48 protein-coding genes and 1 riboswitch (2 of these 49 only partly in view) are annotated in these 56,387 nt (G+C 65.1%); of the genes, 18 read left to right on the forward strand and 30 right to left on the reverse strand.

The window, feature by feature from the left end:
• From OKB87_RS05380 to glnK, 3 genes are all read right to left on the reverse strand, one after another.
• Positions 1–253, reverse strand: partial view of an ABC transporter permease gene (locus OKB87_RS05380; RefSeq protein WP_270826715.1) — the start only. Its footprint begins 1,373 nt before the window's first position; 253 of the gene's 1,626 nt are visible here — the first part of the coding sequence; its start codon is at positions 251–253; its stop codon lies beyond the left edge, outside the window.
• A gap of 40 nt (positions 254–293) precedes the next feature.
• Positions 294–1,301, reverse strand: a complete 1,008-nt coding sequence (locus OKB87_RS05385) for a Fe(3+) ABC transporter substrate-binding protein (protein ID WP_270826716.1) — start codon at positions 1,299–1,301, stop codon at positions 294–296.
• 207 nt (positions 1,302–1,508) lie between these two features.
• Positions 1,509–1,847, reverse strand: coding sequence for a P-II family nitrogen regulator (glnK, locus tag OKB87_RS05390; protein WP_011704615.1), 339 nt, complete (start codon positions 1,845–1,847; stop codon positions 1,509–1,511).
• A 201-nt stretch (positions 1,848–2,048) separates the two neighbouring features.
• Between glnK and arfB the strand changes: the two genes are divergently transcribed.
• Both arfB and OKB87_RS05400 read left to right on the forward strand, forming a co-directional pair.
• Positions 2,049–2,465 (forward strand): alternative ribosome rescue aminoacyl-tRNA hydrolase ArfB, encoded by a 417-nt coding sequence (gene arfB, locus OKB87_RS05395; RefSeq protein WP_011704614.1) that lies wholly within the window; start codon positions 2,049–2,051, stop codon positions 2,463–2,465.
• A 33-nt stretch (positions 2,466–2,498) separates the two neighbouring features.
• Positions 2,499–2,993 (forward strand): methylated-DNA--[protein]-cysteine S-methyltransferase, encoded by a 495-nt coding sequence (locus OKB87_RS05400; RefSeq protein WP_270826717.1) that lies wholly within the window; start codon positions 2,499–2,501, stop codon positions 2,991–2,993.
• Between the two features lie 257 nt (positions 2,994–3,250).
• On the opposite strand, the gene OKB87_RS05405 is transcribed toward OKB87_RS05400, so the two are convergent.
• The 7 genes from OKB87_RS05405 to OKB87_RS05435 all read right to left on the reverse strand — a co-directional run bounded on the left by OKB87_RS05405 (position 3,251) and on the right by OKB87_RS05435 (position 10,658).
• Positions 3,251–4,447 (reverse strand): NupC/NupG family nucleoside CNT transporter, encoded by a 1,197-nt coding sequence (locus OKB87_RS05405; RefSeq protein ID WP_011704612.1) that lies wholly within the window; start codon positions 4,445–4,447, stop codon positions 3,251–3,253.
• A 182-nt stretch (positions 4,448–4,629) separates the two neighbouring features.
• Complete coding sequence (locus tag OKB87_RS05410) at positions 4,630–5,565, reverse strand: LysR family transcriptional regulator (protein ID WP_016349403.1); 936 nt, start codon at positions 5,563–5,565, stop codon at positions 4,630–4,632.
• 82 nt (positions 5,566–5,647) lie between these two features.
• Positions 5,648–6,181 carry a glutathione peroxidase gene (locus OKB87_RS05415; protein WP_017409008.1) on the reverse strand — a complete coding sequence of 178 codons (534 nt, stop codon included), beginning with the start codon at positions 6,179–6,181 and terminating at the stop codon, positions 5,648–5,650.
• A gap of 62 nt (positions 6,182–6,243) precedes the next feature.
• A complete protein-coding gene (locus tag OKB87_RS05420) occupies positions 6,244–6,807 on the reverse strand; it encodes an NnrU family protein (protein ID WP_017409007.1) in 564 nt (187 codons plus the stop codon).
• Positions 6,808–7,017: 210 nt separating this feature from the next.
• Entirely contained in the window at positions 7,018–8,151 is a 1,134-nt protein-coding gene (locus OKB87_RS05425; RefSeq protein WP_039214270.1) for a glycerate kinase, read from the reverse strand.
• Positions 8,152–8,160: 9 nt separating this feature from the next.
• Positions 8,161–9,423: a GntP family permease gene (locus tag OKB87_RS05430; RefSeq protein WP_017409005.1), complete on the reverse strand. Its 1,263-nt coding sequence runs from the start codon at positions 9,421–9,423 to the stop codon at positions 8,161–8,163.
• A gap of 119 nt (positions 9,424–9,542) precedes the next feature.
• The gene (locus OKB87_RS05435; RefSeq protein ID WP_016349398.1) at positions 9,543–10,658 is read right to left on the reverse strand and encodes a sugar diacid recognition domain-containing protein; all 1,116 of its coding nucleotides are present in this window, start codon (positions 10,656–10,658) and stop codon (positions 9,543–9,545) included.
• Positions 10,659–10,979: 321 nt separating this feature from the next.
• Between OKB87_RS05435 and OKB87_RS05440 the strand changes: the two genes are divergently transcribed.
• From OKB87_RS05440 to OKB87_RS05465, 6 genes are all read left to right on the forward strand, one after another.
• Positions 10,980–11,354: a YacL family protein gene (locus OKB87_RS05440; RefSeq protein ID WP_039214272.1), complete on the forward strand. Its 375-nt coding sequence runs from the start codon at positions 10,980–10,982 to the stop codon at positions 11,352–11,354.
• Positions 11,355–11,417: 63 nt separating this feature from the next.
• Positions 11,418–11,711 carry a hypothetical protein gene (locus tag OKB87_RS05445; RefSeq protein WP_016349397.1) on the forward strand — a complete coding sequence of 98 codons (294 nt, stop codon included), beginning with the start codon at positions 11,418–11,420 and terminating at the stop codon, positions 11,709–11,711.
• 163 nt (positions 11,712–11,874) lie between these two features.
• Positions 11,875–12,705 carry a CPBP family intramembrane glutamic endopeptidase gene (locus tag OKB87_RS05450; protein WP_270826719.1) on the forward strand — a complete coding sequence of 277 codons (831 nt, stop codon included), beginning with the start codon at positions 11,875–11,877 and terminating at the stop codon, positions 12,703–12,705.
• Positions 12,706–12,942: 237 nt separating this feature from the next.
• Positions 12,943–14,502 (forward strand): methyl-accepting chemotaxis protein, encoded by a 1,560-nt coding sequence (locus tag OKB87_RS05455; RefSeq protein WP_270826720.1) that lies wholly within the window; start codon positions 12,943–12,945, stop codon positions 14,500–14,502.
• Between the two features lie 208 nt (positions 14,503–14,710).
• Positions 14,711–16,027: a sphingomyelin phosphodiesterase gene (locus tag OKB87_RS05460; protein WP_270826721.1), complete on the forward strand. Its 1,317-nt coding sequence runs from the start codon at positions 14,711–14,713 to the stop codon at positions 16,025–16,027.
• Complete coding sequence (locus tag OKB87_RS05465; protein WP_270826722.1) at positions 16,024–16,812, forward strand: hypothetical protein; 789 nt, start codon at positions 16,024–16,026, stop codon at positions 16,810–16,812. Before OKB87_RS05460 ends, OKB87_RS05465 begins: the two co-directional genes overlap by 4 nt.
• A 73-nt stretch (positions 16,813–16,885) precedes the next feature.
• Here the strand turns inward: OKB87_RS05465 and OKB87_RS05470 are convergent, their stop codons facing one another.
• Positions 16,886–18,379 (reverse strand): alkaline phosphatase D family protein, encoded by a 1,494-nt coding sequence (locus tag OKB87_RS05470; RefSeq protein WP_270826724.1) that lies wholly within the window; start codon positions 18,377–18,379, stop codon positions 16,886–16,888.
• A 180-nt stretch (positions 18,380–18,559) separates the two neighbouring features.
• Positions 18,560–19,780, reverse strand: a complete 1,221-nt coding sequence (locus OKB87_RS05475) for a DEAD/DEAH box helicase (RefSeq protein ID WP_270826726.1) — start codon at positions 19,778–19,780, stop codon at positions 18,560–18,562.
• Between the two features lie 169 nt (positions 19,781–19,949).
• Here OKB87_RS05475 and OKB87_RS05480 point away from each other — a divergent pair, with 169 nt between their 5' ends.
• Entirely contained in the window at positions 19,950–20,762 is an 813-nt protein-coding gene (locus tag OKB87_RS05480; protein ID WP_270826727.1) for an ABC transporter substrate-binding protein, read from the forward strand.
• A 67-nt stretch (positions 20,763–20,829) separates the two neighbouring features.
• Here OKB87_RS05480 and tpx read toward each other — a convergent pair whose 3' ends face one another.
• Positions 20,830–21,330, reverse strand: coding sequence for a thiol peroxidase (tpx, locus tag OKB87_RS05485; protein WP_016349389.1), 501 nt, complete (start codon positions 21,328–21,330; stop codon positions 20,830–20,832).
• A gap of 217 nt (positions 21,331–21,547) precedes the next feature.
• On the opposite strand from tpx, the gene OKB87_RS05490 reads away from it, so the two are divergent.
• The gene (locus tag OKB87_RS05490; protein ID WP_270826729.1) at positions 21,548–23,965 is read left to right on the forward strand and encodes a zinc/cadmium/mercury/lead-transporting ATPase; all 2,418 of its coding nucleotides are present in this window, start codon (positions 21,548–21,550) and stop codon (positions 23,963–23,965) included.
• Positions 23,966–24,157: 192 nt separating this feature from the next.
• Here the strand turns inward: OKB87_RS05490 and pulA are convergent, their stop codons facing one another.
• Positions 24,158–28,195 carry a pullulanase-type alpha-1,6-glucosidase gene (gene pulA, locus OKB87_RS05495; RefSeq protein WP_270826730.1) on the reverse strand — a complete coding sequence of 1,346 codons (4,038 nt, stop codon included), beginning with the start codon at positions 28,193–28,195 and terminating at the stop codon, positions 24,158–24,160.
• Positions 28,196–28,476: 281 nt separating this feature from the next.
• Between pulA and OKB87_RS05500 the strand changes: the two genes are divergently transcribed.
• Positions 28,477–28,887 carry a hypothetical protein gene (locus OKB87_RS05500; RefSeq protein WP_045529083.1) on the forward strand — a complete coding sequence of 137 codons (411 nt, stop codon included), beginning with the start codon at positions 28,477–28,479 and terminating at the stop codon, positions 28,885–28,887.
• Positions 28,888–28,951: 64 nt separating this feature from the next.
• On the opposite strand, the gene dmeF is transcribed toward OKB87_RS05500, so the two are convergent.
• A complete protein-coding gene (gene dmeF / locus OKB87_RS05505) occupies positions 28,952–29,896 on the reverse strand; it encodes a CDF family Co(II)/Ni(II) efflux transporter DmeF (protein WP_270826731.1) in 945 nt (314 codons plus the stop codon).
• Positions 29,897–29,967: 71 nt separating this feature from the next.
• On the opposite strand from dmeF, the gene OKB87_RS05510 reads away from it, so the two are divergent.
• The 3 genes from OKB87_RS05510 (at position 29,968) to OKB87_RS05520 (ending at position 32,593) form a co-directional block, all read left to right on the forward strand.
• Complete coding sequence (locus tag OKB87_RS05510; RefSeq protein WP_017408992.1) at positions 29,968–30,243, forward strand: metal/formaldehyde-sensitive transcriptional repressor; 276 nt, start codon at positions 29,968–29,970, stop codon at positions 30,241–30,243.
• 169 nt (positions 30,244–30,412) lie between these two features.
• Positions 30,413–31,609 carry an amino acid aminotransferase gene (locus tag OKB87_RS05515; RefSeq protein WP_270826733.1) on the forward strand — a complete coding sequence of 399 codons (1,197 nt, stop codon included), beginning with the start codon at positions 30,413–30,415 and terminating at the stop codon, positions 31,607–31,609.
• Between the two features lie 60 nt (positions 31,610–31,669).
• A complete protein-coding gene (locus OKB87_RS05520; protein WP_270826734.1) occupies positions 31,670–32,593 on the forward strand; it encodes a LysR family transcriptional regulator in 924 nt (307 codons plus the stop codon).
• A gap of 42 nt (positions 32,594–32,635) precedes the next feature.
• Here OKB87_RS05520 and OKB87_RS05525 read toward each other — a convergent pair whose 3' ends face one another.
• From OKB87_RS05525 to OKB87_RS05550, 6 genes are all read right to left on the reverse strand, one after another.
• The gene (locus OKB87_RS05525; protein ID WP_011704589.1) at positions 32,636–32,959 is read right to left on the reverse strand and encodes a DUF1820 family protein; all 324 of its coding nucleotides are present in this window, start codon (positions 32,957–32,959) and stop codon (positions 32,636–32,638) included.
• 192 nt (positions 32,960–33,151) lie between these two features.
• The gene (locus tag OKB87_RS05530) at positions 33,152–34,003 is read right to left on the reverse strand and encodes a YjjW family glycine radical enzyme activase (protein WP_270826933.1); all 852 of its coding nucleotides are present in this window, start codon (positions 34,001–34,003) and stop codon (positions 33,152–33,154) included.
• Positions 34,004–34,040: 37 nt separating this feature from the next.
• Positions 34,041–35,567 (reverse strand): YjjI family glycine radical enzyme, encoded by a 1,527-nt coding sequence (locus OKB87_RS05535; RefSeq protein ID WP_270826737.1) that lies wholly within the window; start codon positions 35,565–35,567, stop codon positions 34,041–34,043.
• A gap of 116 nt (positions 35,568–35,683) precedes the next feature.
• On the reverse strand, positions 35,684–36,025 hold the full coding sequence (locus OKB87_RS05540) for an AzlD domain-containing protein (RefSeq protein ID WP_010635181.1): 342 nt from the start codon (positions 36,023–36,025) through the stop codon (positions 35,684–35,686).
• A gap of 2 nt (positions 36,026–36,027) precedes the next feature.
• Entirely contained in the window at positions 36,028–36,747 is a 720-nt protein-coding gene (locus OKB87_RS05545; protein WP_011704586.1) for an AzlC family ABC transporter permease, read from the reverse strand.
• 147 nt (positions 36,748–36,894) lie between these two features.
• Positions 36,895–37,371: a L,D-transpeptidase family protein gene (locus tag OKB87_RS05550; RefSeq protein ID WP_005308598.1), complete on the reverse strand. Its 477-nt coding sequence runs from the start codon at positions 37,369–37,371 to the stop codon at positions 36,895–36,897.
• Positions 37,372–37,631: 260 nt separating this feature from the next.
• Here OKB87_RS05550 and OKB87_RS05555 point away from each other — a divergent pair, with 260 nt between their 5' ends.
• Entirely contained in the window at positions 37,632–40,802 is a 3,171-nt protein-coding gene (locus OKB87_RS05555) for a S41 family peptidase (protein ID WP_270826738.1), read from the forward strand.
• 98 nt (positions 40,803–40,900) lie between these two features.
• On the opposite strand, the gene OKB87_RS05560 is transcribed toward OKB87_RS05555, so the two are convergent.
• Together OKB87_RS05560 and OKB87_RS05565 are read right to left on the reverse strand one after the other, a co-directional pair.
• A complete protein-coding gene (locus OKB87_RS05560) occupies positions 40,901–42,244 on the reverse strand; it encodes a zinc-dependent metalloprotease (protein WP_242796370.1) in 1,344 nt (447 codons plus the stop codon).
• A 20-nt stretch (positions 42,245–42,264) separates the two neighbouring features.
• Positions 42,265–42,927: a hypothetical protein gene (locus OKB87_RS05565; protein WP_270826740.1), complete on the reverse strand. Its 663-nt coding sequence runs from the start codon at positions 42,925–42,927 to the stop codon at positions 42,265–42,267.
• A 331-nt stretch (positions 42,928–43,258) separates the two neighbouring features.
• Here OKB87_RS05565 and OKB87_RS05570 point away from each other — a divergent pair, with 331 nt between their 5' ends.
• A complete protein-coding gene (locus OKB87_RS05570; RefSeq protein ID WP_270826741.1) occupies positions 43,259–45,454 on the forward strand; it encodes a glycoside hydrolase in 2,196 nt (731 codons plus the stop codon).
• A 13-nt stretch (positions 45,455–45,467) separates the two neighbouring features.
• On the opposite strand, the gene OKB87_RS05575 is transcribed toward OKB87_RS05570, so the two are convergent.
• Both OKB87_RS05575 and OKB87_RS05580 read right to left on the reverse strand, forming a co-directional pair.
• Positions 45,468–46,259 (reverse strand): substrate-binding periplasmic protein, encoded by a 792-nt coding sequence (locus OKB87_RS05575; RefSeq protein ID WP_270826742.1) that lies wholly within the window; start codon positions 46,257–46,259, stop codon positions 45,468–45,470.
• A gap of 76 nt (positions 46,260–46,335) precedes the next feature.
• Positions 46,336–48,183, reverse strand: a complete 1,848-nt coding sequence (locus OKB87_RS05580) for a M3 family metallopeptidase (protein ID WP_270826743.1) — start codon at positions 48,181–48,183, stop codon at positions 46,336–46,338.
• Between the two features lie 295 nt (positions 48,184–48,478).
• Between OKB87_RS05580 and OKB87_RS05585 the strand changes: the two genes are divergently transcribed.
• Positions 48,479–50,176, forward strand: coding sequence for a methyl-accepting chemotaxis protein (locus OKB87_RS05585; protein ID WP_270826744.1), 1,698 nt, complete (start codon positions 48,479–48,481; stop codon positions 50,174–50,176).
• 265 nt (positions 50,177–50,441) lie between these two features.
• Positions 50,442–50,527: riboswitch (cyclic di-GMP riboswitch) on the forward strand.
• A gap of 62 nt (positions 50,528–50,589) precedes the next feature.
• Complete coding sequence (gbpA, locus tag OKB87_RS05590) at positions 50,590–52,014, forward strand: N-acetylglucosamine-binding protein GbpA (protein ID WP_270826745.1); 1,425 nt, start codon at positions 50,590–50,592, stop codon at positions 52,012–52,014.
• A gap of 72 nt (positions 52,015–52,086) precedes the next feature.
• Here gbpA and cbl read toward each other — a convergent pair whose 3' ends face one another.
• From cbl to OKB87_RS05615, 5 genes are all read right to left on the reverse strand, one after another.
• The gene (gene cbl / locus OKB87_RS05595; RefSeq protein WP_270826746.1) at positions 52,087–53,034 is read right to left on the reverse strand and encodes an HTH-type transcriptional regulator Cbl; all 948 of its coding nucleotides are present in this window, start codon (positions 53,032–53,034) and stop codon (positions 52,087–52,089) included.
• A gap of 163 nt (positions 53,035–53,197) precedes the next feature.
• The gene (locus tag OKB87_RS05600; protein WP_011704575.1) at positions 53,198–54,265 is read right to left on the reverse strand and encodes a sulfate/molybdate ABC transporter ATP-binding protein; all 1,068 of its coding nucleotides are present in this window, start codon (positions 54,263–54,265) and stop codon (positions 53,198–53,200) included.
• Between the two features lie 22 nt (positions 54,266–54,287).
• The gene (gene cysW / locus OKB87_RS05605; protein ID WP_270826747.1) at positions 54,288–55,184 is read right to left on the reverse strand and encodes a sulfate ABC transporter permease subunit CysW; all 897 of its coding nucleotides are present in this window, start codon (positions 55,182–55,184) and stop codon (positions 54,288–54,290) included.
• Positions 55,181–56,020, reverse strand: coding sequence for a sulfate ABC transporter permease subunit CysT (gene cysT, locus OKB87_RS05610; RefSeq protein ID WP_005308571.1), 840 nt, complete (start codon positions 56,018–56,020; stop codon positions 55,181–55,183). Before cysT ends, cysW begins: the two co-directional genes overlap by 4 nt.
• Positions 56,021–56,299: 279 nt before the next feature.
• On the reverse strand, positions 56,300–56,387 hold the end of the coding sequence (locus OKB87_RS05615) for an RBBP9/YdeN family alpha/beta hydrolase (RefSeq protein WP_011704572.1). The gene runs 488 nt beyond the window's last position; the window shows 88 of its 576 coding nt (coding positions 489–576); its start codon lies beyond the right edge, outside the window; its stop codon occupies positions 56,300–56,302.

The raw sequence follows: 56,387 nt of genomic DNA on the forward strand, positions 1-56,387 counted from the left end.
GCAGGGCACGCCGCCCCGGCACCTGACACATGGCTACCAGCCAGGCGGTTGGCACACCAAACAGCAGGCTGAGCAGCACCACGCCGACCACCAGCCCCAGGGTATTGGCCAGATAGTCGAGCAGCACGGTATCGGCGAGGTGGCGAAACAGCTCCCCCTCAGCCGAGAAGGCTGAGAAGACGAGGGCGAGCACCGGCAAAGCCAGCAGCAGGGCGGTAACCCAGCTGCCGGTAATCCATCCACAATTTTTCATGAGACCACAGAGGTTGATGGGGCCATTGGCCCCATCTGAATTACAAGTCGAACTTCACTTCATCCAGCAACTGCAAGGCGTCCTTGCGGTGCTTGGCGTAATCGCTGACCGGTAGCGCGTCAGACTTGAAACTGCCCCAGGACTTGACCATGGCGGAAGGCTCGACCCCGGCCTTGACCGGATATTCGGCGTTCACGTCCGCATACATGTGCTGGGCGGTGTCGCCAGCCAGAAACTCCATCAGCTTCTGGGCCTCTGCCTTGTTCTTGGCATACTTGGTCATGGCCACGCCGCTCACGTTGACGTGGGCACCGCGGTCAGCCTGGTTCGGGAAGTTGATGTAGACGGCATCAGCCCAGGATTTCTGCGCCGGATCTTTCAACATGGCGCCCAGATAGTAGCTGTTGCCGAGCGACAGGTCGCAGATGCCATCCTTGATCGCCTTGACCTGATCCCGGTCGTTACCCTGCGGTTTGCGCGCCAGGTTGGCCTTGACCCCTTCCAGCCAGGTTTTGGTCTCGGCCATGCCGTGATGGACGATCATGGAGGAGACCAGCGCCACATTGTACTCATGCTTGCCGCTGCGGGTGCAGATTTTTCCTTTGAATTCAGGCTTGGCCAGATCTTCGTAGCTGATGGTATCGAGCTTGCCGAGACGATCCTTGCTGGAATAGATGGCGCGCACCCGGGTGGTCAGCGCGAACCAGCGGTTGTCCGGATCACGATAGATGGCGGGGATGTTCTCCTGCAGGATCTTGCTGTCCACCGGCTGCACCAGCCCCTTGTCCACCAGATCGGTCAGCCGGCTGATGTCGACGGTCAGCATCAGATCGGCCGGGGAGAGCTTGCCTTCCCGCTCCAGACGCTCGTTCAGCCCCTCTTTGGCAAACACCACGTTGACCTTGATGCCCGATTCCTTCTCGAACTGCTGGATGATGGGCTTGATCAGCTCATCCTGCCGGTTGGAGTAGACATTCACCTCCCCTGCCGCCAATGCCGACTGAGCCGCCAACGCAGAGAAAGCCAGTGCCAACATCTTCATTTTCATCATCCATTCCTTGAGTTGCTATATCGAGTGAGAACCATTGCTGTTTGCATTTTGCATTGAGTTCGACAGCCGGATCAAGAAATCCTGATGTGGCGGGATCACATATTTAAACCCTGTTCAAACAAAGGGGCCGGATAGAATCCTATCCGGCCCCACCATGGAGTCAATCAGCGACAACGTACCGATCATTCGCCCCATCCAGCGCGATCAGAGCGCCTCGTCGTCGCTCTCACCGGTTCGAATGCGCACGGCCTGCAGCAGGTCATAGACGAAAATCTTGCCGTCACCGATCTTGCCGGTATAGGCGGCCTTGCAGATCGCCTCGATCACCCCTTCGACATTGTCGTCGGCCGTCGCTATCTCCAGCTTTACCTTGGGCAGGAAGTCGACCTGATACTCGGCTCCCCGGTATAATTCGGTGTGCCCCTTCTGGCGGCCAAACCCTTTGACCTCGGACACGGTCAGACCCTCGACCCCCAGGTTGGCGATGGCTTCGCGCACGTCGTCCAACTTGAAGGGTTTGATAATCGCAGTAATCAGCTTCATCTGGTTGCTCCCAATCCATGGTATGTCATGAATGGGGAATCAATTCTTGTGCCAAGTCTTTTTATTGTTTAATTTCAAAAAGATAGCATTTAGGCCTGGAGCAGGACTCTCCCGGCATCACCAAGGGAGCGCATCTCGCCCCATTATGAGGCACCAAGCTGAGCCAGCCACAGCCGATGCACCAAACAAGAGCACCGCAGTATGTTAGTCATCTCCAACAGCGTTACCCTGCCCTGGCATGAACTGCAATTCCAGACCATGCGAGCACAGGGCAACGGTGGCCAGCACGTCAACAAGACCGACTCCGCCGTCTGGTTGCGCTTCGATTACCGCAACTCCCCCAGCCTCACCCCGCTCTACAAGGAGGGGCTCGACAAGCTGAGCGACAGCCGGGTTCACGACGGTTTCATCATGATCCGGGTCGAGACCCACCGCAGCCAGGACATGAACCGCAAGGAGGCGATGAACCGTCTGGTGGAGCTGCTGAAGAAAGCGGCCTGGCGCCCCAAGGCCCGCCATGCCACCAAGCCGACCCGCAGCTCCCAGCGCAAGCGGGTCGATGCCAAGAAGCGCAAGGGGGAGATAAAATCGACCCGCGGCAAGCCGGTAGTGGACTAGCCGGGCCCTTGCCCAACGCCCGAGGATGACAGAATGAAATTCAGTTTTTGCGACAGCGCCCACGGCCCCCTGCTCATCGCCATCGACCGGGACGGGCTGCGCTATGTGGAGTTCGTGCTAGGCGAGCAGCCGGTGACCCCGACCGACGAGTGGCAGCGCGACGATCAGGCGCTGGCCCCCTTCATCGAACAGTTCGCGGCCTACTTCGCCGGTCGCCTGCACCGCTTCGATCTGCCGCTCGCCGCCCGGGGCACCCCTTTCCAGCAGTCGGTGTGGCGCGCCCTGGGCGACATTCCCTACGGCGAAACCGTCAGCTACCTCGAGATAGCCCAGGCCATCGGCAATCCCAAGGCGGTTCGCGCGGTGGGGGCCGCCAATGGCCGCAATCCGCTCAGCATCATAGTGCCCTGTCACCGGGTGATCGGCCGCAGCGGCGAGCTGACCGGTTATGCCGGCGGCATCCCCATCAAACGCTGGTTGCTGGCGCTGGAACAGCAGACTGCCGATCACTTTGTGCTGACTCCCTGACCAGCCAGCCCGTATTGCGTTTAGCAAAATGAACATAGTATGAAGAATCGCCTCAGAAGGGCTTCAGACAGCATCAGGCATCATGGCTTCACACTTGGATGGCATGGCTCATCCCTCATTCAAGTGGCACCCATGTGACGCTTCCAATCTGTCTTTTTCCCCGCGCCTCCCTGAGGCGCTTTTTTTTTGCCGGCAAACGGCCACAAAAAAGCCCGCCGAAGCGGGCTCTGACCGGAAGGTGCTAGCTTCAGGGTCAATCAGAGGGCGAGGAACAAGCCTGCCAGCGAGGCACTCATCAGGTTCGCCAGCACACCCGCCAGGATGGCGCGCATGCCGTAACGGGCGATGAAGGATTTGCGCTCCGGCACCATGGCACCCAGGCCACCGATCAGGATCGCCATGGAAGAGATGTTGGCGAAACCACACAGGGCGAAGGTGACGATGGCCTTGCTCGACTCGCTCAGGGTCTGGTCCTGTACCAGGGCGATGAAGGCGACGAACTCGTTAACCACTATCTTGGTCCCGATCAGGGCGCCGGCAGCCTGAGCCTGCTCCCAGGGGATACCGATCAGCCAGGAGACGGGCGCAAACAGCCAGCCCAGGATGATCTGGAAACTCAGCTCCAGCCCCACCAGGTCTCCGGCCCAGCCCAGCAGGCCGTTGAGCATGGCGATCACCCCGACGAACGCCAGCAGAGTGGCCCCCACGGCAACCGCGATGTTGAGACCGGACATGGCGCCATCGGCGGCGGCTTCAATCACGTTGGTGGCGCGCGGGATCACCACGTCCTGATGATGGTCCTGCTCTTCGGCGGCAGGCGGCACCAGGATCTTGGCCATGGCCAGACCGGCAGGCGCCGACATGAAGGCCGCCGCGATCAGGTATTTCAGCTCGACCCCGATGCTGGCATAACCCACCAGGGTACCGCCGGCCACGGAGGCGAGGCCGCAGCTCATCACCGCGAAGAACTGGGAGTCGGACATCTTGGAGAGATAGGGTTTGACCACCAGCGGCGCCTCCACCATGCCGACGAAGATGTTGGCGGTGGCGGAGAGGCTCTCGGCGCGGCCGGTGCCCAGCAGCTTCTGCAGGCCGCCGCCAAGCAGGGCGATCACTTTCGGCATCAGGCCGATGTGGTAGAGGATGGCGATCACCGCGGAGAAGAAGATGATGACCGGCAGCACGTTGAAGGCAAAGATGAAGCCCAGCTTGAACTTGGCCAGATCGCCGAACAGGAAGGCGATCCCCTCCTGACCGTAACCGATCACGCTGCTGACGCTTTCGCTCACCCCGTTCAGCACGTGCTGACCGGCGGGCAGCCAGAGCACCAGGCCGGCGAAGAGGATCTGCAGGCAGAGGGCCAGGCCCACTGTTCGCAACGGGATACGACGACGATTATCAGAGCAGAGCGTGGCCACGGCCAGAATGCTCAGGATGCCGAGCAGGGCAATCATAGGGACTCCATCAGGTGGGGCGAAAGATGGGCGCGGATTCTGCGCTCCCGGCCTCGCCACTGCAAGTCCACTTGGTTACAGCCCTGTTAGCAAAAACGTTTGCACGATACCGGTTGCGGCAACTGGCTGATTTGACTCGATTTTGGTTTCAAGCGAAAGCCAGTGTTCTTATATGGAAACGATTATTCCTCGGTGCCGGACAATTTACCACCAAGCCAGGGGGCCAGCCGCTGCTCCCAGTAGGGATTTGGACCGAAGCTCTCCTTGAGGAAGTCGATGAACAGCCGGATCTTGGGATCCAGGTGCTCACGTCTGGCATAGACGGCGTGCACCGCCATCTTCTGGTTAGGCCGCCACTGGGGCAGCAGCGGGATCAGCTGGCCGGACTGCAACTCCTTGTCCAGCAGGTAGTTGGCCACGTAGGCAATGCCGAGCCCGGCCAGGGCGGCGTCGCGCACCGCCTCCGCCAGATCCACCCGGTAGTTGCCGGCCACCTGCACCGTCTGGCGCTCCTTGCCCTGACGAAACGACCACTCGTGGTAGCGCCGCTCCCGGCTCTGATAGGTGATACAGTTGTGCTGAGCCAGGTCTCTGGGGTGCAGCGGGGTGCCGTGGCTCAGCAGATAGTCCGGCGAGGCCACCAGCACGAAGTGAATGTCCGCCAGCCGCTGCCCCACCAGGGCCTCGGGTTTGTCCTCATAAGTGGTGATCCAGAGATCCAGCCCCTCATCCACCAGGTTGGTGCGGTGATCAAACAGCGAGACCTCCAGCTCCAGCTCGGGGTAGCGATCCTGAAACGCCTTGAGGCGCGGGATCACGTGCAGCCGGCCGAAGGATTGGCCGACCCCCAGATGCAGGATGCCGCTCACCTTGCCGCGCCGCTCCGCCACCATGGAGTCCGCCTCCAGCGCCACCGCCACCAGGGCGCGGCAGTGGCGGGCATACTCCTGGCCGAGCTCGGTGAGAGAGAAGCGGCGGGTGGTGCGCTGCACCAGCTGGGCACCGAGTTCGGTCTCCAGCTGGGCCAGCTGTTTGCTGATGTGGGATTTGGAGACCCCGAGCCGCCGGGCGGCCGCCGAGATGCCCTGTTCACGGACCAGGGCATCGAAGATCACCATTTGGGGCAGACGTTGCAGCACGGGATTACCAGAGAGAAGAGCGGACCCCCATTATTCCAGAGCCGCCCGCCGCGGGGTAGCGCTAAAGGCCGAGCGCCCGTTTGACCTCTTTTTGCAGGGGATCGTCCGCCGGATTCTGGTTCGCCCCATAACTCGCGACCAGCTTGCCGTCACGGCCGACCAGGTATTTGTGGAAGTTCCAGCCCGGCGCTTCGCCTGCCGCCGTGGCCAACCCCCGGTAAAGCGGGCTGGCATCGGCCCCGCGTACGGCGATCCGGTTGAACATGGGGAAGGTCACCCCGTAATCGCGTCGGCAGACCGAGGCTGTCTTGCCCTCCTCCCCCGCCTCCTGCCAGAAGTCATTGGAGGGGAAGCCGAGCACCACCAATCCCTTCTCCTTGTAGGTCTGATAGAGCGTCTCCAGATCCCGGAACTGGCCGCGATAGCCGCAGTAGGAGGCGGTATTGACCACCAGTACCACCTTGCCCTCGGTCAGCTGGCAGAGGTTGTGGCGCTGGGTGCTGTTGAGCTCCCGCATCTCCACGTTGAAGTAGTCCGGGCAGGCGGCGACGGCCGCCCCGGCCCCGAGTGTCAGCAACAACATGATCCATTTCATCGAGCGACTCCTGTCAGACAGATGAGTGACATACGCGCGGGCACGCCGGCCGGTTCACCCGCTCAATAGAGGGGGATGCCGGTGAGCATGCCGTGCCCCCAGAAGATCAGCAGGGCGGTGAGCGCCAGCCCGGCCCCCACGCTGAGCCCGGTGCCATACCAGTTGGCCGCCGGACGGGGATGGCGCTGCCAGTCCCGCACCGAAATCCAGACGATGCTCACCAGCGCCCACAGGCCGATGCCGCCAAACAGCACCAGGGAGCGGGCCTCGCTGTTGACCGCCAGGTGGGCGCCGGCCCAGAGCAGGGTGCCGAGCAACTGGGGATGCACCAGCCAGCGCCGCAGGTGGTTGGGCCCCTGGCCGGAGCAGAACAGGATCAGGGCGATGGGCATGACCGCCATCATCAGGGTCGGTCCCCAGGCGGGCAGAAAATAGAGCGGCAGGGGGCTGGCGGTGCGCCAGCCGGCGATGATGCAGGCGATGGCGATGAACACCAGCAACGAGAAGAGTCCCTTGTAGCGATTCTCCCCCAGCCGCTCGCGCAAGCGGGCCCGATGGGCGCCTGCGAAGCAGGGATAGAGGTGGATCAGGGTAAACAGCAGTACCCCCAGGGTCAGCAAGATCATGGGTTGCTCCTTGTACTATGGGGGATCACTATGCCGCAAAGTCGGCGGCCAGAATACAGAAACCGCAGAAAAGCACAGGCTATACAGCAGGATAATGAAAAAAGCCGATCATCTGATCGGCAAGGTGTTTCGGGCAGACCTGCAGCGGGGCAGGTCGTCACCGCGACACGGGGCGGGGTTGGCCGGCGCCAGGCACCGGCCAGAAGAGAGTCAGGGTCGCAGCAGATAGAGCGCCGCCACGTTGCGGGCCGTGAGCTGCAGGTTGGTAGTGGCAGTGGCCAGCGCCTCCGGCAGCGACATGGCACGGTTGACCACGGCGAACACCGCATCCAGCCCGTGCTCATGCACCACGCCGTAATCGTCGGTCAGGCAGCCCGCAATGCCGATCACCGGCTTGCCGAACTGCTTGGCGCAGCGTGCGACACCGATTGGCGTCTTGCCGTGGATGGTCTGGCTGTCGATGCGTCCCTCGCCGGTGATGACCAGATCCGCATCGGCCACCGCCTCGGCCAGTTTCAGCGCCTCGATGACGATCTGGATGCCGGGTTTGAGCTCGGCGCCAAGCAGACCCACCAGGGCCGCCCCCATGCCACCGGCGGCACCCGCTCCCGCAATCTCCTTCACCTGCTTGCCAAGCGCCTGCTCGATGCAGTCGGCGTAGTGGGCCAGGTTGGCGTCCAGCTGCGCCACCATCGCGGGGGTCGCCCCCTTCTGCGGACCAAATACGGCGGAGGCCCCTTTCGGCCCGCACAGCGGGTTGTCCACGTCGCAGGCCACTTCGATGGTGATCTTGGCGAGGCGTGAATCGAGCCCGCTCAGATCGATGGTGGCCAGCTCGGCCAGACCAGCGCCGCCCGGTGCGATGGGAGTGCCGTCGCGCTTGAGCAGCTTGCCGCCGAGCGCCTGGATCATGCCGGCACCGCCGTCATTGGTGGCGCTGCCGCCGATGCCGAGGATCAGATGCTTCACCCCCATGTCGAGGGCCGCCAGGATCAGCTCGCCGGTACCGCTGCTGGAGGTGTGCAGCGGATTGCGCAACTCAGGCGCCACCAGATGCAGGCCGGAGGCCGCCGCCATCTCGATGACCGCGCGCTCGCCATCCCCCAGCAGACCGACGAAGCCCTGTACCTTGTTGCCAAGGGGAGCAGTCACGTAGAAGGGCAGAATGCGGCCACCGGTGGCGTCCACCAGGGACTGCACCGTCCCCTCGCCGCCATCGGCCATCGGCAATTTGACGTAGGTGGCATCCGGCAACACCTGCTTGAATCCGGCCTCGATGGCATCGGCCACCGCCATGGCGCTGAGGCTCTCCTTGAATGAATCGGGGGCGATAACAATTTTCATATCAATTCCTTAGGCGAGGCCAAACACGCCGAACATCAGGGTGGAGACGGCGGCAATGGTCAGACCGACCGCGGTTTCGTAGGGGATGAGCTTGAGCCGCTCACCCACGCCCATGTGGACGCTGCCACCGGTGGCATGGAAGAAGGAGCCGTGGGGCATGTGGTCGAACACGGTAGCACCGGCGTGGATCATGGCGGCCCCCGCCAGGCTGCTGATACCAAGCTCGAGCAGGGTGGAGCTGAACACGTTGGAGGCCACCACGGTACCGGCGGTGGTCGAGGCGGTCGCCAGCGACATCAGGGCGCCCGAGATGGGGGCCAGCAGGTAGGAGGGCAGGCCGGAGGCGGTCAGGCCGCTGATCAGCACATCCTTGAGACCGGAGTTGGCGATGATGCCAGCCAGGGTACCGGTACCCAGCAGCATGATGGCCACCGGCGCCATGCGGGCCAGGCCGGAGACGGCAAACTGGTTCACCTTGCTGAACTTGCCCATCATCAGGGCGCCGACCAGGCCGCCGAGGGGCAGTGCAATGAGCGGGTCCACGACTATGCCGGCGATGGGGCGCAGGGCCAGCAGCAGGATGGCCACCAGCGGCGCACTGATGGCGGCGGCAAAGCCCGGCAGCTTGCTGCCATTGAAGCTCACCACCTCGTCGGCGGCGACCTTGCTGCCCTTGTTGTTGAGGCGCTTGGCCAGCCAGTAGGCCATCACCAGCCCGAACAGGCCCGGGATGATACCGGCCGCCATCACAGAGGTGAGCGGCAGGTGGAAGGCATCTGCTGCCGCGATGGCGTTGGGGTTGGGGGACATGACGTTGCCCGCCTTGCCGCCGCCGATCATCGCCAGCAGGATGGCCGCCTTGGAGAGGTCGGCACGGCGGGCGATGGCCAGCGCAATGGGGGCGACCGTGATGACGGCCACGTCCACGAACACGCCGACCGCAGTCAGGATCAGGGTGGCCAGGGCCAGCGCCAGCAGGGCGCGGGTTTCACCCAGCTTCTTGACGATGGTCTCGGCGATGGTGGTGGCGGCGCCCGATTCGATCAGTACGCCGGCCAGCACGCCCGCCGCCAGGATCCGCATCACCGCCGTGGTGATCCCCTGGGCACCGCCGATCATCAGGGCGACGGTCTGGGTCAGATCGGCGCCGCCGATCAGGCCACCGGCCAGGGCGCCGACGATCATGCCGTAAGCGGGCGGCACCTTCTTCAGGATCAGGAAGATGGCGATGGAGAGCGCGGCGAGAGCGCCGAGCGCGGATACAGGGATCATGACGGGCACCTTTCAAATGAGTGAGTGGTGGCCATTATGGTGATCCGGGATCGGAATGCTTTGGTCAAAAAACCAAATATCAGCGTTGTAAAACGCAACTTTCTGTATGAACGAACAAATCAGCTGTCGAGGTTTAACCCGAGATAGAGCAGAAACTTGTCATCTAACTTGTTGAAATTCAACCCGGTTATCTGCTCAATCCGGGTCAGCCGATAGCGCAGGGTATTGGGGTGGATGAACAGGGCTTCGGCGCAGGGATGCAGATCACAATCCTGCAAGAAATATTGGCGCAGCGTCTTCTGCAGCGTTCCCTTTGTGTCCTCCTGCGCCAGCTTGTGCAGCGGGGCCCGCAGCTGATCCGCCTGCCAGGAGTCCGCCAGACTGCCAAGCAGCACCGGCAGCCGGTAATCCTCGAAGAAATAGACCTGTTTGCGCGGCGCCTGCCGCATGCCACGGCGCAAGGTGTCCCGCGCCGTCTGGTAGGAACGCGCCAGCCCGCCGGTGCCGGCGAAGTAATCACCCACTCCGATGCGTACCCGAAAGTGGGGGATGCGGGCCAGCAGCTGCTTGATGCGGCTGCGCTCCTGCGCCGACTGCCAGATGCCGTCGCTGAGCTGGGCCGGCTTGAGCACCACTATCTCGTCCAGACCGTTGATGGCCACCAGGTTGTCCCGCTCCGGGTTTTCCAGCAGGTGTACCAGCTCCCGCAGCCGCGCCGGGTCGGCCTCCTCCAGCGCCAGCACCGCCACCACCCGCGGCTGGGCCAGATCCAGCCCGAGGAAACGGGCCGCCTGCTGCAGCTGATCTTCCCGTCCTTCACCACGGATGAGCTGCAGTACCAGCTCCTCCTTGTGGCGCTTGTCCCACTGCAGTTGTTCGGTGAGCGCCGCCTGCTCCAGAATGAGCTCGGCTGTCATGCGCACCAGCTCGGCGTAAGCACGCACTTCGTCCGGATCGCCCGAAATGCCGATGACCCCGAGCAGCTCCCCCTGATAGGCGATGGGCAGGTTGATGCCGGGGCGCACCCCCTTCAGCTCGCGGGCGGTGGCGTCGCTGATCTCCACCACCCGGTTTTCGGTCAGCGCCAGCACGGCCCCCTCATGACGCTGATGGAGCCGCTCCGGGTTGCCGGACGCGATGATCAGGCCGTGCTCGTCCATCACGTTGACCGAAAAAGAGAGGATCTTCATCGCCCGGCTGACTATCTGCCGTGCGAGGGTGTCATTGAGCTGCATAGGTACTCCGCTGAACGAAACGGGAATAGCCTGAGGCGATGATGAGTCGCTGTGGCTCGTTCATCACGTTGGCCGAAGAAGAGAGGATCTTTATCGCCCGACTGACTCTCTGGCGCGCGAGGGTATCGTTTAGCTGCATCACATCTCCAAAGCGGGGGCCGGACCGGCCACAAAGCGCCGGTAGCGGGGCAAAGATGCCACATCTTCAAGACAAGCGAGGGGGGGCTCGCTAGAATAGGCCACTTTACGCTATATGCGCCCCGCCATGGAGCAGGATTTACCCTGCCCATGACGACTCACCCTTCCGCTATGGACTGAACTATGGATTATGAATTTCGCCGCGATCCGTTCGGCGGTTATCGCGCCCGGTTCTCCATGGGCCATGAGGCCATCGGCCAGTGGCTGATCGACGAAGTGGGCAAGGACGAGGAGAAACTCGACGAGCTGTTCGCCATCATCGATCAGCTCTCCAGCCGGGCTCGCGTCGAATACCGGCTGCTTGGCGGCGACTACTCCCTGCTGCTGACCCACGAGGAAGCCGAGGTGAAAGCCAACGTCCTCAATATCGAGCAGGATGAGGATCTCGACGATCTCGCCTACTACGATGATGAACAGCTGGCCATGTGCGGGCTGGAAGATTTTGCCCAGGTGCTCGGCTCCTGGCGCGCCTTTATCCGCAACGAGGATATGGGCTGATCGACCCCTCTGAAAAACGACATCGGGCAACCATGCCCCATTGCCTAACCAACAGGATTGACTATGTCTATTTACGATTTTGATGACGAGCTGCCGGAAGAAGACGAGCAGGAACAACCGAAAAAAGCCGCCCCTGCCAAGAAGAAAGGCAAGCAGGTGCTGAACACCCAGGTCAACCTGAGCCCGCGCGATGCCAGCCGTCTGAACGGTATGCACGTCGAAGCCATCGCCACCCTGGACGACGTCAGCCTGCCGAAGAACGTCATCTTCAAGGCCGGCCTCATCGCCCTGGGCGAGCTGGAAGCCAGCAAGCGTGCCGACATCATTGCCCGGGTGATCGCCGAATCCGGCCGCTGAGACGCCTTGTCACCCTTGCCAAAACCGGAGCCCTGCTCCGGTTTTTTTATGGCCGCGCGCCCTGGCAGCCAGCCGAACACGGGATCCGACCAGCTTATTAAGCCTTGTCTCATGGGATGTCCCATTGTTAAGGTGCGGGACTTTCATCGGCCTTGGAGACTCAATGTTGCCTCTACCTGATTCACTCATCTGGGGAGCACTGGCGCTGGCCGTCCTGCTCTGTCTGGCCCGGCAACGGCTGCCCGGCGTCATCATGCTGGCCGTCGCCCTGCTGGCGGCTCTCGGCCTCGGCCACCTGAGCCCAGTCGCCCTGCTGGCCAGCGCGGCGGGCCTGCTGCTGGCCTGGCGCACCCCCTCCCTGCCCCAGCCCTGGCGCGCCGTCGCCCTGGGTGCCGTGCTGCTGTGGGCGGTGGCGCTGATGCTGCACCTCATCCCCGGCTTCACCAACCTGAAGGTGCTGGATCAGGTGCAGGCCGGCCCCGCCAGCGTGCCGTTCAACATGTACCTCAACCTGGACAAGCCGCTGGTCTTCTTCGGCCTGCTGCTGGCCTGGCCCGCCTTGCTGGGCCCGGGCGGCACCATTCAGTGGCGCAGACTGGCACTGCTGCTGGTGCCGCTGGCGGCCCTGCTGATCGCCGCCTGGCAGCTGGGAGCCCTCAAGCCCGAGGTGGGCCTGCCCGGCTGGTGGTGGCTGTTTGCCCTCAACAACCTGCTGTTCACCTGCGTGGCGGAAGAGGCGCTGTTTCGCGGTTTCCTGCAGCAGGGGATCGCCGCACACAGCCGGCGCTGGCTTGGGGTGCTGGTGGCCAGCCTGCTGTTCGGCGCCGCCCACCTGGCCGGTGGCCCGCTGCTGGTGCTGTTCGCCGCGCTGGCGGGGGCCTGCTATGGCCTGGCCTTCCTGCTGAGCGGGCGCCTGGGCGTCGCCATCGCGATCCACTTCCTGTTCAACTTCGCCCACCTGGCCCTCTTTACCTACCCGCTGGCCAGCCGCTGATCCCGGGCGCCCCTGCGGGGCGCCTGCAACCTCTGCCCCCCTTGGAGCATGCCGCCCACTCCTTTGCCATCCGCCTGCGCAGATGCACCTTTCATTTGCACTATTTAGCTAAGCGAGAGTGGCGATTAATTGACCCAAGCCAAGATAGCGCGCTTGCTGCCCCCTAGAATGGGCCGGTAACAATCACAAAAAATAAAAACAAATCTATCAGTTACTTGGCTCAATCAGGATGCACTCATGACCACAACCCAACGGGAGGGGGAGATACGTTTCCCCGACCACCTGTCACTGATCTCGACGACCGACCCCGCCAGCCACATTACCTACGCCAACCAGCACTTCTGTGACGTGGCCGGTTATCACCCCGCCGAAATGGAGGGGGGGCCCCACAATCTGGTACGCCACCCCGACATGCCCAAGGCCGCCTTTGCCGACATGTGGCAGCGACTGCGCCAGGGCAAAAGCTGGATGGGGCTGGTGAAGAACCGCGCCAAGAGCGGCAAGTTCTACTGGGTCAACGCCTATGTCACCCCCATCCTCAACGAACAGCGACAGATCATCGAGTACCAGTCGGTACGCACCCGCCCGAGCGAGCACGACATCGCCTGGGCGGAGCAGCTCTACGCCCGCATCCGGGCCGGCAAGGCGCTACCCTGGCTGAGCCGGCTCGCCCTCGAACCCGGTCTGCTCACCTTGCTGCTGTCGGGCGGCGCCCTGCTCACCCTGTTGGCAGCCATCATCAGCGGCAATCCGCTGTGGGGAGCGCCAGGCGCACTGGCCCTGCTGGCCCAGATGCTGCACGGCTGGCGCCTGCAGCAGCGGCTCAACCGGCTGGCTCATACGGCTGGCGAAGAGATGGGCACCCCGCTTTGCCAGGTGCTCTACACCAGGCGGCGGGACACCCTGGCGGCCCTGGAGCTGGCGCTGCGCATGAAGCGGGCCGAGCTCAAGGCGGTGGTGGGGCGCAGCGCCGACACCAACCAGCAGATCCTGCAGGCCGCCGAAGATGACAGGGGCAATATCCAGACCATCGACATCCACCTGCAGCAGCAGCGGGCCCAGAGCGAGCAGCTGGCCGCCGCCATCACCGAGCTCAGCCACTCCATTCGCGACGTGGCGAGCAACGCCCATCAGGCCAGCGAACTGGTGGGCGAGGTGCAGCAGGTCTCCGCCGAGGGGTTGCGGGCGCTGGCCACCACCCAGTCTTCGGTCGATCAGCTCCATCATGAGCTCGATGCCAACCACGCCGTGCTGGCCCGGCTGACTGGCGACAGCCAGAAGATCAGCGGGATCCTGGAGGTGATCAGCCAGATCGCCGATCAGACCAACCTGCTCTCCCTCAACGCGGCCATCGAGGCAGCGCGGGCCGGCGAGCAGGGGCGTGGTTTTGCGGTGGTGGCCGACGAGATCCGGGCGCTGGCCCAGAAGACCCGCAGCTCCACCGGCGAGATCAACGAGATGATCCAGGCGCTGCAGCAGACGACCCGTCAGCTGGCCGACGGCATGAGCCAGGGCGCCCAGACTTCGGACCGCTGCCAGCAGCACGTGGGGACCACCGCCGAGGTGCTCAACCAGATCAACCGCATGCTGTCCCGGGTCACCCATACCAGCGACGAGATTGCCCAGGCCGTCAGCCAGCAGGCGGATGTCACCAGCACCCTGGACAAGGGCATCCACCAGATCCATCAACTGGCCAGCCACACCGCCGACAACAGCCGCCAGGCCCTCGACGGCATCACCCTGCTGGTGGAGCGGCTGCATGCCCTCTCCCGCCTGATCAACCAGTTCCAACACTGACCGCCTTGCAAGGGCGTGCCGCCCGGCACGCCCGCTTCACCCAGTTTGTCCTGACCTCCCCCGTCCCTTTGGCCGTTGCCAACCCCATGGGTTAACACCTCCCCATATGGGGCCTTTCATTTATTTGTAACAAAAATGCAAATGAAATGACCTCTGTGCCCGCCATAACAGTCACTTTCCAGCGTGCCTCCACCAAAAGGACTTCATGATGCACAAACCCCTCAGTTATGCCGCCCTGCTGCTGGCCAGCCAGTTTCCGCTGCAGGCGCTGGCCGACACCGACGTCTACCTCACCAACAACAGCCCGGATCCGGTCCAGCTGGAGATCCGCCAGAGCGGCTCCGGCCAGCTGCAGGCCGGCAGCCAGTGGCTTCAGCACAGAACCGAGCTGGGCCCCTGGGAGAGCGCCATGGTGCTCAGCTTCAACCGCTACGAGGGGGTGAAGGCGGGCAAGAGCTATCTGTTCGAAACCCGGGTCACCACTCCCGGCGGTGACACCTATCGCCTCAACCAGAAGATGGAAGGCACCTGGTGGAACAGCACCCTGCAACACGGCGGCGAGACGCCGGCAGACAACTCCGGCTGGCAGAGCGATCGCACCATCCACCGCCTGAGCGGGCCACAGGAGCTGGCCTTCGCTGCCAAGTTCACCGGCCGCTACGACGATCTGCACTACATGCTCACCCCGCCCAGGCAGGTGGAGCAGCCCGAAGCTGACGAAGCCAGATTGAAGGTGGCCAGCTATAACGTCTGGGCGCTGCCGGTGATCGCCTCCAGCATCGGCGAGCGGCTGGCGCTGCTGCCCGAATACCTCAAGGGTTATGACGCCCTGCTGTTGCAGGAGGTGTTCGATGGCCGCCGCGAGGGCTTCCTGCAGGCACTGGCCAAGGAGTATCCGTATCAGACCAGGGTGCTCGACAAGCCGGGGGTCAACATCCACGATGGCGGCGTGGTGATCGTCAGCCGCTATCCCATAGTGCGCGAGGCCCAGCTGGTCTATCCCCAGTGCACCGGCACCGACTGCTTCGCCGACAAGGGGGTGATGTATGCGGAGGTGATCAAGGGGGGCAAGGCCTGGCACCTGTTCGCCACCCACACCGCCAGCTTCGACACCGACGAGGCGCGCAAGCTGCGCCAGATCCAGTTCGGCCAGATCCGCACCCTGGCCGCCAGCCTGAAGATCCCTGCCAGCGACACCGTCATCTACGGCGGCGACTTCAACGTCAACAAGCGCAAGTTTGCCGACGACTACGCCGGCATGCTGGCCAACCTCAACGCCGACGAGCCGGGTTATGGCGGCTACACCGAGGCCACCTTCGATCCCAGGATCAACCCCTATGCCGGCGGCCCGCTCTCCGGCGGTGCCAACGTGGAGTACCTCGACTATCTGGTGGTGAGCCGGGAATACGGCGCCGTGCGCCACAACCTCAACAGCGTCTGGATCCCGCGCAGCAGCGATGGCAGCCTCTGGCCCGCCAGCAACCTCTCCGATCACTTCCCGGTCAAGGGAGAGATCAGCCGATGAAGCGCCGCTACGGCTTGCTGGCACTGGCGGTGCTGGCCTTGTTGCTGCTCAACCTAAGCTGGCAGGAGGCGCCGAAGCAGCCGGCACACACCGGCCAGCTCGCTCAGCCAGCCGCCGCAGAGGCGCCACAGACACAGCCGCCATTGACCCCCGCGACCGGCCCGGTTGCCGCTACCACCGAGCCAGCCGGCCCTGCACCTGCACCTGCCAGCTGGCGCGAGCTGCCGGACGAGATGAACCGGCAGCTCGCCAGCGAGGTGAGCGACAGCGAGCAGCCGCTGGCTGAACGGCTCGCCAATCTGGAGGCGATAGAGGCCCAATGGTTGAGCGAGGGGGAGAGCCTGTTTCGGCTGCAGGGGCGCTACGCCCTGGCACTCGAGCAGTTGGCGCAGGAGCACGAGCAGCTGCCGCTGGCCGAGCGACTGGCCGCCCTCACCCACTTGCAGGATGAGTGGGCGGCGGAGCACCCGGATCTGGCGGCTGAGCTGTTCAATCCGGCCGCCCGCTTGCAGCAGGCGCGCCAGCTGTGGGGGGACGAGGCGCTGGCGACCCTGGCTCGCCACTTCCTGCCGACCGGGCAGGCCGAAGCGACCGTGCAGTTTGCCGCCAGCCGACAACAGCAGCTGACGCAGCGCAGCCACTACCAGCAGCAGCTGACCGAGCTGGAGCAGCAGTTGGCGGCCAGCCGGGGCAACATGGACGAGGCAAGCTGGCAGCTGCACAGGGAGGCGGTACTCGGCCAGTTTCGGCGCGATTTCTTTGCCCAGACGCCGGATCAGCCCTGAGCAGGCAACGGCTTGGGGAATCTGACCCCGACAAGAAAAAGGGCCCGTCAGGGCCCTTCGCATTTTCCCGCCATCAGGCCAGCGGGTAGCTGGCCGCCAGTCCGTTCTCGCAATGCCAGTTGGCCCACAGCTTGTTGTCGGTGCCCATCAGCAGGGTGGCGAAGTTGCGGGTACGCAGGTAGACGGGGGCGCCGAACGGCTTGATAAGCTCGGCGCGGATCAGCCGGTTCTCGTCGAGGTACTCGGCATCGTCGTTGGTCATGGCGAGGATCCCCATCCACTGGAACTGGGTGGGACAGGGGTGGACGATACCGGAGGAGACCAGTTGATGCACGTTGAGCACCCCGTCCCGCTTGTCCTGGATCACCCCGAGGCAGCCCACGTGCACGTCGCCGGAGAGGATCAGGGTCTTGCCGCCAGCATCCTGCTGGCGCCGGAGCTTGGCGTTGTCCAGCAGCCGCATGATGAGCCGGGCCCGCTCCCCCTGATGATCCTTGGCCCGCCAGTGATCCTTGAGATCGTCGGTCAGCTCCTCCTCCCAGGGGGTGGCATCCAGCGCCGCCTCGGTGAAGGAGAAGTCGCGATAGACCACAGGCACCCCCGCCAGCACCAGCAGATGGCCCGCGTCGCAGGTGGCCAGCGCGTCGTTGATCTGATCCCACTGGGACGGGCTCATCACCTGGGCGCGGGTCCGATTGGCCCGGTTGTCCAGCGCCAGGATCTGGTAGCCCCGAAAACTCAGCCGCCAGGAGTGGTGGCCCAGCTTGACCGGGTCCAGCAGGGAGACGTTGGCAACGGAGCGCAGCTGGAACAGCCGGAAATAGCGGGACGCAGCGGCATAGATGACCCGGTAGACATCGCAGCCCTGCAGATTGTCTGGCGACTCGGGATAGCTGCCCCAGCCATCGAAGATGTCGTGATCATCCCACATCATGGCGCTCGGGATCCGGGCCAGCAGGCGCGCCACCTCGGGCCGCCCCCACTGCTTGCAGTAGAGATCGCAGTAAAAGCGATCGAGCTGCTCCTCCATGGTGCGAGTCGCCTTGCGTTTGACCTTCTCCGCCATGTCCAGCTCGTTCCAGGCCTTGAGGCTGGGCACCGTGGTCCAGAGGGAGTCGGCATAGACCTGATCGCCCCCCATCAGCAGCAGCGAGAAGGGGTGCGTGGCGTGCTCGGCAGCCAGCTTGTCCCACATCACATAGGGCTGCGGGGTGGAGGTGAGCAGCTTGAAGTCGGAAAAACCGTTGCAGGAGGCGTACCCGATGCGCACCCGCTCCGCCGACCCAGGCAGATGAAACTGCCAGCGATCCTCACTGGCCAGATCCCGGGCGGGCTCCCCGTCCAGCAGGATCTGGTACTCCACGCTCGAACCCGCCTCGGCCGGGGTTGCCGTCCAGCTGACCCGCCAGAAGCCGCCCCTGGGGGTATCCGCCTGCTTGCCGGCGGCCAGCAGGCTGCCGTTGATCCTGACACCGGCGCCCTTGCAGTCAGGCCCCGCCAAAAAACAGATGCTGTATTGCGTCTCCGCTTCGAGCCCCAGCAGGGGCCCCATCACCAGACTCGCCATTGCCTATCCCTCCGTGGTTGAACCCATGGAGCATAGTGAAACGGGCGTCCTTTGGTACTGCCCAAGCGGGCAGAGCTGGTCAGCCCTTGCTCTTGAACTGTTTGACGCTGCGTTTGGCCTGGGTGCGACGTTGTGATCACCTTGCTTGTCGCGAAACGGAGCAAGGCGGCAGCAATGACCTCAGCCCTTGCTCTTGAACTGTTTGGCGCTGCGCTTGGCCTGGGTGCGACGATTGGCCTGCTTGTCACGGGGGGCGCGCTTGCCCTCCCCGCTGGCTGGCTGATCGGTGACCGGGAAACCGGCGAGCTCGGCCAGCGGCAACTCGCGGCCGGTGAGGGTGCGGATCGCCGCCAGGGTGTCGGCCTCGCCATGGCAGGTGAGCGAGATGGCGAGCCCGCTGCGTCCGGCCCGGGCGGTACGGCCGATGCGGTGCACGTAGACGGGGGCGCTGGCGGGCAGATCCAGGTTGATCACCAGCGGCAGCGCCTCCACGTGAATGCCACGCGCCATCAGATCGGTGGCCACCAGCACTCGCACCTTGCCCGCCTTGAAGTCGCCGAGCGCCTGCTCGCGCACCGCCTGCTCCTTCTCGCCGTGCAGGGCCGCCACCGCGATGCCCGCCTTGGCCAGCTTGCGGGCCACCCCGTCGGCGTCGTCCCGCGCGCTGATGAAGACCAGTACCTGCGGCCACTCGTGGGCCTTGAGCAGGCTGATGAGCGCCGGCACCTTGCTGCTCTTGTTGACCAGATAGAGGCGCTCCTCGATGTCGTCGGCCACGCTGTTGCGGGGATCCGCCTCCACCCGCACCGGCTCGTTCAGCAGACCGGTCGCCAGCGCATCCAGCTCGGCCGGCAGGGTGGCCGAGAACAGCAGAGTCTGACGCTCGACCGGCATGGCATTCAGCAGCCACTGGATGTCGGGCCAGAAGCCCATCTCCAGCAGCCGGTCCGCCTCGTCCAGCACCAGATGGCGCAGCTGGCTCAGTCCCAGCAGTTGCTGTGCCAGCAGATCCCGCAGCCGCCCCGGGGTCGCCACCAGCAGTTGCGGCCCCAACGCCAGTTCGGCCTGTTGCAGCTCTTGCGCCACCCCGCCGCACAGGGTCACCAGCCGCAGACCCAGCCCGGCGGCCGGACCCTGCAACGCCTCGCTCACCTGCACCGCCAGCTCGCGGGTCGGCACCAGCACCAGCCCCTGCACCCGATCGCAGGCCGGATCGAGGCGCTGCAGCAGCGGCAGGCCGAATGCCAGGGTCTTGCCGCTGCCGGTGCGGGCCAGTGCCAGCAGATCCCGACCCGCCAGCGCGGCGGGAATGGCCAGTTTCTGCACCCGGGTCGGGCGCTTGAGGTCGGCGGGCAAGGTCGCCAGCAGGGCGGGGGCGAGGGCAAGTTCATCAAAAGTCATGGGGCTACGCAGCTATCGACAGAATAGGAAGGTGGGGGCGAAGTCTAGTGAGCGGCCGACCATAAGTAAAATCCCATCCATCGCGGCCACGGGCCCACTCACGGCCCGCCATGAGCAAAGCTGGCCTGACTACACTTCAGGGAACCTCCCCCTGGGACGTGACCAGACCATGACCAGACATCCCTCTCTGCTGCTGTTGCTGCTGCTTTGCCTGACGGGGCTGGCCAGCCTCAGCCTCTCCCGCGCCGACACGGCGACCGCTCCCGCCGCCAAACCGGTACGCATCCTCAACGCCCACCTCGGCGAGCTGCCGGGGCTCATCAACGCCGACAAGACCGGTCCCTTCGTCGATCTGGTGCGCGCCATCGATGATCTCTACCCCGAGGTGAGCATCCGGATCACCATCTATCCCCTCGCCCGGGCCATGGCCGGGGTGATCGCCGGCACCGCCGATTTCAGCCTGCCCGCCATCCGCAATCTGCAGGATGCCGACCTGCTGCCCTATCGCTTCAGCACCCGCAGCTTCGGCAAGGTCACCCACGTGCTCTACAGCAATACCGACCACCTCATCACCCCCGACATGGCCTACGGCATAGTGCCCACCAAACGGGATCTGCTGATCGAGGCGACCCCCGGCTTTCTGCCCATTCCGCTGCAACGGTCGATGAGCATAGAGCAGTCCCTGCGCAAGCTCGCGCGCGGGCGCATCGACGCCTTCATCTGGGCCCAGGAGGAGGCCGACCTGATGCTGCGCCAGCTCAAACTGACCAACATTCACCGGGAACACCTGGGGGATTTCGAGGATGTCTTCATCATCGCCAAGGGGCCTACCGGCGACGAGGTGGATCGCTTCCTCGGCGAGGCGATCGAGAGGCTCGCCGCCTCCGGCAAGCTGGCAGAGATCGACTCAAGGCTGCACCGCCCCTATGTCGAGTGGCAACCCCACCCCCTGCCGGCCGCTGCTGGCAACAAGACGCCCTGACGGCGACCACCCATAAAAAAATCCCGCCGGGGCCATGCCCCGGCGGGATTTTTGTCAGTCAGCCTGTTTACAGTACGGCCAGGGCGGCGGCGTAGTTCGGCTCGTCGGCGACTTCGGCCACCAGCTCGCTGTGCAGCACCTTGTTCTCTTCATCCAGCACCACGATGGCACGGGCAGCCAGACCCACCAGCGGGCCGGAGGAGAAGGCCACGCCGTAGTCCTGCAGGAAGGCGGCACCACGCAGGGTGGAGAGGGTCACTACCTTGTCCAGCCCTTCGGCGCCGCAGAAGCGGGACTGGGCGAACGGCAGGTCGGCGGAGATGCACAGCACCACGGCGTTGTTCAGCGCGCTGGCCTGCTCGTTGAACTTGCGCACGGAAGTGGCACAGGTCGGAGTATCGACGCTCGGGAAGATGTTCAGGATCTTGCGCTGACCGGCGAAGCTCGCCAGGGTCAGATCGGAGAGATCCTTGGCCACCAGGGAGAACGGCTTGGCCTGCTCGCCGGCAACCGGGAAGTGACCGGCGACGGAAACGGGATTGCCTTGCAGGGTAACGGAATTGCTCATGTTATGTCCTTGATTATCGAGGGAGGATCAGGCCCTCCAGTATAGGCCTGCCGGGCGGGGACAAACACCCGTCAACCACAGGGATATCACCTCTGCCGGCAGCCTGTTGCGAGGAGCGGGAGAAATGGGCTTGACCTTGGACTTAACACCAAGGTTTACACTCGGCTCAGTTATCGAAGATCTCGCACCGGCGGGATCCATCCAAGAGGAACTCATCATGAGCAAATCCTGCTGCAGCCATCAACACGCCGCCGCCCCCATCAAGGCCGTCAGCAAGACAGCGGCCCCCCAGGCCGAGCACCAGCACGACAGCCACTGCTGCGACCAGGCCGCACCGGTCAGCTGCTGCGCGAGTCAGGCCCCCCATGATCATCAGGATCATGCCGCCAGCGACGCTCCCGAGGGGGAAGAGCCCCCCAGAGGGGGTTGTTGCGCCACTCCGCCGCCCGCCCATGCCCAGCATGCCCATGACGGGGAGCACGACCACCATGAGCATGCCGCCGTGGCAGAGCCTCCGCTGGACGCCCCCGAGCAGAACAGCCGCCGCCACAGCTGGCAGGTGCTGGGGATGGACTGCCCCAGCTGCGCCCGCAAAATAGAGACCGCCGTCAGCCGGGTGAGCGGCGTGCAACAGGCCCGCGTGCTGTTTGCCACCGAGAAGCTGGTGGTGGATCTGGCCCCCGGCCTCTCCCCCGATCCCGTTACCGCCGCCGTACTGGCCGCCGGCTTCCAGCTCAAGGGCGAGCGCAGCGGCAAACAGGAGCCCGGCCGCGAGCGCGGCCCGCTGCAGACCCTGCTCGCCAAGTATTGGCAGCCGCTGTCGCTGGCCGGCCTGATGCTGGTGGCGGCCCTGCTGCCGAGCCAGATCGGTCAGCCGCTGTTTACCCTGGCCACCCTCTGGGGCCTGTGGCCCATCTCCCGCAAGGCGTGGGCGCTGACCAAGAGCGGCACCCCCTTCGCCATCGAAACCCTGATGACGGTCGCCGCCGTGGGGGCCCTGTTCCTCGGCGAAACCGCCGAAGCGGCCATGGTGCTGCTGCTGTTCATGCTGGGCGAACATCTGGAGGCCTACGCCGCCGGCCGCGCCCGCGCCGGGGTCACCGCCCTGATGGCGCTGGTGCCCGACAAGGCGCTGCGCATCCGCACCACTGCCGATGGCGAAGTGCGGGAAGAAGTCGCTGCCGACCAGCTGCGTCCCGGTGACATCATCGAAATCGCCCCGGGCGCCCGCCTGGCCGCCGATGCCCGCCTGCTCGACGCCCTCGGCGCCTTTGACGAGAGCGCCCTGACCGGCGAATCCATCCCGGTGGAGCGCCGTCAGGGTGACAAAGTCCCCGCCGGCAGTCTGGCGGCGGATCGGGTGCTGCGCCTCGAGGTGGTGTCCGAGCCCGGCAACAACGCCATCGACCGTATCCTGCATCTCATCGAAGAGGCCGAGACCCAGCGCGCCCCTATCGAGCGCTTCATCGACCGCTTCAGCCGCTGGTATACCCCGGCCATGATGCTGGTCGCCCTGCTGGTGGTGCTGGTACCGCCGCTCGCCTTCGGCCAGAGCTGGGACGAGTGGGTCTATCGCGGGCTGGCGCTGCTGCTGATCGGTTGCCCCTGCGCCCTGGTCATCTCCACCCCGGCGGCGGTCACCTCGGCGCTGGCGGCAGCCACCCGACAGGGGGCCCTCATCAAGGGGGGCGCCGCGCTGGAGCGCCTCGCCCATATCGATACCGTGGCCTTTGACAAGACAGGCACCCTGACCCTGGGCAAGCCGCAGCTGACCGAGCTGGTGAGCCTCAATGGCCAGCCGGAGGCCGAACTGCTGGCGCTGGCGGCAGCCATCGAGCAGGGCTCCCACCACCCGCTGGCCCGCGCAGTGGTGACCGCGGCCAGCGAACGGGGCCTCAGCCTCGCCGCGGCCCAGGCGCTGCGCGCCCTGCCCGGCATGGGCGTGGAAGGTCGCATCGACGGCACCCTCTGGCAACTGCTGGCGCCGAGCCGGGTCGCCACCCTGGATGCAGCGATGCAGGCCCGGGTCGCCACCCTGGAGCAGCAAGGCAAGACGGTGGTGGTGCTCGGTCAGCCTGACGCCGCCCCGGCCGCCCTGCTGGCCCTGCGCGACCAGATCCGGCCGGAAGCGGCGGCGGCGCTGCAAGAGCTCAACCAGCTCGGCCTGCAGAGCATCATGCTGACCGGTGACAACCCCCGCGCCGCCGAGGCCATCGCCGGTGAGCTCGGCATGGGCTGGCGCGCCGGCCTGCTGCCGGAGGGCAAGGTCGATGAAATCGCCAAGCTCGGCCTCAGCCAGAAAGTCGCGATGATCGGCGACGGCATCAACGACGCGCCGGCCATGAAGCGGGCCAGCATCGGCATCGCCATGGGGGGCGGTACCGACGTGGCGCTGGAGACCGCCGATGCGGCGCTGACCCACAACCAGCTCGGCGGGGTCGCCGCCATGATCCGGCTCTCGCGCGCGGCACTGGCCAACATCCACCAGAACATAGCGCTGGCGCTGGGGCTCAAGGCCATCTTCCTGGTCACCAGCCTGCTCGGCATCACCGGCCTGTGGATTGCGGTGCTGGCCGACACCGGCGCCACCGCCCTGGTCACCGCCAACGCCCTGCGCCTGCTGCGCAAGCGCTAAGCCGGCCGTTGACGGCACAACTTAAAGCCGCCCCAACGGGGCGGCTTTTTTATTGCCTCGCCCACAGCAAAGAAAAAGCGCGGCTGCCGGTCGGCAGTCGCGCTTTGCTTACTCTCTCGGAGTTATCCCACCCTTGGCGAGGTGGAATTCAACCCTGGGGTGCCGAGCCAGCCCCGGGCTCGATGGGAATGACTATTTGGCGCTGCACTCCTGGATCACCGCGGTACCGGCCTTGGTACCGGCCGGGTCAACCTTCACCAGCACGCTCCACAGGCCCTGCGGCAAGGTGATGCTGTTGTTGGCGCTGCCAGGCTGGGAGAAGCCGATGGCATAACCCGTCTCCGCCGTCACCGCGCCGCCGCCGTTGAGCAGGTACTCCTTGCTCCAGTCCTCGTTGGCTACCTTGAACTCGGTACTGCCGGTGTAGTTGAAGGCCGCCTGATAGATGGCGAGATCGCCGTCCATCCCCTTGTAGCTCAACTGGTACTGGGGCTGAGCGGCCCAGCCGGAGAGCTCGCCCTTGACGAACAGGTTGTAGCCGAGCGGATTGCCCGCCACCGTGTCCAGCACCTTGCAGCTCTGCACCGGCTCGGTGAAGCTGACGCTCAGGGTGGGCTTGTCCTTGTTCATGGCGGTAAACACGAACTTGTAGCTGCCCGCCTTGGCCAGATCGAGCCCGATGTTGCCGGTATCGCCACCCTTGCAAAGGGTCAGCGGGGTGCCGATCACCAGCTTGTCACCCGCATTGCAGCTGCCGTAGTTGAGGGGACCCCAGCTGGCATCCGCGATCTTGACGTTGGTGGTGCCCAGCTTGTCGCTGCTCACCTCGGTGGTGAACTCGTACATGAAGTTGCTGCTGAAGGTCATCTGGTTGGTGTTGCCCCACTCATTGAGGAACCCCTTCAGATAGACGGCGGTGTCACCGAACGGCGGTACCGTGCTCAGATCAGTCTTCTTGCCGACCGGCAGGCCAGTGCCCTGGGCACCGCTCTGCGGCTTGACGAACACCGCCGCCGACCAGGCACCCAGGGTCAGGGTACCGCCATTGACGGCCGCATCGCGGGCGATGCTCTCGCCGCCGTGGTGGGCCGGGCTCAACTGCAGGCTGGTCAGGTCGATGGGCTGATCGTTGCCGTCACGGAAGTCGCTGATGCTCTGGGGAGCATTGGTGGCGTTGATCATCACCACCAGACCATCGATGGCCGGATCCAGATCCGCACCCGCATTGATGCCGTCATCCACCGTCATCACGATGAGGCCGGGCTCCTGATCCGGGCCGGTATTGCGGAAGTCGACCCGCTTGATCACCTCGGCGCCGCTGCCCAGACGCAGCAGTCGGGAGGATTGACGCAGCTCGGCCAGCTCCTGATAGAAGCCCACCATGGTCGCCATGTCGGCACCGCTCGGCTTGACGTGCTTGCCGAGAACTTTCTCGATCAGCGGATAGTTGTCGCCATCCTTGTCCTTGCGCGGCAGCCCCTTGTCGAAGTTGTTGTCGGCCAGGGTATAGTCGACCCGGTTGTACCAGTCACCCGAGTCGTAGCTGTCCCGCTCCATGGACTTGGAGCGCAGCAGCTCGACACCGGCGTGGGTAAACGGAATGCCCTGCCCCAGCATGGCGGTGGCGAGCGATACCCCCTGCATCCGTACCAGATCGGCCCCTTGCGGCGCCTTGTAGATCAGGTTGTCGAACAGGGTCTGGTTGTCGTGCTTGTCGACGTAGTTCTGGATTTCGGTCGGATCCTGGGCGTAGCCCGCCGGTTGACCGTTGTAGTCGATGTCGGAGCCCTTCTTCGGCATCCCGTCCTTGTCGGTCAGGATGAAGTCCTTGAGGTTGCCGGCCATGCCGAGGCGCACCAGATCGGCCTGATGCAGGGCAGTGGCGCGATCGACGCCGTCCATCTCGTTGGCATCCACCAGGGCGCCGTTGCCAAAGCCCTGGGTCTTGCGAATGGTGTCGCCACCGTCGAACGGACTGCCGCCGCGCACCGCATCCCGCAGCCGGTCGGAGAAGGAGCCGATGCCGGTGCCGGCCAGGTGTTTCTGGGTCGCCTGCACGAAGCGCTTGTCATCCTGCACCTCGCCGAAGTTCCAGCCCTCGCCGTAGAAGTACATCTCGGGGTTGACCTTCTTCACCGCGGCCAGCGCCTGCACCATCTGATCTTTCGGGTGGTGGCCCATCAGGTCGAAGCGGAAGGCGTCGATCTTGTAGTCGCGCGCCCAGGTAACCAGGGAGTCATCCATCAGCTTGGCGAACATGGCGTGTTCCGGCGCCGTGTTGGAGCAGCAGGTGGAGTTCTCCACCGAGCCGGTCTCCGGATTGAGGCGCTGATAGTACCAGGGCACTATCTTGTCGAGCACCGACTTGGGCCCCAGGCCCGCCTCGTTGGTGTGGTTGTAGACCACGTCCATCACCACGTTCATGCCGATGTTCTGCTTGATGGCCTTGACCATTTCGCGGAACTCCAGGATGCGCTGGCTGCCCTCGGCGTTGGTGGCGTAGGAGCCTTCCGGGGTGGTGTAGTGGTAGGGGTCATAACCCCAGTTGAAGGAGTCGACACCGCGCAGATAGCCGTAAAGCTCCTGCACCTGCGGGTTCTCCTTGCTGTCGCTCCCTTGCAGATCGCCGAGCACGGCCTCGATGGTTTGGCCGCTGCTGCAGTAGCCGGCGAACTTGGAGTTCTGCACCTCGGGGTTGACCTGGCACAGCTTGCCGAAGTCGTCGCTGATGTTGGCGACCTTGGCCGGATCCTCGTTGACGGTGGCGATGTCGAACACCGGCAGCAGGTGCAGGTGGCTGACGCCGCTCTTGGCCAGCGCCTGCAGGTGCTTGACCGGCGCCGTGTCGGTATCGGTCAGGCCGAGGAACTTGCCGCGGTGCTCGACCGGGGTGGAGTCGTCGTTGCCGGTCAGATCGCGGACATGGGCCTCATAGATGGTGATGTCGGCGGGGTTCTGCTGGCTGTGGGGTGCCTTGAGGCTGTCCCACCCTTCCGGCTTGAGGGCCGGATCGTTGAGATCCACCACCTGGCTGAACTCGGAGTTCATCGCCAGGCTCAGGGAGTAGGGGTCGGTCACCTGATAGGATTCCAGCTTGCGGCTGACCGGGTGATAGACCTGGATGTCGTAGCGGTAGAACTTGCCCACCAGCTCGCTGCCACCCTGCACGCTCCAGCTGCCGCTGGCCTCGTCCAGGGTCATGGTGCGCTCGCCGAGCGGCTTGTGCTGGCCGTCGAACAGCGCCAGCTTGACCGACTTGGCGGTCGGCGCCCACAGCCGGAAGGTGACATTGCCCCCCTCGACCACGGCGCCATAAGTCAGCTTGGTGGCCGCTTCGCTGTAAAGGGCATCGAGGGCACCGGCGCTCTGCACCAGGGTCGCCCCCTGCAGAATGCCGTCGGCGTCGGTGCCGATGGCCACCAGCTCACCCTTGAGCAGCGGCTTGAGGTCCTTGCCAGCCGGCAGGGCGAAGGCGGCGGCATCCTTGAGGTGCGGATACTTGGCCTGCTGCTCGGCGGTCAGGCTGGTCGGGGTCAGGGTGATGTAGGGGAAGTCGAACACCCCTTCGGCATTGGCCTTGATGGTGCCGGACTCGGTGTAATAGAGGCGCACATGGGGCTTGTCCTTGCCCCCTTGCCAGATCAGGGTGTTGCCGTCGATCAGGTGGGCACTGGCGCCCGCCACGCCGAAGGCGGCGGTGAAGGCCTCGGCGCGGCTGCCGAAGATCTCGTTCTTGCCGGCGACGATGGCCACGGTGCGGTCCGGGTGATCGCTGAAGACCACCTTCATGTCGCTGCCGGTCAGGTTGGCCAGATCGCCGTTGCGGGCGATGAAGTTGATGCAGCCTTCCAGCTTGCTAAGGGGCACCACCCAGCTCGGGCCGAAGCCGTCGGCCGCGGCCGGGGTGTTGACCTTGTCATCCCAGCCCGCGTTGAGGCCGCTCTCGGCGGTGGCGCTGCAGGCGTCGTTGTTCCACAGGTGCAGGCTGTAGTTGGCGAAGGGGCCAGTGACCCCGCGGGCCGCACTGGTCTGGGTATCCACCAGGGCGATCACCGCCTGATCGGGCCCGGCCACCAGTTGCTCGGCAGGGGGTTGCACATTGGGCAGACGGGCGACGGGGCCGTCCGTGGGTTCAGGGGTGGAGGGGGAGGAGCTGTTGTCATTGCAGCCGGACAAAAGCGCGAGCAGTGAGGCTGTTACCAGCGCCACTTTGGTCTTTTTCATATCCATTTTTTTATAATTCCCGCTGTAGTTAGTCTCGATATCCGAGTACCCGGTCATTGCCGAGCGGTGCCATATTAATCAGCAGAAATCGTTTCAAATGTGAGCAGGGGGGCAAAAAAGTTAACCGCTTTCAACAAGATAACGTTTTCATAACGAAAATCGGATCGGGCTCACAGACCTGCCGCCCGATTCGGCACATACCTGCGGGCAGAGCCATGATGTCTGGAAAAATTGATTTCCGATCAAATGGATAAGTGGATACGGCAAGAGAGAGGGAGCCACGACAGATGAAGCGGATTGAGGAGCAGGCCAGGCGGCTGGACCAGGAGTATCAAGAGATTGCCCAGCTGTTTGACCAATTTTGTCAGCAGGCGGGGGCGCTCGCCGAGCAGTACCACTTCTTCAACTGGCCGGATTATGAGGATACCCCGCCCCTCGCCCGAGCCTTTACCCTGCTGGGGGAGCCGCGGGAGCTGCGGCTACGCTGCCAGCCGGGGGAGCGCGGCAGTTTGAGCGGGCTGATCCAGGTGTGCGGCGAGGAGGGCACCATCCACGCCAGCCTCGGTTTTCGGGCCGATGGCCACCTGCTGCTGGAGTCGGGCCGGCTGCTGGACAACCCGCCCGAGCTGCTGCTCAAGCTGCTGCTCGGCGCCATCTGGCAGCACAAACCGGAGGATGTGCAGGGCCAGCCGCACTGAGCCAGAAAAAACAGGAAGGGGCCTTGGCCCCTTCCTGCTGTTGCGAGCGGTCAACCGGCCAGGATCAGGCGGCGCTCACCTCTATGGTGACGTGCACCAGCTCCTCGTGGATGGCGAGCCGGGCGCGGATCTCGCTGGCGGAGACCGGCGCCGCCATCAGCAAGGAGAGCACGCAGGCATACTGCTGCTGGCCCACCCGCCAGACGTGCAGATCGCGCACTTCGGCGTCCGGCAGCTCGGCAATCACCTCGCGGATCTCCGCCACCAGCGGCGTGTCCATCTCGGCATCCAGCAGCACCCGGCCGGAGTCGCGCAGCAGGCCCCAGGCCCACACCGCCACCAGCCCGGCTCCCACTATGCCCATCAGGGGATCCAGCCAGTCGGCCCCCCACAGCATGCCCCCCACCAGCGCCAGAATGGCCAGCACCGAGGTGGCCGCATCCGCCAGCACGTGGATGTAGGCGGCGCGCAGGTTGAGATCCTGATGGCCGTGATGATCGTGTGAGTGATCGTGGTCGTGATGATCATGATGGTGGTCGTGCCCATGGTGATGGCCGTGATCATCCTTGAGCAGCCAGGCGCAGGCCAGGTTCACCAGCAGGCCGACGATGGCGATGACGATGGCCTGCTGGTAGTGGATCGGGCTGGGATCCAGCAGCCGGAACACCGACTCGAACAGCATCATGCCGGCCACCCCCACCAGCAAGAGGGCACTGGTAAAGCCCCCCAACACCTCGATCTTCCAGGTGCCGAAGCTGAATCTGTGGTCGCGGGCGAAGTGGCGGGCGGCGCGGTAGGCCAGCACCGACAGGCCGAGCGCCAGCGCATGGGAGCTCATGTGCCAGCCGTCGGCCAGCAGCGCCATGGAGTTGTAGAACCAGCCGCCGCCGATCTCCGCCACCATCATGATGACGGTCAGCAGCACGGCCCAGCGGGTCTTCTGTTCGGCCAGCGGATTCCCTTCGTGGACGACGGGTTGGTGGCAGTGGGATGAGGCGAGGGATGACATGGATTTCTCCTGAGGACGACAATGCAATATACTATACCCCAGTATAGTTTTATTGATCGAGAGGATCTTGCATGTCACACACCATTCACGGCAAGAAGAAGCTGCTGGCGCGGGTGCGCCGCATCAAGGGGCAGGCTGGGGCACTGGAGAGCGCGCTGGAGCAGGAGAGCGACTGCGCAGCCATCTTGCAGCAGATCGCGGCCATTCGCGGCGCCGTCAACGGCCTGATGCTGGAGGTGCTGGAGGGCCACATGCGCGAACATCTCGGCGCCGAAGAGGCGACCCAGGCCGAGCGGCTGGAGGATCTGGATCAGGTGGTGCGGGTATTGCGATCCTATCTGAAGTAGGGCCGGTGGATGGGGCCATGCGTAGCCCAGCCTCATCCCGTTGACGGCTGGGCGGCGTCGGCCCCACGGCCCTCGCCCCTTTCAGACTTGAGCCCTCGCCGGCTTTACGCCATGATGACCGCCGATCATTGATCGCCACACCCTGGATTCCATTTCGCAAGGACCCCCCATGTTTGAACACGTCGATGCCTATGCTGGCGACCCCATCCTGACCCTGGTCGAGACCTTCCACAAAGACACCCGCGAGCAGAAGGTGAACCTGGGGATCGGCCTCTATTACGACGAGCAGGGCCGCATTCCGCTGCTGGCCTCGGTACAGCAGGCCGAAGCCCAGCGCGCCGCCGCCCCGGCCCCGCGCCCCTACCAGCCGATGGAAGGCGCCGCCAACTACCGCACCGCAGTGCAGCACCTGCTGTTCGGTGCCGACCACGAAGCGGTCAAGGCGGGTCGCATCGCCACCATCCAGACCATCGGCGGCTCGGGCGCGCTGAAGATCGGCGCCGATCTGCTCAAGCGCTACTTCCCGACCTCCGAGGTGTGGGTCAGCAATCCCACCTGGGACAACCACAAGGCGATGTTCGAGGGCGCCGGCATCAAGGTGCACGACTACCCCTACTACGATGCGGCCACCGGCGGCGTGCAGTTTGACGCCATGATCGACTGCCTGAGCAGCCTGCCGGCAAAGAGCATCGTGCTGCTGCACCCCTGCTGCCACAACCCGACCGGGGTGGATCTCTCCCGCGCCCAGTGGGACCAGGTGATCGCGCTGCTGGTCGAGAAGAACCTGATCCCCTTTATGGACATCGCCTATCAGGGCTTCGGCGACGGGCTCGAAGAGGATGCCTACGCCATTCGCGCCATGGTGGCCGCCGGCGCCAGCTTCTTCGTCAGCAACTCCTTCTCCAAGAACCTCTCCTTCTACGGCGAGCGCTGTGGCGGCCTGTCGGTCATCTGCCAGGATACCGAAGAGGCGAGCCGGGTGCTGGGCCAGATGAAGGCCACCGTGCGCCGCAACTACTCCAGCCCCCCCACCCACGGCGGCCAGATCACTGCGGCCGTGATGAACGATGCCAGCCTGCACGCCATGTGGGTCGGTGAGGTGACCGAGATGCGCACCCGCATCAAGGCGATGCGCGAGAAGCTGTTCGAGGTGCTGAGCGCCAAGGTGCCGGGCCGCGATTTCAGCTACTTCATCAACCAGCGCGGCATGTTCAGCTACACCGGCTTCACCCCGGAACAGGTGGATCGCCTGCGCGAGGAGTTCGCCGTCTACCTGGTGCGCTCCGGTCGGATGTGCGTCGCGGGCCTCAACAACCGCAACGTCGACTACGTGGCCGACGCCATGGCCGCCGTGCTCAAGGGCTGATCCCCGCAAGCCCCGCTCAGGCGGGGCTTTTTGTTTGTCCCGTTTGCTTGTGGAACCGTTATGGATCTCATTGCCCTCTCCCGCCTCGGCGGTCGCCATCTGGTTACCCTGCACCTGCTGCTCGACAGCCAGAGCGTCACCCGCACCGCCGAGCGACTCTGCACCACCCCCTCCACCGTCAGCAAGACCCTCAACCAGTTGCGGGATCTGCTCGGCGATCAGCTGCTCTACCGCCAGGGCAACCAGTTGTTGCTGACCCCGTTCGCCGAGCGGCTCGGCCCTACCCTGCACCGGCTGCTGAGCGAGCTGAACGGCCTCACCGGCCAGGGTGGGTTCGATCCCGCCAGCTGGCAGGGGCAGCTGAAATTCGCCCTGCGCGAGAGCGGCATGGTCTGGCCCATGGGGCCCATTCTGGCGCAGCTGATGCGCGAGGTGCCGGGCCTGGTGCCCGACATTCGCAACAAGGATGAGCAGGGGCTGGCGGCCCTGGCGGCGGGCAAGCTGGACTTCGTGATCCTGCCCCACGATCAGAGCCAGCCCCTGCCCCGCCAGCAAGGGCTGGTGTGGGAGACCCTGCGCGAGGACAAGCTGGTCTGCCTGCTGCGCGCGGATCACCCGGCGCTGGCGCGATCCTGGGATCTCGATGCCTACCTGAGCTGGCGCCATATCGCCATTCGCGATCAGGAGCTGGCCAATCCCTTCTTCGAACAGAGCCTGGCCCAGTTGCAGGTGCGCCGGCAGATTGCCGCCATCCTGCCGGATTTTGGCAGTGCGGCAGCCCTGCTGCGCCAGAGCGATCTGATCCTCACCGCCATCGGTGGCTGGGCGGAGCAGGCGGTCCCCCACGCTCTGGTTAGCAGGCCGGTGCCCTTCGATTACGGCGCCGTCACCCACAGCCTGGTGTGGTACGGCCCGGCCGGAGAAGAGCCGGCCCGGCGCTGGTTTCGCCAGCGCATCCTGCAACTGGCCCGCGAGCTGGGATGAGGACGACCATGCCCGGCACACGCCGGCCAGGCATGGCGGGTGTCAGGGTTTCTTGGTGTAGATGGGGCTGGGGAAGGGAGAGACGTTGTTGCCCAGTTCGGTGATGCGGGCGGCCCCCTGCTTGCGCACCTGATCGACCCGCAGCACGTGGTGCATGGGGATCATGGTGCGATTGACATCGGCAAATTCACTCTTCAACTTCTCGTGGCTGGGGTCGACGATGAGCGCCGTGTGGTTGTCCCACACGAAGTTGGCGATCTCGATGAAGCCGAACAGCTGACCCTGGCTCACTTCCCTGACATAAACTTCGTAACGCTCGTTGTGACAAATGAACTGCACTCGATATAAGGCGTTGGATTCACTCATGTTCGTCTGTTGATGGTGGGCGATTGACCCATTCTAGCCGCCACCTCGCAGAGCTCAAATAGACAGCAATCACAGTTACGTCATCTCAAGACTCAGGCAGCAAAAAAGCCACGCCGAACCGCTCGGTTCGCCGTCCAATCTTGCCTTGTAGTATCAAATCCCTTTGCGATCAGTTGATTAGCACCCGCCTATTCAGAGCAGTGGCGGCAGGCTGACCGGGCCGAGCCCGGCCACCGCCAGCGCAGCGGCCAGTTGCTCCAGCTCCTCACGCGTCGCCTCTGGCCAGTCCTGCGCCGCCCCGCGCACCCCGTGATGGCGAAAGCCATTGAGGCGGATGGGCACGGGCCCGAGAGCGCGCAAGAAGGCGGCAAGCCCTGCCTCCAGCGTGCCGTCGGCGGCGAGATAATCGCTCTGCCCCGGCACCTGCAGCAGGCGCACCTCCGCCAGCTTGCCCGCCTGCGCCAGCAGTTGCAGCGACGCCAGCACCCGCTCGCGGCCATAGCCGGTCAGCGTGTGATGCACAGAGTCGCGCCACCCCTTGAGATCGATCATGGCGCCGTCCAGAACCGGCAGCAGCCGCTGCCAGCCTGCCTCGGCGAGCGAACCGTTGCTGTCGAGCAGGCAGCCGAGATGGGCCAGATCCGGCGCCTCCTTGATGGCCGTAAACAGCGCGATCACGAACGGCAGCTGGGTGGTGGCCTCACCGCCGGAGATGGTAATGCCGGTCAGCAGCGGGCCGTAGCGGCGCAGCAGGGCCAGCACCTCGGCCACCGTCATGGTGGCGGTCTTGGGGCTGGCGCTGCGGGGGCAGACATCGAGACAGGCATCGCAGTCGGCGCATTGCGCCGCCTGCCAGCTCACCCGCCCCCCGTGCAGGGTCAGCGCCCCGCTCGGGCAGCCGGGCACGCAGTCACCGCAATGATCGCAGAGGCCGATGGTGTGCGGGTTGTGACAACCGGGGCAGGCGAAGTTGCAGCCCTGCAGAAACAGCACCAGCCGGTTGCCGGGGCCGTCCACGCAGGAGAAAGGCAGCCAGCGGCTCACCGTCGCGGTGCGCGCCGCCCCTGCCCACCTGCCGCACTCAGTAGTCACACAGGGTCGCCTCGCGCCCCACCACCCGCGGCGCCCGCTGGCGGATCCCGGTCAGTTCGCTCGCCTCGGCGCCGAGGCAGGTGGTCTGCAGCCGCGATCCCTCGGTCGCGAAGCGGGCCACGTCGCTCTTGCGGATCATGTAGCCGGTCACCCGCACCAGATCGCTGTCCGCCACGTTGGCGGTGAACTCGCGCATGCCGATGGCAAGCGCCCCCTTGCAGAGCTGCAGCAACGCCTGCGGGTTCTGGCGGATGGTGGGATCCAGGGTCAGGATCTCGCTGATCCCGGAGTGATAGAAGCCGTGGTGGGGGGCCAGCGCCAGCACATGGCTGGCGGGATCCGGCTCCTCGCCATAGGGGATGCGCACCCCGGGGGTCACCCCGCGATCCACGCTGAGCCCGCCCTGGGAGTGGAGCAGGGCTCGGCCGCCCCAGGCGTGGCATTGCGGCGTTTCGCTCACGTGGCGAGCAAGCTGGGCCGAGATGCGATAGCCCAGCTGGTTCGCCTCCTCGTCACGGCCGTAGCGCTCCGGCAGATTCTCCTTGTTCATCAGAAGGTTGACCGCCTCGGCCATGCCGTAGATGCCGAACATGGGCACGAAGCGATCCTCTTCCAGCAGCCCCTCCTGCACCAGGAAACTGTCGAAGAAGCCGGACTCCTGGTGCAGGAAAGCGGCGCGCGCCTCGATCAGGCGGGAGGCGAGGCGGCAGTAGTGGGGCAGCAGGCAGCCCAGGAAGTCGTCGATGCCGTGGGCCTGCTCGGCCACCCGCTTGAGGGAGACCCGCACCAGGGTGTTGGCGCCACCCGCCTGGGGCAAGGCGTTGTAGCAGCTGACGATGCCGAAGCCGCGCTCATCGAAGGTGTTGCGATGCAGCGGGTAGTTGGCGATGTGAGGCTTGCTGCAGGCCGCGATGTTCTTCACCCCCTGCAGCAGCAGGCTGTCCGGGGTCTGTGCCGGATCGTGGAACAGGGTGAGGTTGGGGGCCACCTGCTTGAGATCGCCGTCGATGCGCAGGATCAGGCGGCAGAGCCGGTTGTCATCCGGGCCTATGTTGACGTGCATGAAGGCATCCGGCAGCACCCGGTCCAGGTAGATCCAGAACCCCTTCAGCTTGCGATAGAGCGCCTCGTCATCCAGCTCGCCGACGAAGGGCAGCAGCAGGTGGTCGAGTCGGCCCAGCCAGACCGGCATGCCGGTGACGGAGGGCACGTGGTGGTAGAGGATGCGCAGAGCATCGAGCGCCTCGTCGAAATCCTGCGGCGGTGCCAGTTCCAGCCAGGCCGAGCCCTGGCGCAGGAACTTCTCGTAATCCGGCAGCACATAGCGCGGCTTGTAGGGGGCGTGCCCCTCGAACATGTCGCAGACAAAGCCCTTGGCCATCGCCTCGCTCACCTCGGCGGGCAGCTCGGGATAGGGCAGCGCATTCTCGGCGGCCAGCGCCAAGGCATGGCTCTTCTGGGCCGGTGACAGCAGGGGATCGCGCACGATGCGCTGGCAGGTTTCGGTGAAGGACATGGCTCGCTCCTCGACGAATGGGAGCTAAATCCTCACACTTGAGAGGTGTTTTTTGAAGTGACATTCACAACATGGCGGATATCCAATGAAGACATCCGCCATGCAAGATCACGGGCCTAGCCCAGCCAGGGCAACAGCTGGGCCACGCCCCCCTGCCAGCGCAGCAGGAAGAAGCCCCCCATGCCGACCACCACCACCAGCAGGGTCGGCAGCCGCAGCAGGGTCAGCGCCGTCACCAGCAGGGTGGCGACCAGGTAGTCCGGATCCCAGCTCAGCCCAGTGCCAGGCTGGTAGCTGAAGACGATGGGCAACCAGATGGCGGTCAGCACCGACTGGGCCGAGAAGCTGAGGAAAGCCCCCATCTCGGCACCCGGCTGATAACGGGTCAGCCGCGAGAAGAAGGCGAAACGGTTGAAGAAGGTGATCAGGGCCAGCAGGCCTATCATCAGCCAGCTCATGATTACCTCCTCATCCGGTGCAGCACATAACCCACCAGCATGCCGGAGAGCGCCGAGATGATGATGTAGACCTCCGCCAGCAGCGGCTTGGTGAGCAGCGCCATGGCGCCGCTCACCAGGGTGGCCGCCACCATGGGCAGGTTCTTCATGGCGGGAATGGTCATGGCGATGAAGGTGGCGGCGATGGCGAAGTCCAGCCCCATCTGATCCAGCCCGTCAATGTACTGGCCGGCGGCGATGCCGAGCAGGGTCGCCGCATTCCAAAACAGATAGAAGACGAAGCCGGCGATAAGCGCATAGGCCGGATCGAAACGGCCGCTGCGCTCCCGGTCTTTGAGCGCCACCGCGAACATCTCGTCGGTCAGGAAGAAGGCCAGACTGGCGCGCCAGCGCAGGGAGAGCGGCAGCACGTCGCGGCGAAAGGTGAAGCCGTAGAGCAGGTGCTGGGAGGTGATGACGAAGGTGGAGCCCATGATGGGCAGCAGCGGCGTGCCCGCCCCGAACAGAGTGGTGGCCGAGAGCTGGGCGGCGCCGGCATAGACCAGCAGCGACATCAGCTGAGCCTGCAGCGGGCTCAGCCCCACCTGCAGCGCCAGGGCGCCGCACAGGATCCCCCAGGGGATCACCGAGACGGAGAGCGGCAGAATATCGATGGAGGCGCGCCACCAGAGCGCGCGGGTACTCTCGGCCCCGACGGGCCGGGAGCAGGTTGCTGATGGCATGGGATCATCCTTGTTGCGTCCACGGCGAGCCGGAAAAACTAGCACAGCACGGGGACGGATACCAAGAGGCTGCGGGTAAAGAGAGGTGACGATGAACAGAGGGGCCAAAAAACAGAACGCCACCCGGAGGTGGCGCGCTGTTGAGGATCAGGGCTGAATGATGATGGGGGTGCCGGGTTCGATGGCGTTCCACACTTCGTCCAGATCCTTGTTGAGCATGGCGATGCAGCCATTGGTCCAGTTGGACGGCTGCAGACGGGTGTTGCCTATGCTGTTGCGCTGACCGTGGATCATGATCATGCCGCCCGGTCGCACACCCATCTCGTTGGCCGCCTTGATGTCGTCCAGATTCGGGTAGTTGATGTGGATGGCCTTGTAATAGTTGGAGTTGGTCTTCTTGTAGTCGAGGATGTAACGGCCTTCCGGCGTGCGCTGATCCCCTTCCCGCTGCTTGTGCCCCTTGGGAGCCGGACCCAGAGCGATCCAGTAGCGTTTGACCTCCTTGCCATCCTTCATCAGGGTCAGGCTATAACTCGATTTCTTCACCACCACCATATCGGCGGACAGGGTGGCAAAACTCAATGCGGGCCACAGCCCCAGCAAACACAGTAATACGGCTCTCATTCCATCCCTCGGCAAGCCTCTGGTAAGGGCTTTTCTGTTACCAAATCATCTGAACTGCACCGCCTCGTGTGGCGGGCGAGCGCCATCATATTGGATCGCCATCAATACTCAATATATCCAGAGAAACATATCCCGCGCCATCTTTTATAGATTGTTACAATTAACTGCCAAAACAACGGGATAACCCCCCTATCTCGGGATAGTTCCGGGCGGGACATTGGGGGAAGATAAGGCGCTTTTCACCTCTCAGGAACCTCACGATGCGATACCGACTCTCACTGCTGCTCCTGCTGCTCTGCTCCTCCCTGCAGGCGGCCGAGCCGCTCTGGCTGCGCGAGCCCGCCCTCTCCCCCGACGGCAAGCAGCTTGCCTTCACCTGGCAGGGCCGCGTCTACCTGAGCGCGGGGGATGGCGGCCCCGCCGTGCCCCTCACCGACGGCAACTACCTGAGCCAGCGCCCGCTCTGGTCGCCGGATGGCAAGCTCATAGCCTTTGCCGCCAACCTCTACGGCAACGAAGACGTGTTCGTGGTGCCGAGCCGTGGCGGCGAGATGGTGCGGCTGACCCGCGATTCGCGCCCCGATCTGCCCCAGGCCTTCAGCGCCGACGGCACGCAGCTGCTGCTGAGCACCCAGCGCCTGACCGACCCCGACGCCGATCACTTCGTGGCAGAAGGCTATCAGGCCGGCAACCTCTACTGGACGCCGGTTGCCGGCGGCCCGCTGACCCCGGCCCAGCCCCTGCCCGCCACCCTGGCCCGCCCCCACGGCAACCAGCTGGCCTACCAGATGCCGGGCATGGATCAGCCGTTTCGCAAGCACCAGCACTCGTTCGCGGTCTCCCGTCTGTGGCTGTTCGACGGCAAACAGCATCGCCAGCTGACTGAAGACAGGGTGGCCGCCAGCGATCCGGTCTGGGACGAGCAGGGCAAGCAGCTCTACTACCTGAGCGAGCGCAGCGGCGATTTCAACGTCTGGCAACGGGATCTGGCCAACGGCCAGGATCGCCAGCTCACCCACTTCAAGGGCCATCCGGTGCGCGGCCTCTCTGCCTCCCGCCAGGGGGATCTGGTCTGGTCCTGGCAGGGGGAGCTCTACCGCCTCGATGCCGGCAGCGACACCCCGCGCAAGCTCGTCATCCAGCCGCTGTTCGCCAAGGTGCCGGCCGAGCAGAGCTGGCAGCCCGGCCCCGTCGACGAGGCCATCGCCCGCCAGGATGGGGAAGAGGTGATCCTGGTCAGCCAGGGGGATCTCTACGTGGTCGATACCCGGCGCGAGCGGGTACGCCAGCTCACCCGCCACCCCAGCGAGCAGTCGGCACCGCGCTATCTGGATAAAGAGCAGGAGCTCATCTACCTCTCCGAACAGGAGGGGCCGGCGGCGCTGTACCGCCTCAAGAAGGGGCAGCCGGACAAGCTGTTCAGCGACCCCGGCACCCTGACCGAGGAGAAACTGCTGGCCATCCCGGGCGCCGCCATCAGCGTACCGACCCTCTCCCCCGACGGCAAACAGCTCGCCTTCGTGGTGGACGGCCAGGCCATCCACCTGCTGGATCTGGCCAGCGGCAAGCAGCGCCAGCTGGTCGCCGCCGAGTTCAACCCCTCCCGTCACGCGGTGGAGCTGGCCTTTGCCCCCGATTCGCGCCACCTGGCGCTGACCATCCAGCCCGACTCCGCCCAGCAGGAGATCGCCGTCATCGATACCCGGGATGCCAAGGCCAAACCGGTCAACGTCAGTCTCAACGGCTATCGGGATGGCGAGCCTGCCTGGAGTCAGGACGGCGGCATCCTCTACTGGCAATCCACCAAGTACGGGGTGCTGGGTGCCGATGGCGAGCCCCTCGGCGGCAGCCTGCTCGGCCTCTACAGCAGTCGCGCCGCCAAGAGTGACTTCATCGCCGAGCAGGCGCCGCCCAAGGCCGGTTACGGCTTCGAGGCTGACCGACTGGCCCACCGGGAGGCACTCCAGCTGCAGCCAGAGGGCCCCATCCTCGCCAGTCGCATCGTCGACGATCATCTGATCTATCTGGTGGAGGTGATGGACGCCAACGGCGAGAGCGAGATCAAGGGCTATGCCCAGGATCTGCGCAAGGGGGAAACCAAGCTGCTGTTTGCCGAGCAGCCGGGGCCGGCGCTGGCCAGCCTCAACCAGGATGCCAGCCTCGCCACCCTGGTGCGGGAGGGGGAAATCGCCCTCATCGATACCCGCTCCGGCGAGGCCAGCAGCCACCCCTTCAATCTGCTGATCACCGCCAGCTGGCAGGATCGGATGAGCGCCGCCTTCGACCAGATCACCCGTCTCACCCGGGACGAGTTCTACCGGGCCGACATGAACGGAGTGGACTGGGACGGCTATGTGGCCGCCTATCGCCGCCTGCTGCCCGGCATCAGCAACGATCGTGACTTCGGCAACCTGCTGGCGGAGCTGGCCGGCGAGCTCAATGTCTCCCACACCTGGGGCAGCGGTCCGGCCCCCTCCCTGCGCATGCCGGACGAGACTGCCAGCCTCGGCGGTTACTGGCGCGAGCGACAGGGGGCGGTCGAGCTCGACGCCCTGCTGGCCGGCGGCCCGCTGGAGCAGGAGACGGATCTGGCGCCAGGCGCCCGCCTGCTGGCCGTCAACGGCACCGAGCTGCACAGCCTCAACGAGCTGGATGCCCTGCTCAACCACCAGGCCGGCCAGCGGCTGGCGCTCACTGTGCAGCCCAAGGGGGACAAGGAGCCCAGCCAGCTGGAGGTCACCGCCATCGACCTGCAGCAGGAGTATCAGTTGCAGCTCGACGGCTGGATTGCCAAGCGCCGCAGCCAGGTGGAACAGTTGAGTCAGGGGCGGGTCGGCTACGTCTACCTGCCGGAAATGAGCAGCGCCGTCTATGAGGAGGTGGTGGCCGACGCCCTCGGTCGCCAGCGCAACCGCGAGGCGCTGATCGTCGACGTGCGCTTCAACAAGGGAGGTTATCTGGCCAACACCCTGGTGGAGTTCCTGACCGGCAGCGGCAGTGCCCAGGGCATGGCCCGCAGCTGGCCACGCCTTGGCAAGGGGGAGACGGATGCCGCCACCCGCCAGTGGACCAAACCCTCGGTGGTACTGGTCAATGCGGGCAGCTACTCGGAAGGCTCGGCCTTTCCCCAGTACTACCGCACCCTCAAGGTGGGCCCCATCGTCGGTGAACCGGTACCGGGCACCGGCACCATGGTGTACGCCCACACCTCCAGGCTGATCCCGGGCCTTGCCTACGGCATCCCGACCCTGGGACTGCGCAACCCCGACGGCACCCTGTACGAGAACCAGGAGCTGATCCCGGACGTGCAGGTGGCACTGACCCCGGCCGACATGCTGGCGGGACGCGATCCCCAGCTGGAAGCCGCAGTGCTGGCCGCCCTCGCCCAGTTGACGACGAATGCGAAACCCGCAGCCAAACGGGCTGACTGACGCAGGCCTGCAAAATAAGGAGCCGGCCGGACTTGCCCGGTCGGCTCCTTTGACAGACATCAAGGGCGCCCCGCCTGTTGCGGAGCGCCCTTGTTGTATCAGGCCGGCTGCGTCTCGGCCGGCTGGCGGGCCAGCGCCAGCTGATACCTGTGCTCGGCCAGCTCCAGCTCGCGGCGCGCCTCGTCCACCTTGCCGTCGGCACTCTTCACCGCCGCCACCAGCTGGTTGTAGCGATCCCAGCTGCCGTTGTACTCGTTCACCTCGGCCTGGTAGCGCTGGCTGATCTCGTTGGACTGGCGAATGATGGCGTTGTTCTCATCGTGCAGCTGATCGATGCGGGCGCTCAGGTTCGCCTGGATGGCGCGGATCCGGCGATACTCTTCCGGGCCGTAGCTGCCGTTGTAGCTGTTGTGCTCGCGCACCAGCCGGTTGATCTCCTGCACCGTCTGCCGGTTGCGCTGGTTCAGCTGGCTCAGCTCGCGCTGGTAGCGATCAAAGTTGCCCTTGAGCGTCTGCTGGCGATCCTGCAGGGCGGTTCTGGCCGCCACCTGCTGGCTGTAGTGCTCCTGAGCCGCCGCCAGGTCCTGGCGCCGGGTCTCGAGGGAGCGCTCCAGCTCGCCCAGATCCGGCAGCGCTTCCGACACCATGGTGGGATAGAAGGCGGCGATCTGTGGCGTCGTCACCTTCAGCGCCCGCACCGCATCGGCACCGTTGGCCTGATCCCGGTAATCCACGCCGCACGGCTGCCCCTTGCAGATCAGGTCAGGGCTGGAGAACTTGTACTCGTGGCTGTAGACCCCGAAGCTGGAGGGATAAGCCATCACGGTGGCGAAGGAACCCCGCACCCCGTGCCCCAGCGCATAGTGATAAGTGCCCCCCGTGCCATCTTGCAGGCGGGAGTGGTTGAGCCCCATGTTGTGACCCAGCTCGTGCGCCAGCACCACGTCGCCACAGCCGGTGGCCGTGACATGGCTGAACATGCTGCCAGCATCCTGGGAGACATCCCCGTCGGCATACGCCTTGCTGCCATCGGTATAGGTCGCGGAACCGCCAACCCAGGCCAGCCCGCAGCTGCCGTGGTCACCGGTCTGGGGGCGCATCAGCACCACCATGTCGGCGCCATAGCGGGTGCGCAGGGTCGGAACCTGCTTGAAAGCCGGATCCTGTTGGTAGGTCACCGCGTTGAGCGCGGATTTGTCGGTGCCGCCATCCGGGTAATTGACCTGCTGGTCGTGCACGGCCCGCACCGTCAGATCCAGGCCGCTGGCGGCATAGATCTGGTTGGTGACGTTGATCATGTGCTGGATCCGGGTCTGGGCGTCCCCCTGATAGCGGGCCGCCAGCCCCGGACTGTGCAGCACCATCAGGTCGATGGTTTCCGCCAGCACGGGGGTCGCCCCGAGCAATCCCGCAATCATGATCCCCAAGGTGGTTTTCTGCATGTGATCTTCCTTTTCTGTTGTTATTGGTGAGTCGGGATCAGGGCGTCATCGCCGCCATGACCCAGATCCAGCGGCGGGTTCTTGTAAACCCAGCCCTTGCCTCCCAGGGTCTCGACGGAGTAACTGCCTTGCGGCGTGCCGATGAACCCGAAAGTCGCTTGCTTGCCGACGGTGAAATTGACCGGATAGCTGTCACCGTCGACCCTAATTTCCCCCTGCCAGTTGCGCTCCCCGCCCCGCTGCAGTTCAACCTTGGTCACCCTGGCCTGCAGGGTGCTGCCGTCCGGCATTGGCAGGGCCACGCTGTCGCCCACCTGGGCCCGTTCCAGATCGCTGCCCTGCAGGGCGATCGGCTGGGGCTGCTCGACCGCATCGCCGGGCTCCGCCAGCGGAAAGTCGGCATCCACCTCGGCCGCCTGCCAGGGGGTCTCCAGCTGCTGGCAGCCATCTTCCCGCAACCGATCCGGCTTGGCGGGGGCCGCGACCGGCGCCGGCTTGAGCACGGGGGTAGGCATGGCGGCGAGTGGCGTCAGCTCCGCCAGCGGGCCGGAATCCGCCGCGCTCTCCTCACCCCCTGCCGCCCCCTGACCGGGCGCCACCGCTTGCGGCCACAGGTACCAGCCGATCACCCCGGCCAAGAGGGCGCACAACCCCAGCCAAGGCTTCCATTTCGCTCTCTTCATACTGATACTCCAGTCAAAAACAATCCTTATAAAACAATGAATTGCGTTCAAAGTGAGCAGGCATGCTAGAAACCGCCGAGCAGGCTGGCACCCCCCTATATGGGGCGTCGAAAAATGGGTGCGGGAGGTTCACACCCGCAGGATGAATCGCGCAAGTCAGTGCTGGCGGGGGCTGAGAGAGGGTTCGAATGATGCTTTTTTGCCACATAAAAATGGCTCCAAAGAGAGCTTTAATGAGGCCATTCACCCCATATGGGTTAAGCAGATTTGGCTGTACCGGGGGGCGGGCGTCGGCGTACCCTGATGGCATCAATCAGGTCAAGGATGTTGCATGAACGGTTTGCCGATACGGGCGCCAGCACTGGGCTGGCTGTTGATTTCACTGCTGGCGCCGCCGCTGGCCGCCGCCCCCCTGACGCTGCAGGGCGAGACCCAGCGTTACCGCATCGATCCCGATACCCTGGCCATCTCGGTCAATCAGATCCCGGTCAGTGCCGGCCAGCCCGCCCGCCAGGTCGATCAGTTGCAACAAGGGGAGCAGCAGGCCAGCTGGCACTGGCCCGCCCAGGACGCCAGGGTGGAGGTCAAGCTGGATGGTGACGACCTCTTGCTGACGTTGGTCAGCGACAGTCCCCGTCAGCTGGCCTGGTTCAGCCTGCCGAAAAACCAGACCCACCTCTCCCTGGCCTTCGGCGAGGGCAGCCGCTTCTCGGTGCGCGACAGCGACTGGCTCGGCTATGTCGGCGACGAGCTGGCCGAGCTCAACACCCACTACGACCTCAAGCTGCCGCTCTGGAGCCAGGATGCCGGCAAGCAGACCTACAGCTGGATCCTGCAGACCCCCTACGACAACCGGCTTCGCTTCAGCCGCCAGGGAGGCCGGCTGCAGCTGAGCGCCAGCCATGAATTCAGCAGCTTCAACCAGCAGGCGCCCATGGTAGTGCGGCTGAGCGTGGGGGATGACTGGCTGGCCGGCGCCCGCCGCTACCGGGCGTGGCTGCAGAGCGAGGGGGCCTGGCAGTCTCTGGCTGACAAGGTCGCCCGCATTCCCGCCGGGCGGCGGCTGATCGGCGCCAGCCATGTCTACCTGTGGGGCGATGCCCTGCTCGATCGGCAAGATGTGACGGCGTGGCCCGCGCTGCAGGCCAAGCTCCGGCAAAAGCCGGAGTGGCTGCAAGGCTTCAATAGCGAGGAGCGGGAGGCGCTGGCCGCCAAGGCGCCAGAGCCTTGGCAGCAGGCGCTGATCATGGCGGGTCTCAACCGGCTGATTGCCGACCAGCTGCCGCTGCCTGCCCAGCAGGGCCCGCAGGCCCAGAGCAAGGTGCTGGCCCTGCGCCAGCAGTGGGTCAAGAGCCAGTTCGGCGAGCAACTGGTGGCGCAGGAGCGCTGGGGCCAGGGGTTGTCGCTGCCGGTGATCGAGGCGCTGCAGCAGGCGGGACTGCGCAAGCTGTGGCTCGGCACCCCGCAGTGGACGGCGGCCCTGCAGCAGGGCTATGCCCTCACCGCCGCCCAGCGCCAGGGCTATCTGGTGGGCAGCTATGACTCCTACGATACCGCCATCGCGCCCGGCACCAACGACAGCTGGCTCACCGCCCAGCTGCCGCCGGAGATCGGCAAGCGCTGCGCCATCGTCGAGGCCAACGGCAAGCCCAAGCCGGGCTTTGGTGGCGAGGGGGTCTATCTCAATCCAGGCTGCACCCTGCCGTTTGCCAAGAGCCGCATGAGCGAGCTGGCCAAGGCCAGCGGCATCAACAGCCTGTTCCTCGACGTGGACGGCACCGCCATGGCCTCCAACGACTACAACCCGGCCCACCAGCAGGGCAGCCAGGCGATGATCGCCGACCGCAACGCCCGCATGAGCTGGGTGGGTGAGCGGCTCGGGCTGGTGCTGGGCTCGGAGGATGGCAACGCCCTCACCAGCAAGCCGCTGCTGTTTGCCCACGGCATCCAGAGCTGGGGCTTTGGCTGGACCGATGCCGCCATGCGCAAGCAGGCCAAGTCCCCCTACTACCTCGGCAAGTGGTGGCCGGACGAGGCGCCACAGGTCTTCTTCCAGCCTGCCCGGCTCAAGCCGCGCTACCTGAAGACGGTGTTCAACCCGGCGGATCGGCTGCCCCTCTATCAGGCGGTGTTCCACGACTCCGTGCTCAACAGCCACCACTGGCTGCTGGACAACCTGAAATTCCCGGGCATTAAGGAGGAGCGCGCCCTGCTCGGCCTGCTCTACAACACGCCGCCGCTGGTCAACCTGAGTCGCAGCACGCTGGCGAGCCGCCTGCCGGAGCTGGTGAGGCTAGACAGCCAGTTCGGCCCGCTGCACGAGGCGCTGTGGGACAAGGCACTGGTGGGCTTTCGCTGGCGTGACGGGGTGGGCCGGGTGCAGGAGACCCGCTTCTCCGACGGCAGCCGGCTGGTGGCCAACTTCGGCCACAGCTCCATCATGATCGACGGCCACAAGCTGCCGGGCCGCCAGCTGCTGGTGGCGCTCAAGGACAAACCGGTCAGCGTGCTGAAGATCCAGGGCTGAGCCCGGGCCGGCATCAGGAGGGAGTCGCCCCGCTGGCCGGGGCGGGCGGCAATGCATGGAGGTTGAGCCAGCGCCGGCGCAGCGCCTCCAGCGAGCCATCCTGGCGCATCTGGTCGAGGGCCCGCTGCAGAGCCTGCACCTTGGTCGGCTCCGTCGCCAGGTTGAGGGCAAAGTAGTACTGCTCGCCGTCGTCATAGACGAACAGCGGGGTGAGCGCCTCGAGGCCGTGGCCCAGCTGGTGCATGTGAAAGGCGGCCCCCAGATCCAGCGCCGTCACCAGATCCACCCGGCCGCGCAGCAGCATGCGAAACTTGTCCTCCTCGCTGTTGACGCTGACCGGCGCCAGCCCCTGGCGGATCAGCTGCTGGGCCGAGGCCGAATTGCGCACCACGGCGATCCGGTAGTGGCTCGCCTCCTGCAGGCTGCGGGGCTGGATGTCGGTGCGCGAGCTCAGCCGCCACACCCTGATGGTGCGCGGCCCGACCGGCCCCACCCACTGGAACTGCTGCTCCCGCTCCGGGGTGCGCGCCACCGAGAAGAGGATGCTGCCCGCCTGATAGCGGGCATTCTGATAGGCCCGCGCCCAGGGCTGCAGCTGGATGTCACCGCGCAGCGTCAGGCCGCTGCGCGCCAGCAGGGCATGCAGCAGATCCACCGAGAAACCGCTCACCGGCTGACCGGCCAGCTGATAGTTGTAAGGGGGCATCTGCTCGGTCAGCGCCTGCAGTGCCCGGGCCGGCTGCGCCAGCCCTCCCGTCAGCAGCAGCGTGGCCAGAAGCCACCGCCACCGCGCTGTTGTTCCCACCCTCGACTCCTTCCCATGAAAACAGACCCCTGCCGCGGCAGGGGTCTGACATAACGCATGTTCACCGGCTTGCGCCTCAGTGGCTGGTGACCGCCTCCTGGTAGTGGTCGCGGATCCAGCGCTCGAAATCGGCCAGCATGGCCGCTTCGGAACCGCTATTGTCGGCGATAAGCTGGTCGCCGTGAACCACCCGGATGCGGGCATTGAGCGGCTCACCCTCGCCGACCGGCGGACGCTGGCGGGCCACCGCCATGCAGGCTTCTGCCTGCTGCCACGCCTCGGCCACGCTCTGGTTGCAGGCCCGGGCCAGCGGCCCCGCGCTGAAGCCCTTGCCGGTCAGGCTCTGCAGCGTCTCGTCATGGGTCATGCCGTTGCCCGGACCCCAGTAGTGGGCGGCCAGATCCGGCCCGATGCGCGGGTTGTCGGTGAGGTAGCCGTCGCGTTTGAGGAAGTAGGCGCGGGTCTGCTCCACCGCCATCAGCGCCAGCAGGTAGCCGTGATAGGCACAGGCCGACTCCTGGTTGAGCAGGTGCGGGATGGCCAGCAGCGGACGCGGACTCTCCACCCCCAGGATTTGGCGCTCCCAGCGGCGGGCCAGCGCCAGCACTGCGGCCGGGGTGCGTTCGGCCTCGGCCATGGCGTAGAGATCCCGCTCGAAGTAGGCCACCAGCGCGATCTGGCGCTCATTGAAGGCGCGAAACGGCTGGCGCGCCTCGATCATCGCTTTGATGAGCGCATCGGGGATCGGCTCCCCCGCCGCGTTTCTGGCGTAGCGCTTGAGCCAGTCCGCATCGTCCAGCAGGCTGTCGCAGAACATCGATTGGGTCTCGGCGTAGGCCATGGAGGTGGGCGGGAACTCCTGGGAGAAGCAGGGGGCGTTGCCCGTGACATTGGCAAAGTGCGCCGCGTGGCCGCCCTCGTGGAACAGGGTGTTGAGCCCGCTCCAGCCGCTGCCCACCTGGGCCGGGTCGGCCAGGCTGGTGAAATTGACCACCGCCGGCACCCACTCCCCCTCCTGCCAGAAGCTCGGCACCGGGCCGTGGCAGAAGCCGTTCTCGTATTTCCCCTCCCGGGTCAGCAGATCCAGGGTGAGGGTGGCACCGCGGTACTGGATACCGAGACGGCGGAAGCTCTCGACCCAATCCTGCAGCGCCCGCGAGAAGGGTACGTAAGGGTCGAGCTGGCGGGTCACGTCGCCACTCACGCTGTAGCGCAGGTTGTGGGGCAGCAGGGCCGCCTCCCCCTTAGCCGCTTTCAGCTCGGCCAGGCTCTGATGCAGCCGCTGCTCGGTGCCGGCGATGAAGTCATCGAGGATGGCGAACAGCTGCGCCGGGCTCATCTGCTCGTTCTTGTGCACCTTATAGTCGAAGTAGTCGCGATAACCCATGGCGCGGGCGAAGCGGTTGCGCAGCGCGACGATGGCCAGATAGCCGTTGTCGACCACCCACTGCTCCAGGGTGTGGAACATGGCGAGCGCACTTTGGCGCACCGCCTCGTCGCTGCTGGCGGCCAGCGCCGTGCTGGCGGCGGGCAGGCTGCCGGCCACCTGCCGGCCCTGCTCGTCCAGCAAGGTCAGCTTCAGCTCCCGGCGGCGGGCAAACAGCGCCGCCTCGGCGGCCACCAGCTCGTCCATCAGGGCGGCGGCCTGAGGATCCTCGATGACGTTGCACTCGAAGAAGGCGATCCAGCCCCCCAGACCGCGCTTGAGCTCGGTCTCCTCGGCCTGGGCCTGCATCTGCCGCAACACCGGCAGGCGCGCCGGATCGGCGCAGAACGCCTTGTAGGCCTGCTCGGCGGCGGTGAAGCCGGCCTGATCGTCGCTGGTGCCCATGTAGGTGGACCAGAACAGATCCTCCTTGCGCCTGTGTACCTGCAGGTAGTCGGCGTTGAGCTGGTTGAGATAATTCCTGGCAATGGAACTCATAACTTCCCTCTTGTTATGGGGCGGCCGCGAGGGCGCCCACTCCTTTTTGGTGAAATGCCAACTCATTCACATTTTCTGCAAATTGAGCGGACAAATAGTGCGCCGGGATGCGCGCCATCACGCTATCAAAAGCGAGGGTTTCTGTCTGCTGGCTATACTGATTGTCAAATTGCTCAATTGGCGCTTTATGGGCCCAAGCCATTGAAAGTTAATTAAATGTTAATAACAAAATAATCAGGGCCAGCCAACGGACTGGCCACCACCAGACCCGCACGGGAAAGTTAAGGAAGAGACTATGTTCAAGCTCGGTGATATTGCCGTGAGCCGCAAATTGATGCTGTTGCTCTCACTGGCGCTGATCGGTTTCATCGCACTGCTGCTCATCTCGGCCAGTGCCCTGCATCGCAACCTGATGAGTGAACGGGAAGCCAGGCTGCAGGCCGTGCTGGATCTGGCCATGAGCCGGCTCCAGACGCTGGCGGCCACCCTGCCCGCCCCCCAGGCCCAGGCCGAAGCCAAGGCCATGCTCAACAGCATGCGCTTTGACGGCGACAACTACCTGTTCGTGCTGGACGAGAACCGCCGGATGGTGGTGCACCCCGTCAGGCCCGAGCTGGTCGGCCAGCAGATGGGCGAGAGCGGCACCGCCACCGCCGGCGTCCACTGGCAGCAGATGGTGGATCTCGGCAAGGGGGGCCACAGCGGCCGGCTGGAATACAAGTGGATCTCCCCCTCCGGCGAGGCGGCCCAGAAGATGTCGCTGGTGGCCGGTTATCAGCCCTGGGGCTGGATCCTCGGCTCCGGCGTGTTGCTGCAGGACATCCAGGCCACCATCTGGTCCCAGTATCAGCTGATGGGGGGCGCTACCTTGCTGGTGACCCTGCTGATGGGGCTGCTGGGCTTTGCCATCAGCCGCTCCATCGTCAATCCGCTGGCCGAGATCAACCGGGCCATGCAACAGGTGGCCGCCGGCGATCTGGTAGTGAGCATCCCGGTACACGGCAAGGATGAGCTGGGCGCCGTCGCCAGCTGCACCAACCAGGGACTCGATGCCATTCGCCGCGCCCTGCTGGAGGCGAGCCAGGGAGCCCGCAACGTGGCGGATGCCGCCCTGCGCATCGCCGCCTCCGCCGAGCAGACCAACCAGGCGGTCAACAGCCAGCGGGATCAGCTGGCCCAGCTCGCCACCGCCATGAACGAGATGAGCGCCACCATCTCCGACGTGGCGGGTCACGCCGAGAACACCGCCCGCGACACCCAGGACGCCACCAGCGAAGCCGGCCTCGGCAACCGTGACGTGCACGCCAGCGTGCACGGCATCCAGGCGCTGGCCACCGAGGTGGAACAGGCCACCCTGCAGGTCAACCAGCTCAAGGAGGGGGTGATGCAGATAAGCGAGGTGACGGCGGTCATCAGCGCCATCTCGGAGCAGACCAACCTGCTGGCCCTCAACGCCGCCATCGAGGCGGCCCGCGCCGGCGAGCAGGGCCGCGGGTTTGCCGTGGTGGCCGACGAGGTACGCCAACTGGCCAGCCGCACCCGCCAGTCCACCGAGGAGATCCAGAGCACCATCGGCCAGTTGCAACAGCGGGCGGTGACCGCCGCCAGCGCCATGGACGCCAGCCGCAAGCTGGCGGAGAGCAGCGTCAGCCAGTCGGAGAAGGCGGGCCAGGACCTCTCCCTCATCGTCAACCATATCCAGCACGTCAGCGACATGGCGACCCAGATAGCAACCGCGGCGGAGCAGCAGAGCATGGTGGCCGAGGACATGAACCGCAACGTCAGCGGCATCAACGACTCGGCGCTGGAGATGTCCCAGTCTGCTTCCCAGCTGGCCCAGGAGAGCGAGCTGCTGGCCGGACTTTCGCGCAGCCTGGACGAGCGGCTGGCGGTATTCAAACTCGGCAGCGCCATCGACCAGCAGCTGGAGCAGCGCCTCGCCCCTCTGCATCGGCAGGTACGCCCGGCCGAACGCCCCCGCGTTCGCCACTGATCCGTCCTGCCCTGTCGCAGCGCACGCCCCCGTCAGCCCGGCTGACGGGGGCGTGCTTCATTGATGAAAAATGTGGATTTTTTGCATCTTGTCGACCTGTTCGACGACATTGATGCGGCGACGTTCAGTTAACCACCATTTAAAAACAAACAGTTAAGTGTTTGCTCTACTCCGATGAGGTCAAGCTGTAAAGATTTACACTTAATTATTTAATCAAAAATAGCCATGATGGGTTGTCGCCAAACGCGACACCATGACCCTTTATGTAGTCATTTGGCAAACTGGTTGAAAGGCCAGGACGCAAAGCCTCCGGTCTAAAGACATGTCGTCCAGGATAGCGGGGTTGCCACATCGTGCTTCGGGGAACTCCCCCTGCCAACTTGACTGCCCACATCTGTCGAACAGAGGAATGTATGGCAGCAAAAATCCAACTCAATCACGTCGCTGCGACCCTGGCCCTGCTGGTCAGTGGCAGCGTGCTCGCCCACGGCTACATCAGCCAGCCGGAATCACGCAACTACCTGTGCAAGACCGGCGGCAACAGCCAGTGCGGCGCGGTGCAATGGGAGCCCCAGAGCGTGGAAGGTCCCTCCGGCTTCCCGCAGGCCGGTCCGCCCGATGGCCAGATCGCCTCGGCCGGCAGTGCCAGCTGGCGCGAGCTGAACGCCCAGACCAGCGACCGCTGGACCCGCCGCGAGGTGCAGGCCGGCCCCTTCGCCATCAGCTGGACCTTCACCGCCAACCACGTCACCCGCAACTGGCGCTACTACCTCACCAAGCAGGACTGGAACCCGAACCAGCCGCTGACACGCGCCGCCTTCGAGCTCACCCCCTTCTGCGTGGTGGACGGCAACATGACCCAGCCGCCCAAGCAGGTCACCCACCAGTGCAACCTGCCCCAGCGCACCGGCTATCAGCTGATCCTGGGGGTGTGGGAAGTGGGAGACACCAGCAACAGCTTCTATAACGTGATCGACGCCAACTTCAAGGGCGGCACCCAGCCGCCGCTGACCTGGAGCCAAGGCGGCACCATCTATCCTTCCACCGAGCTGGCGGTCGGCGACAAGGCCAGAACCCTGGTGTTCGACGCCAACGGCGTGCGCCCCGATCTGCAGACCGAGCTGACCATCGCCAACCCGGAGCAGGGCCAGAAGAACAACTGGACCCACGCCCTGGCGAGCAAGATCAATGCAGAGCAGAGCCAGATCCGCGCCGGCCAGCAGAGCGGCGAAGGCCAGTTCAACCCCGTCTACGGCCAGAACCCGGTCTACTTCAAGGCGGGCAGCGCACTGGAGCGGGTCGAGATCCAGCTCGAGCAACAGCAGCCGCCGGTGAGCAACGGCGTCAGCGTGAGCGGCCTGGAGAGCGACTACCTGCTCGACGAGGGCAAACTCACCCTCAACTTTACCGTGGCCGCCGAGGGCGATCTGACCGTCACCAACACCCTGTATGATCACGGTGGGGCCGCCAAGGGGCAGACCAGCGCCGACATCAAGGACAGCACTCACAGCTTCACCATGCCGCTGACCGGGCTCAGCGCCGGTCACCACCAGCTGGTGATCGAGGGCAAACCCAAGGCCGGTGGCGATGCGGTGCAGCAGACCCTGGATCTGATGCTCAAGGATCCGGCCGCCGGTGGTGACTACCAGTTCACCTTCCCGGACGGGCTCAAGTCCTACACCGACGGCACCAAGGTGCTGCAGCCCAAGAACGGCAAGGTCTACCAGTGCAAACCTTTCCCCTATCGCGGCTGGTGCAGCCAGTGGTCAGCCAGTGCCACCCAGTATGAACCCGGGGTAGGCACCAATTGGCAGGATGCCTGGATCCAGGTGAACTGAGCCGCAGGCACAGCATGACACCATCAACAAAACGGGGAGCCACTGGCTCCCCGTTTTCTCTGATGCACCACCTCAGATCTGGAAATCGATGGCCGCCTCGCTGCCCATGGCACGGGCCTGAATGTCTGCCAGCGCCAGCTCCGGGTTGCAGAGCTGGATGAACTGCCAGGCGAAGTTGTGCTGGAACTGCCCCTGCTTGAGACCGATCCAGGCGGTGTGGGGCGCGAACAGCCGGCTGCCGTCCAGCTGCACCAGCCCCTTGTCGCGCTGGGTGTCGAACGCCATGTCCGCCAGTATGCCCACCCCCATCTCCAGCTCGACATAGGTCTTGATGACGTCGGAGTCCTGCGCGGTCAACAGGATCTGCGGGGCGATGCCGGCCTCGGCAAACGCCTCGTCCACCCGCGCCCGCCCGGTCAGGCCGGCCTGATAGGTGATGATGGGCCAGTGGGCCAGCGCCGCCAAAGTCAGCTCCCGCTCGGCGGTGAGCGAATGCTGCTCCGGCACCACTATGTTGTGGTGCCAGCGGTAGTAGGGAAACGCCACCACCCCTTCGCTCTTGTCGAGCTGCTCGCTGCTGATGCCGATGTCCACCTCGCCGGTCTGCACCAGCCGCACTATCTCCTCCGGGCTGCCCTGGCGCAGTTCCAGCTGCACCAGCGGGAACTGCTCGCGAAACGCCTTCACCACTCGTGGCAGGGCATAGCGGGCCTGGGTATGGGTGGTCGCCACCAGCAGCCGGCCCGACTCGCGGTTGGCGAAGGTGCTGGCCAGCTTGCGGATGTTGTTGGCGTCGTTGAGGATGCGCTCGGCGATCACCAGCAGCTCCTTGCCCGGCTCGGTCATGCCGAGCAGCCGCTTGCCGTAGCGGATGAACAACTCGATCCCCAGCTCCTCTTCCAGCTCGCGGATATGGCGGCTGACCCCGGACTGGGAGGTAAACAGGGCATTGGCCACCTCGGTCAGGTTGTAATCCCGCCGTGCCGCCTCCCGGATAATTCGCAACTGCTGAAAATTCACGTCATCGCCTCCTGCGCTGACCGGCCGGTCGGGGCCTTCCCCGCCGCCTTGTTGTTATCTTGTCTGGCCGCCCGAGCCTGAACTCTGAGCGCCATACTGACCCTGTTGTACCCCAGGCGGGCAGACCCCGCCATGGTCACGCGGCCCGCCAGGGGCCTGCCCCTCAAATCTGGTAATCCGGGTAGAGCTGGGCCTGTTTGGCCACCAGCCGCACCCCCTGGCCCGGGCTGAAGGCACGGGCCGCCTCCTTGCTCAGCTCGGCTTCGAAGTGTGCACCGTTTGTATCCCCATTACCACGCAGTTCCACCCGGATGCGTGGCCCCATGGGCAGCAGGCGGGTGATGGTGGCGCTGATGCCGCCCGGCGCATCCGCCGGCAGTATCTCCAGCTCGTGGGGACGCACATAGGCGACGGCCGCGCTGCCCTCCGCCAGCTGGGAGCTGATGGGTCCGCCCAGCAGCTGCTCGCCGATGCCGAGCCCCTGCCCGGCCACCCGGCCGCGAAACAGGTTCACGCTGCCGAGGAAGCTGTGCACGAAGGAGCTGGCGGGCTGGTCGTAGACCTCGGCCGGGGTGCCGATCTGCTCGACCTTGCCGGCGTTCATCAGCACCACCCGATCCGCCACCTCCAGCGCCTCCTCCTGATCGTGGGTGACAAACAGGCTGGTGACGTGCAGCTCGTCGTGCAGCTCCCGCAGCCAGCGGCGCAGCTCCTTGCGCACCTGGGCATCGAGGGCGCCGAACGGCTCGTCCAGCAGCAGCACCTTGGGCTGCACCGCCAGCGCGCGGGCCAGCGCGACCCGCTGACGCTGACCGCCGGAGAGCTGGGTCGGGTAGCGCGCGGCCACGTGGCTGAGCTGCACCAGATCCAGCAGCTCCTTGACCCGGGCGCGGATCGCCGCCTCGGCCGGTCGCTCGCTGCGCGGCTTGACCCTAAGGCCAAACGCCACGTTCTCGAACACCGTCATGTGGCGAAACAGGGCGTAGTGCTGGAACACGAAGCCGACGTTGCGCTCGCGCACGTGCAGATCCGAGGCATCCTCGCCGCGGATGATGACGCTGCCGCTGTCGGCCTGCTCCAGCCCGGCGATGATCCGCAGCAAAGTGGTCTTGCCACAGCCGGAGGGGCCGAGCAGCGCCACCAGCTCACCGTCGTGAAAGTCGAGGTTGATGTCGGCCAGCGCCGCGTACTGGTTGAAATGCTTGTTGAGTCCTTGTACCTGAATGCTCATGGCAGCCTCTTGAATTCGGTGATCAGTGAGAGTAAGTGGGCTGGGCACGCAGCCGGGCCAGCAGGGTTTCCCCCAGCAGGGTGAAGATCCCGAACAGGGCCAACAGGCTGGCTACCGCGAAGGCGGCGCCGGTCTGGTACTCGTTGTAGAGGATCTCGATATGCAGCGGCAGGGTGTTGGTCTGGCCGCGAATATGGCCGGAAACTACTGACACGGCGCCGAACTCCCCTACCGCCCGGGCGGTACAGAGCAGCAGGCCGTACATCAGGCTCCAGCGAATGCCGGGCAGGGTGACCCGCCAGAACATCTGCAGGCCGCTCGCCCCCAGCATGATGGCCGCCTCTTCCTCTTCCGGGCCGCGCGCCTCCATCTGGGGCAGCAGCTCGCGCACCACGAAGGGCACCGTGATGAAGGTGGTGGCCAGGATGATGCCGGGGGTGGCGAAGATCACCTTGATGTCGTGCTCGCTCAGCCATTCGCCGAACCAGCCGCGGCTGCCGAACATCAGCACGAACATCAGCCCCGCGATCACCGGCGACACGGAGAACGGCAGATCGATGATGGTGATGAGCAGCTGCCGGCCCGGGAAGCGGAAGCGGGCGATGGCCCAGGCCGCGGCAACCCCGAACAGCAGGTTGAGGGGCACCGAGCAGAGGGTCACCAGGGCGGTGAGGCCGAGGGCACTGAGGGCGTCCGGCTCGCTGATGGCGTGCCAGAAGAAGGCCAAGCCAGGGCTCAGCGCCTGGATGAAGACGGTGGCCAGCGGCAGCAGCAGCAGGGCGGCAAACCAGCCGAGGCCAACCGTGATCAGCAGCCACTTGACCCAGACCGGCTCGCGGATGACGGGGGGCTGGCGCACCGAGGTGGTCGGCGCCGCCTCGCCCGTTGCCAGCGCCAGGCTTGCGTTGGATGCGTTCATATCCGGCTCCCTCCGATACGGGCCCAGCTCCAGGCCTGCAACTTGTTGATAAGCAGTAACAAAATGAAAGAGATCAGCAGCATGACCACGGCGATGGCGGAGGCGCCGGCGTAGTCGTACTCCTCCAGGTGGCTCATGATCATCAGTGGCGCAATCTCCGACACCATCGGCAGGTTGCCGGCGATGAAGATGACGGAGCCGTACTCCCCCACCGCCCGCGCGAAGGCCAGGGCAAAGCCGGTCAGCAGGGCCGGCACCAGGGTCGGCCACAGCACCCGGATGAAGGTCTGCCAGCGGTCGGCGCCCAGGCTGGCGGCGGCCTCCTCCTGCTCGGTCTCGGCTTCCCGCAGCACCGGCTGCAGGGTGCGCACCACGAACGGCAGCCCGATGAAGGTGAGCGCGATCACCACCCCGATGGGGTTGTAGGCGAGCTCGATGCCAAACGGGGCGACCCACTGCCCGATCCAGCCGTTCGGGGCGAAGATGGCGCACAGGGCGATGCCGGAGACGGCGGTGGGCATGGCGAACGGCAGGTCGATCAGGGCATCCACCAGTCGACGGCCAGGGAAGGTATAGCGCACCAGCACCCAGGCCAGGATCAGGCCGAACAGGGCGTTGAGCAGCGCCGCCACCAGGGCGGCCCCGAAGCTCAGACGAAAGGAGGCGAGCACCCGCGGCGAACCTATCACCTGCCAGAACTCGGCCAGGGTCAGATTGTTCACCGCGAACAGCACCAGCGCCGAGAGCGGCAGCAGCACCAGCACGCCCAGATAGAGCAGGCTGAAGCCGAGGGTCGGGCCGAAGCCCGGCAGCACGGAGTAAGAACCAAATCGCATAACGCATCCGTTTGTTATGAAAAACATTAGATACAGCGATTCTGCGCATTCCTGTTTGGGGCAACAAACACCAATAACGCCTTTGCTAAGCACTTTTTTGTCTAACAGCGGCGGACAAGGCTTTTAGAGCCATAAAATGAAAAAAAGGTCTTTTATATAAATAAAAGACCTAAAAATGGAGCGTCGTGCAATGTACCAAGCTATCCAAATCAGACTGTCGTGGTGTCGGGTGCCTGCCCTCCTTCTCTGTTCCAAACCTGTGTGATCAACGCTCACCGCTCAGCGAAAACTCAAGGCCGCCCGCCGCTCCCACACCGCCGGCGTCGGCTCCACCACCATCTCGGCCCGCCGATAGAGGGTGCCGAGC

Origin of the sequence: Aeromonas sp. Y318-1, from assembly GCF_027706125.1 — a bacterium.
Lineage (GTDB): Bacteria > Pseudomonadota > Gammaproteobacteria > Enterobacterales > Aeromonadaceae > Aeromonas > Aeromonas hydrophila.

What these genes read in the sequence shown, in the direction of transcription:
- OKB87_RS05570 (WP_270826741.1), top strand. Translation starts at nt 43,259, where the DNA reads ATGAACGGTTTGCCGATACGGGCGCCAGCACTGGGCTGGCTGTTGATT.
- OKB87_RS05425 (WP_039214270.1), bottom strand. Translation starts at nt 8,151, where the DNA reads ATGAAAATTGTTATCGCCCCCGATTCATTCAAGGAGAGCCTCAGCGCC.
- OKB87_RS05500 (WP_045529083.1), top strand. Translation starts at nt 28,477, where the DNA reads ATGAAGCGGATTGAGGAGCAGGCCAGGCGGCTGGACCAGGAGTATCAA.
- OKB87_RS05515 (WP_270826733.1), top strand. Translation starts at nt 30,413, where the DNA reads ATGTTTGAACACGTCGATGCCTATGCTGGCGACCCCATCCTGACCCTG.
- glnK (WP_011704615.1), bottom strand. Translation starts at nt 1,847, where the DNA reads ATGAAGCTGATTACTGCGATTATCAAACCCTTCAAGTTGGACGACGTG.
- OKB87_RS05470 (WP_270826724.1), bottom strand. Translation starts at nt 18,379, where the DNA reads ATGGCGAGTCTGGTGATGGGGCCCCTGCTGGGGCTCGAAGCGGAGACG.
- cysW (WP_270826747.1), bottom strand. Translation starts at nt 55,184, where the DNA reads ATGAACGCATCCAACGCAAGCCTGGCGCTGGCAACGGGCGAGGCGGCG.
- OKB87_RS05465 (WP_270826722.1), top strand. Translation starts at nt 16,024, where the DNA reads ATGAAGCGCCGCTACGGCTTGCTGGCACTGGCGGTGCTGGCCTTGTTG.
- OKB87_RS05420 (WP_017409007.1), bottom strand. Translation starts at nt 6,807, where the DNA reads ATGATCTTGCTGACCCTGGGGGTACTGCTGTTTACCCTGATCCACCTC.
- OKB87_RS05445 (WP_016349397.1), top strand. Translation starts at nt 11,418, where the DNA reads ATGTCTATTTACGATTTTGATGACGAGCTGCCGGAAGAAGACGAGCAG.
- OKB87_RS05525 (WP_011704589.1), bottom strand. Translation starts at nt 32,959, where the DNA reads ATGAGTGAATCCAACGCCTTATATCGAGTGCAGTTCATTTGTCACAAC.
- OKB87_RS05385 (WP_270826716.1), bottom strand. Translation starts at nt 1,301, where the DNA reads ATGAAAATGAAGATGTTGGCACTGGCTTTCTCTGCGTTGGCGGCTCAG.
- tpx (WP_016349389.1), bottom strand. Translation starts at nt 21,330, where the DNA reads ATGAGCAATTCCGTTACCCTGCAAGGCAATCCCGTTTCCGTCGCCGGT.
- OKB87_RS05510 (WP_017408992.1), top strand. Translation starts at nt 29,968, where the DNA reads ATGTCACACACCATTCACGGCAAGAAGAAGCTGCTGGCGCGGGTGCGC.
- OKB87_RS05440 (WP_039214272.1), top strand. Translation starts at nt 10,980, where the DNA reads ATGGATTATGAATTTCGCCGCGATCCGTTCGGCGGTTATCGCGCCCGG.
- OKB87_RS05565 (WP_270826740.1), bottom strand. Translation starts at nt 42,927, where the DNA reads ATGAAGAGAGCGAAATGGAAGCCTTGGCTGGGGTTGTGCGCCCTCTTG.
- OKB87_RS05405 (WP_011704612.1), bottom strand. Translation starts at nt 4,447, where the DNA reads ATGATTGCCCTGCTCGGCATCCTGAGCATTCTGGCCGTGGCCACGCTC.
- OKB87_RS05460 (WP_270826721.1), top strand. Translation starts at nt 14,711, where the DNA reads ATGCACAAACCCCTCAGTTATGCCGCCCTGCTGCTGGCCAGCCAGTTT.
- OKB87_RS05555 (WP_270826738.1), top strand. Translation starts at nt 37,632, where the DNA reads ATGCGATACCGACTCTCACTGCTGCTCCTGCTGCTCTGCTCCTCCCTG.
- OKB87_RS05435 (WP_016349398.1), bottom strand. Translation starts at nt 10,658, where the DNA reads ATGCAGCTCAATGACACCCTCGCACGGCAGATAGTCAGCCGGGCGATG.
- OKB87_RS05455 (WP_270826720.1), top strand. Translation starts at nt 12,943, where the DNA reads ATGACCACAACCCAACGGGAGGGGGAGATACGTTTCCCCGACCACCTG.
- OKB87_RS05520 (WP_270826734.1), top strand. Translation starts at nt 31,670, where the DNA reads ATGGATCTCATTGCCCTCTCCCGCCTCGGCGGTCGCCATCTGGTTACC.
- OKB87_RS05585 (WP_270826744.1), top strand. Translation starts at nt 48,479, where the DNA reads ATGTTCAAGCTCGGTGATATTGCCGTGAGCCGCAAATTGATGCTGTTG.
- OKB87_RS05480 (WP_270826727.1), top strand. Translation starts at nt 19,950, where the DNA reads ATGACCAGACATCCCTCTCTGCTGCTGTTGCTGCTGCTTTGCCTGACG.
- OKB87_RS05580 (WP_270826743.1), bottom strand. Translation starts at nt 48,183, where the DNA reads ATGAGTTCCATTGCCAGGAATTATCTCAACCAGCTCAACGCCGACTAC.
- OKB87_RS05600 (WP_011704575.1), bottom strand. Translation starts at nt 54,265, where the DNA reads ATGAGCATTCAGGTACAAGGACTCAACAAGCATTTCAACCAGTACGCG.
- OKB87_RS05475 (WP_270826726.1), bottom strand. Translation starts at nt 19,780, where the DNA reads ATGACTTTTGATGAACTTGCCCTCGCCCCCGCCCTGCTGGCGACCTTG.
- OKB87_RS05535 (WP_270826737.1), bottom strand. Translation starts at nt 35,567, where the DNA reads ATGTCCTTCACCGAAACCTGCCAGCGCATCGTGCGCGATCCCCTGCTG.
- pulA (WP_270826730.1), bottom strand. Translation starts at nt 28,195, where the DNA reads ATGGATATGAAAAAGACCAAAGTGGCGCTGGTAACAGCCTCACTGCTC.
- OKB87_RS05415 (WP_017409008.1), bottom strand. Translation starts at nt 6,181, where the DNA reads ATGAAATGGATCATGTTGTTGCTGACACTCGGGGCCGGGGCGGCCGTC.
- OKB87_RS05540 (WP_010635181.1), bottom strand. Translation starts at nt 36,025, where the DNA reads ATGAGCTGGCTGATGATAGGCCTGCTGGCCCTGATCACCTTCTTCAAC.
- cysT (WP_005308571.1), bottom strand. Translation starts at nt 56,020, where the DNA reads ATGCGATTTGGTTCTTACTCCGTGCTGCCGGGCTTCGGCCCGACCCTC.
- OKB87_RS05410 (WP_016349403.1), bottom strand. Translation starts at nt 5,565, where the DNA reads ATGGTGATCTTCGATGCCCTGGTCCGTGAACAGGGCATCTCGGCGGCC.
- gbpA (WP_270826745.1), top strand. Translation starts at nt 50,590, where the DNA reads ATGGCAGCAAAAATCCAACTCAATCACGTCGCTGCGACCCTGGCCCTG.
- OKB87_RS05450 (WP_270826719.1), top strand. Translation starts at nt 11,875, where the DNA reads ATGTTGCCTCTACCTGATTCACTCATCTGGGGAGCACTGGCGCTGGCC.
- OKB87_RS05550 (WP_005308598.1), bottom strand. Translation starts at nt 37,371, where the DNA reads ATGAGAGCCGTATTACTGTGTTTGCTGGGGCTGTGGCCCGCATTGAGT.
- OKB87_RS05490 (WP_270826729.1), top strand. Translation starts at nt 21,548, where the DNA reads ATGAGCAAATCCTGCTGCAGCCATCAACACGCCGCCGCCCCCATCAAG.
- dmeF (WP_270826731.1), bottom strand. Translation starts at nt 29,896, where the DNA reads ATGTCATCCCTCGCCTCATCCCACTGCCACCAACCCGTCGTCCACGAA.
- OKB87_RS05560 (WP_242796370.1), bottom strand. Translation starts at nt 42,244, where the DNA reads ATGCAGAAAACCACCTTGGGGATCATGATTGCGGGATTGCTCGGGGCG.
- OKB87_RS05400 (WP_270826717.1), top strand. Translation starts at nt 2,499, where the DNA reads ATGAAATTCAGTTTTTGCGACAGCGCCCACGGCCCCCTGCTCATCGCC.
- OKB87_RS05545 (WP_011704586.1), bottom strand. Translation starts at nt 36,747, where the DNA reads ATGCCATCAGCAACCTGCTCCCGGCCCGTCGGGGCCGAGAGTACCCGC.
- arfB (WP_011704614.1), top strand. Translation starts at nt 2,049, where the DNA reads ATGTTAGTCATCTCCAACAGCGTTACCCTGCCCTGGCATGAACTGCAA.
- OKB87_RS05430 (WP_017409005.1), bottom strand. Translation starts at nt 9,423, where the DNA reads ATGATCCCTGTATCCGCGCTCGGCGCTCTCGCCGCGCTCTCCATCGCC.